The organism is Pseudomonas sp. 25 R 14, from assembly GCF_900004755.1.
GTDB lineage: Bacteria > Pseudomonadota > Gammaproteobacteria > Pseudomonadales > Pseudomonadaceae > Aquipseudomonas > Aquipseudomonas brenneri.
In genome coordinates, this window is sequence record NZ_CVTS01000031.1 from 1 (window position 1) to 53,391 (window position 53,391).

The window sequence follows — 53,391 nt, forward strand, 5'->3', positions numbered from 1 at the left end:
CCGAACTCAGCAGTGAAACGATGCATCGCCGATGGTAGTGTGGGGTTTCCCCATGTGAGAGTAGGTCATCGTCAAGATTAAATTCCAGAACCCCAATTGCGAAAGCAGTTGGGGTTTTGTTTTGGGCGCTCGGAAAGGGGCAGTGGCAAGCTTCAAGCGTTTAGCTGCAAGACTCAGGGCCCGCCCTTATCACCTGTCAGCTTGCTTTCTATGCAATGGCCCTACGCATGGCTATCATGCGTGCCTCATTGTGAGGCGAGACCTGCATGCTGACGTTGTTAAAACTTCTGAAAGATGGCCGATTCCATTCGGGTGAAGCGCTAGGCGCAGCCCTGGGCGTCAGTCGTAGTGCTGTGTGGAAGCAGCTCCAGCATCTGGAGGTTGAGCTGGATCTGACCATTCATAAAGTCAGGGGTAGAGGCTATCAATTGGCGTCCCCGCTGGTTCTGCTGAGTGCTGACGAGATCGCCTTGCAGTCGCCGCTGTGCGCAGGTTCGGTTTTTATATCCGATACCATCGACTCCACTAATGCCGAGGCTCTACGTCTTATCGATGCGGGGCAAGCGGCACCCTTCCTGGTTCTCTCTGAGCAGCAGACTGCTGGCAGGGGGCGTCGAGGGCGTCAGTGGGTCAGTCCATTTGCACAGAATGTTTACTACAGCCTTGTGCTGCGTATCGATGGTGGTTTACGACAGCTTGAAGGCCTGAGCCTCGTCGTGGGGTTGGCAGTAATGCAAACCCTGCGCGATCTTGGTGTCCAGGGGGCAGGTTTGAAATGGCCTAATGACGTTCTTGTTGGGTCGAAGAAGATTTCGGGCATTCTTCTTGAATTGGTAGGGGATCCCGCTGATGTTTGCCACGTGGTGCTCGGTATTGGTATCAACGCAAACATGCGGGGCGCTGCGGAAGTTGATCAGCAGTGGACATCGATACAGCTAGAAACGGGGCGAGTGGTAGATCGAAATCATCTGGTCGCTCATCTGGGCCAGGCGTTGCAAGTTTATCTGGAGCGTCATAGGGACTTCGGTTTTGCGGTCATCCGAGAGGAGTGGGAGCGCAATCATCTATGGCAGGGTAGGGCGGTGTCGTTGATCGCCGGTGTCAACCAGATAGATGGTGTTGTGCTGGGTATCGACGGTCAGGGCGCGCTACGTCTTGAAGTGAATGGTGTTGAGAAAATCTACAGTGGCGGTGAGTTAAGCCTGAGGTTGCGTGATGATTCTTGAGCTCGACTGTGGGAATAGCTTCATCAAATGGCGTGTCCTTGAGGCAAGCCAGGCGGCCGTTTTTGCTGAAGGTGTTGTTGATTCGGATGTGGCGTTGCTGGGTGGTCTTCACTCACTGGCTGGTCTTTCACTGCAGCACTGCAGATTGGTCAGTGTGCGCGCTCAGGAAGAGACCAATCGCCTGGTAGGCGTGTTGGTTGCAGCCTTTGGTGTCTCTATAAGCTGTGCTGCGCCAGCGCGTGAGATGGCGGGTGTGCGCAATGGGTATGAAGAGTACGCCCGTTTGGGGCTGGATCGTTGGCTGGCGATGCTTGGAGGTTTCCAGCTAGCCTCTGGAGCATGCCTGGTACTTGATTTCGGTACGGCGGCCACTGCTGATTTCATCACGGCAGATGGCGAGCATCTTGGGGGGTTTATCTGCCCTGGTATGCCGCTGATGAGAAATCAGCTGCGCACCCACACCCGAAAAATACGCTATGACGATGTTGCCGCTGAGCGTGCATTGGAAAGCCTTGTACCTGGACGTACCACTGCCCAGGCCGTTGAGCGGGGTTGTACGCTCATGCTGCGTGGATTCGCGCAGTCGCAACTGGAGCTGGCCCGCAGTTACTGGGGGGGCGACTTTTCGGTTTTCCTTACGGGTGGTGATGCTGAGTTGGTCGCTGACGCCTTGCCAGGCGCTCGCTTCGTTCCGGACCTGGTATTTGTCGGCTTGGCGATGGCATGCCCTTTGTCTTGAGGTTTTTATGCGTTGGTTGTTTCTGTTGTTGCTGGTCCTCAATGTCTTTTATTACGTCTGGCACCAGCAAGAGGCGCCCTTGCGTGCAAAGGATGTAACGCCCTTGGCGCTATATCGGGGCTCTCAGCAGGATATTCAGTTGTTGAGCGAGTCGGCTGACGCTGTGGCGCGTCGCGATCGGCCCAAGGCTCCAGAGGCGCCTGCAGGTTGCTTGTATATCGGTGGGTTCGCAGGCCAGGAGCAAGCCCAGTTCCTTGAGCAGCGTCTGATCAGCCTGGATATCAAGGCTCGAATCCAGTCGTTGGTCTCGGCGGGCGCGCCTTCTTTCTGGTTGCGTGTAGCACCTGAAAGTCGCCGCCTGGCTGACGATCTGCCGTTTGAAAGCCTTGCTAATGAATTCAATGAGTTAAAACATAAAATAATGCCGTGCGAAGGCATTGCAACTGTCGAATAGTTTGCATAGAATGGCGCCCGCTCCACAGTGATGACCCTTTCGGGAAGTTGGTGTGAAGCGATCGTCACGCAGCTAACCTCATATTTTTAATGAGAAAATGCTTGACAGAAGGTCGGCGTAATGTAAAATGCCGGCTCGCTTAGGAGGGGTTCCCGAGCGGCCAAAGGGATCAGACTGTAAATCTGACGTCTACGACTTCGAAGGTTCGAATCCTTCCCCCTCCACCATTTTTAGCGTGAGCTGCAAGCTTCGCGGGTATAGTTTAGTGGTAGAACCTCAGCCTTCCAAGCTGATGATGCGGGTTCGATTCCCGCTACCCGCTCCAAGTTTGCAGGTTGTGCAAGATGTTTCGCTCTTGTAGCTCAGTTGGTAGAGCACACCCTTGGTAAGGGTGAGGTCAGCGGTTCAAATCCGCTCAAGAGCTCCATATAACAAGGCAGATATGAAAATATCTGCCTTTGTTTTAACAGCTGTCTCGGCTTGATTCTGTTTTACCTGGTGTTATCAGGTTGTTTCAAGTCTCTTGGGGTTGGTTGTTGTAAAGTCTTTTTCAGGCCTGCATAATGGTCGGCCTGATTTTGTTTTAGGTCAGTAGCTCAATTGGCAGAGCGACGGTCTCCAAAACCGTAGGTTGGGGGTTCGATTCCCTCCTGACCTGCCAGATTCACGTGGTGTATCTGGCTTTCTTTTCACAGGATCTTCATAGATGACTCCTAAGGCTGAAGCTCAAAGCTCTCGTTTCGATCTGGTTAAGTGGCTCGCTGTCGTCGCTTTGGTGGTCGTAGGCGTTGTTGGCAATCAGTATTATTCTGCTTCGCCGATCCTGTACCGCGTACTCGTATTGCTTGCTCTTGCTGCTGTGGCTGTGTTTATCGGTCTGCAGACTGTAAAGGGTAAGTCTTTCGCCGTACTGGTTAAGGAAGCTCGCACCGAAATACGTAAAGTCGTTTGGCCAACTCGCCAAGAAACCACGCAGACCACGCTAATTGTTGTGGCTGTTGTTCTGGTTATGGCGTTGCTGTTGTGGGGTCTTGATTCCCTGCTCGGCTGGCTTGTTTCCTTGATTGTTGGCTAAGGGTGTCCCGTGGCTAAGCGTTGGTACGTTGTGCATGCTTACTCGGGTTACGAGAAGCATGTCATGCGCTCTTTGCTAGAGCGCGTAAAGCTGGCAGGCATGGAAGATGGCTTCGGCGAAATTCTGGTTCCCACTGAAGAAGTGGTAGAGATGCGCAATGGCCAGAAGCGCAAAAGCGAACGCAAGTTCTTCCCTGGCTACGTGCTGGTACAGATGGACATGAATGAGGGTACTTGGCACTTGGTCAAGGACACTCCTCGCGTGATGGGCTTTATCGGCGGTACCGCTGACAAGCCTGCGCCGATCACCGACAAAGAGGCGGAAGCGATTCTGCGTCGTGTTGCTGATGGTAGCGACAAGCCGAAGCCGAAGACATTGTTCGAGCCGGGCGAAGTTGTTCGTGTCACTGATGGTCCGTTTGCTGATTTTAACGGCACTGTCGAAGAAGTTAACTACGAAAAGAGCCGGATCCAAGTGGCAGTGCTCATTTTCGGTCGCTCTACTCCGGTAGAGTTGGAGTTCAGCCAGGTCGAGAAGGTCTAGCTGACAAAGCATCCCAACCCCGCAGCCTTAGGCTGTGGGGTTTTGTCGTCACTGGGATAAACGCGCAAGTAACCGGGGAGCCTTTCGAGGCGCTTGAACCCGTAATTGGAGTGCCTCATGGCCAAGAAGATTACCGCTTACATCAAGCTGCAAGTGAAGGCCGCTCAGGCCAACCCTAGCCCACCCGTCGGTCCAGCTCTGGGTCAGCACGGCGTGAACATCATGGAATTCTGCAAGGCCTTCAACGCCCGTACTCAGGGTATTGAGCCAGGTCTGCCGACTCCAGTGATCATCACTGTATACAGCGACCGTAGCTTCACTTTCGAAACCAAGTCGACCCCGGCTTCGGTTTTGTTGAAGAAAGCTGCTGGTCTGACTAGCGGTTCCGCTCGTCCGAACACCGTTAAGGTTGGCACTGTAACTCGTGCTCAGCTGGAAGAAATCGCGAAAACCAAAAACGCGGATCTGACTGCAGCTGATATGGATGCAGCCGTGCGTACCATCGCCGGTTCTGCTCGTAGCATGGGCCTTAACGTGGAGGGTGTGTAATGGCTAAGCTGACCAAGCGCCAAAAGGCTATCGCCGGCAAAATCGAAGCGGGCAAGTCCTACAACTTTGTAGACGCTGCTGCCCTGCTGACCGAGCTGTCGACTGTCAAGTTCAGCGAGTCCGTTGACGTTGCTGTAAACCTGGGTGTTGACCCACGTAAATCCGACCAGGTCGTTCGTAGCGCTACTGTGCTGCCACACGGTACTGGCAAGACTGTACGTGTTGCTGTCTTCACCCAGGGCCCGGCAGCTGAAGCTGCTCTGGCCGCTGGCGCCGATCGCGTTGGCATGGACGACCTGGCTGCCGAAATGAAAGGCGGCGACCTGAACTATGACGTCGTTATTGCCTCCCCGGATGCAATGCGCGTTGTAGGTCAGTTGGGTCAGATCCTGGGCCCACGTGGCCTGATGCCTAACCCGAAAGTCGGTACCGTAACGCCAGACGTAGCCACCGCGGTTAAAAACGCCAAGGCTGGTCAGGTTCGTTATCGCACCGACAAAAACGGCATCATTCACACCTCCGTTGGCAAGGTCGGCTTCGACGCCGTCAAGCTGAAGGAAAACGTTGAAGCCCTGATCGCTGATCTGAAGCGTATCAAGCCAGCTTCCTCGAAAGGTATCTACGTCAAGCGCGTTACCCTGAGCACCACTATGGGCCCAGGTCTGGTCATCGACCAAGGCTCGCTGGACGTATAAGACACACATTGGCGTGAGTGATCGCGCCAATTGAAAGATTGGGGTCCCTGCCTGGCGGGGGCTATCCAAGACCGTAGGCGACGCAAGTCTTAAACCATCAAGCCTACGCAGATGGTGCTCCCGGTTCCTTACCGAATCAGACACCAAAACGACATCCGGCCTAGGCCAGATGAAACGGTAACAAGCAGGAGTTAAACCCGTGGCAATTAATCTCGAAGACAAGAAGGCCATCGTCGCTGAAGTCAACGAGGCTGCCAAAGCTGCTCTGTCCGCTGTCGTGGCTGATGCCCGTGGTGTGACAGTAAGCGCTATGACCGGACTCCGTAAAGAGGCTCGTGAAGCTGGCGTATACGTACGTGTTGTACGTAACACCCTGCTCAAGCGCGCTGTTGCTGACACTGAATACAGTGTCCTCAACGACGTGTTCACCGGCCCGACCCTGATTGCGTTCTCCAAAGATCACCCGGGCGCTGCTGCTCGTTTGTTCAAGGAATTCGCCAAGGGTCAGGATAAGTTCGAGATCAAGGCAGCTGCGTTCGAGGGCAAGTTCCTCGCAGCTAACCAAATCGACGTACTGGCAACACTGCCGACCCGTAACGAAGCTATTTCTCAGCTGATGAGCGTGATTCAAGGCGCTACCAGCAAGTTGGCTCGTACTCTGGCCGCAGTTCGCGAGCAAAAAGAAGCTGCCGCAGCCTAAGGCTGAGCGACCTCTCTCGCGTTTTTTTGTTTATTTCGATGGCCGCGTAGGCCGTCCCCCAATTCAGGAAATACAGCAATGTCTATCTCCCAAGACGATATCCTCAACGCCGTAGCTGAAATGTCGGTTCTGCAGGTTGTTGAGCTGATCAAAGCTTTCGAAGAAAAATTCGGCGTTTCCGCTGCCGCTGCTTCCGCTGGCCCAGCTGTTGCTGCTGTTGCTGCTGAAGAGCAAACCGAATTCAACGTCATGCTGCTGGAAGCTGGCGAGAAGAAAGTAAACGTGATCAAGGCAGTACGTGAACTGACCGGTCTGGGCCTGAAAGAAGCCAAGGCTGTAGTTGACGGCGCTCCTGCCCAGGTTCTGGAAGCTGTGTCGAAAGACGCCGCTGACAAAGCCAAAGCTACTCTGGAAGAAGCAGGCGCTAAAGTCGAGCTGAAGTAAGCATCGACCTTGCGTCTCCAGCCCAAGCGTTAAGCTGAAGGCTGATGGCTGGTGGCTCTTGCCACCGGCCTTTTTCCGTTCTTGGCTGTCGACTCGGTCGCCGCCACTAACGCGCTGTAGCCACCCGATGCGGTGGTGCAAACCATGGGGTTTGCAAGATTTTCTGGCTGCTCCCGTCGGGAGGGCCAAACAAGCAGGTGACCAAGCTGGGGAACGCTGATGGCTTACTCATATACTGAGAAAAAACGTATCCGCAAGGACTTTAGCAAGTTGCCGGACGTCATGGATGTCCCGTACCTTCTGGCTATCCAGCTGGATTCGTATCGTGAATTCTTGCAGGCGGGAGCGACCAAAGATCAGTTCCGCGACGTGGGCCTGCATGCGGCCTTCAAATCCGTTTTCCCGATCATCAGCTACTCCGGCAATGCTGCGCTGGAGTACGTCGGTTATCGCCTGGGCGAACCGGCATTTGATGTCAAAGAATGCGTGTTGCGCGGTGTTACGTACGCCGTACCTTTGCGGGTAAAAGTCCGTCTGATCATTTTCGACAAAGAATCGTCGAACAAAGCGATCAAGGACATCAAAGAGCAAGAAGTCTACATGGGCGAAATCCCATTGATGACTGAGAACGGTACCTTCGTTATCAACGGTACCGAGCGTGTAATTGTTTCCCAGCTGCACCGTTCCCCGGGCGTGTTCTTCGACCACGATCGCGGTAAGACGCACAGCTCCGGCAAGCTCCTGTACTCCGCGCGGATCATTCCGTACCGTGGTTCGTGGTTGGACTTCGAGTTCGACCCGAAAGACTGCGTGTTCGTGCGTATCGACCGTCGTCGCAAGCTGCCGGCCTCGGTACTGCTGCGCGCGCTCGGCTATACCACTGAGCAAGTGCTGGACGCCTTCTACACCACCAACGTATTCAGCCTGAAGGATGAAACCCTCAGCCTGGAGCTGATTGCTTCGCGTCTGCGTGGTGAAATTGCGGTCCTGGACATTCAGGACGAGAAGGGCAAGGTCATTGTTGAAGCTGGCCGTCGTATTACTGCGCGCCACATCAACCAGATCGAAAAAGCCGGTATCAAGTCGCTGGACGTGCCTCTGGACTACGTCCTGGGTCGCACCACCGCCAAGGTCATCGTTCACCCGGCTACAGGCGAAATCCTGGCTGAGTGCAACACCGAGCTGAACACCGAGATCCTGGCAAAAATCGCCAAGGCCCAGGTTGTTCGCATCGAGACCCTGTACACCAACGACATCGACTGCGGTCCGTTCGTCTCCGACACCCTGAAGATCGACTCCACCAGCAACCAATTGGAAGCGCTGGTCGAGATCTATCGCATGATGCGTCCTGGCGAGCCACCAACCAAAGACGCTGCCGAAACCCTGTTCAACAACCTGTTCTTCAGCCCAGAGCGCTATGACCTGTCTGCTGTAGGCCGGATGAAGTTCAACCGTCGTATCGGTCGTACCGAGATCGAAGGTTCGGGCGTGTTGTGCAAGGAAGACATCGTTGCGGTCCTGAAGACTCTGGTCGACATCCGTAACGGCAAAGGCATCGTCGATGACATCGACCACCTGGGTAACCGTCGTGTTCGCTGCGTAGGCGAAATGGCCGAGAACCAGTTCCGCGTTGGCCTGGTACGTGTTGAGCGTGCGGTCAAAGAGCGTCTGTCGATGGCTGAAAGCGAAGGCCTGATGCCGCAAGACCTGATCAACGCCAAGCCAGTGGCTGCGGCGGTGAAAGAGTTCTTCGGTTCCAGCCAGCTCTCGCAGTTCATGGACCAGAACAACCCGCTCTCCGAGATCACCCACAAGCGCCGTGTTTCTGCACTGGGCCCAGGCGGTCTGACGCGTGAGCGTGCTGGCTTTGAAGTTCGTGACGTACACCCGACGCACTACGGTCGTGTATGCCCGATCGAAACGCCGGAAGGTCCGAACATCGGCCTGATCAACTCCCTGGCGGCCTATGCGCGCACCAACCAGTACGGCTTCCTGGAAAGCCCGTACCGTGTGGTGAAAGACGCGTTGGTCACCGACGAGATCGTCTTCCTGTCCGCCATCGAAGAAGCTGATCACGTGATCGCTCAGGCTTCGGCCACGATGAACGACAAGAAAGTCCTGATCGATGAGCTGGTAGCTGTTCGTCACCTGAACGAGTTCACCGTCAAGGCGCCGGAAGACGTCACCTTGATGGACGTGTCGCCCAAGCAGGTAGTTTCGGTCGCAGCGTCGCTGATCCCGTTCCTGGAGCACGATGACGCCAACCGTGCGTTGATGGGTTCCAACATGCAGCGTCAGGCTGTACCCACCCTGCGTGCCGACAAGCCGCTGGTAGGTACCGGCATGGAGCGTAACGTAGCTCGTGACTCCGGCGTTTGCGTCGTGGCTCGTCGTGGCGGCGTGATCGACTCTGTTGATGCCAGCCGTATCGTGGTTCGTGTTGCCGATGACGAAGTTGAAACTGGCGAAGCCGGTGTCGACATCTACAACCTGACCAAGTACACCCGCTCCAACCAGAACACCTGCATCAACCAGCGTCCGCTGGTGCGTAAGGGTGATCGGGTTCAGCGCAGCGACATCATGGCAGACGGTCCGTCCACCGATATGGGTGAGCTGGCACTGGGCCAGAACATGCGCATCGCGTTCATGGCCTGGAACGGTTACAACTTCGAAGACTCCATCTGCCTGTCCGAGCGTGTGGTTCAGGAAGATCGCTTCACCACGATCCACATTCAGGAACTGACCTGTGTGGCGCGTGACACCAAGCTTGGGCCTGAAGAGATCACTGCAGACATCCCGAACGTGGGTGAAGCTGCACTGAACAAGCTGGACGAAGCCGGTATCGTTTACGTAGGTGCTGAAGTTGGCGCTGGCGACATTCTGGTAGGTAAGGTTACTCCGAAAGGCGAGACCCAACTGACGCCAGAAGAGAAGCTGTTGCGTGCCATCTTCGGTGAAAAAGCCAGCGACGTTAAAGACACCTCCCTGCGTGTACCTACCGGTACCAAGGGTACTGTCATCGACGTACAGGTCTTCACCCGTGACGGCGTTGAGCGTGATGCTCGTGCACTGTCCATCGAGAAGACCCAGCTCGACGAGATCCGCAAGGACCTGAACGAAGAGTTCCGTATCGTTGAAGGCGCGACCTTCGAACGTCTGCGTTCCGCCCTGGTAGGCCACAAGGCCGAAGGCGGCGCCGGCTTGAAGAAAGGTCAGGACATCACCGACGAAGTACTCGACGGTCTTGAGCACGGCCAGTGGTTCAAACTGCGCATGGCTGAAGATGCTCTGAACGAGCAGCTTGAGAAGGCCCAGGCCTACATCGTTGATCGCCGCCGTCTGCTGGACGACAAGTTCGAAGACAAGAAGCGCAAACTGCAGCAGGGCGATGACCTGGCTCCAGGCGTGCTGAAAATCGTCAAGGTTTACCTGGCAATCCGTCGTCGCATCCAGCCGGGCGACAAGATGGCCGGTCGTCACGGTAACAAAGGTGTGGTCTCCGTGATCATGCCGGTTGAAGACATGCCGCACGATGCCAATGGCACCCCGGTCGACGTCGTCCTCAACCCGTTGGGCGTACCTTCGCGTATGAACGTTGGTCAGATCCTTGAAACCCACCTGGGCCTCGCGGCCAAAGGTCTGGGCGAAAAGATCAACCGTATGATCGAAGAGCAGCGCAAGGTCGCTGACCTGCGTAAGTTCCTGCACGAGATCTACAACGAGATCGGCGGTCGCAACGAAGAGCTGGACACCTTTACCGACCAGGAAATCCTGGATCTGGCGAAGAACCTGCGCGGCGGCGTTCCAATGGCTACCCCAGTGTTCGACGGTGCCAAGGAAAGCGAAATCAAGGCCATGCTGAAACTGGCAGACTTGCCAGAAAGCGGCCAGATGCAGCTGTTCGACGGCCGTACCGGCAACAAGTTCGAGCGCCCGGTTACTGTTGGCTACATGTACATGCTGAAGCTGAACCACTTGGTAGACGACAAGATGCACGCTCGTTCTACCGGTTCGTACAGCCTGGTTACCCAGCAGCCGCTGGGTGGTAAGGCTCAGTTCGGTGGTCAGCGTTTCGGGGAGATGGAGGTCTGGGCACTGGAAGCATACGGTGCTGCATACACTCTGCAAGAAATGCTCACAGTGAAGTCGGACGATGTGAACGGTCGTACCAAGATGTACAAAAACATCGTGGACGGCGATCACCGTATGGAGCCGGGCATGCCCGAGTCCTTCAACGTGTTGATCAAAGAAATTCGTTCCCTCGGCATCGATATCGATCTGGAAACCGAATAACACGTGACGCGAATCGAGAGCGGGGCTATTTAGCCCGCTCTCTGCTCCGCCAGGAGGAAAGGCCTTGAAAGACCTACTGAATTTGCTGAAAAACCAGGGTCAAGTCGAAGAGTTCGACGCCATCCGTATTGGACTGGCATCGCCTGAGATGATCCGTTCGTGGTCGTTCGGTGAAGTTAAAAAGCCGGAAACCATCAACTACCGTACGTTCAAACCTGAGCGTGACGGCCTGTTCTGCGCCAAGATCTTTGGCCCGGTAAAGGATTACGAGTGCCTGTGCGGTAAGTACAAGCGCTTGAAGCACCGTGGTGTGATCTGCGAGAAGTGCGGCGTTGAAGTTGCACTGGCCAAGGTTCGTCGTGAGCGCATGGCGCACATCGAGCTGGCTTCGCCGGTTGCCCACATCTGGTTCCTGAAATCGCTGCCGTCCCGTATCGGCTTGCTGATGGACATGACCCTGCGTGATATCGAACGCGTTCTCTACTTCGAGAGCTATGTCGTTATCGATCCAGGCATGACCACCCTTGAAAAGGGTCAGTTGCTGAACGACGAGCAGTACTTCGAAGCGCTGGAAGAGTTCGGCGACGATTTCGATGCCCGCATGGGTGCCGAAGCTGTCCGCGAACTGCTGCACGCTATCGACCTGGAGCACGAGATTGGCCGTCTGCGCGAAGAAATTCCGCAAACCAATTCCGAAACCAAGATCAAGAAGCTGTCCAAGCGTCTGAAGTTGATGGAAGCCTTCCAGGGTTCCGGCAACCTCCCAGAGTGGATGGTGCTGACCGTTCTGCCGGTTCTGCCGCCAGACCTGCGTCCGCTGGTACCGTTGGACGGTGGTCGTTTCGCGACGTCCGACCTCAACGACCTGTACCGCCGCGTGATCAACCGTAACAACCGCTTGAAGCGCCTGCTTGATCTGTCCGCTCCGGACATCATCGTGCGCAACGAAAAGCGTATGTTGCAGGAAGCTGTCGACGCCTTGCTCGACAACGGTCGTCGTGGCCGCGCTATCACCGGTTCCAACAAGCGTCCTCTGAAATCCCTGGCTGACATGATCAAGGGTAAGCAAGGTCGTTTCCGTCAGAACTTGCTCGGTAAGCGTGTTGACTACTCCGGTCGTTCGGTAATTACCGTAGGCCCGACCCTGCGTCTGCACCAGTGCGGTCTGCCTAAGAAGATGGCGCTGGAGCTGTTCAAGCCGTTCATCTTCGGCAAGCTGGAAATGCGCGGTCTCGCGACCACCATCAAAGCGGCCAAGAAAATGGTCGAGCGCGAACTGCCAGAGGTTTGGGACGTTCTCGCTGAAGTGATCCGTGAACACCCGGTTCTCCTCAACCGTGCACCGACCCTTCACCGTCTGGGTATCCAGGCGTTTGAACCGGTACTGATCGAAGGTAAGGCTATCCAGCTGCACCCTCTGGTCTGTGCTGCGTACAACGCCGACTTCGACGGCGACCAAATGGCCGTGCACGTACCGCTGACACTGGAAGCCCAGTTGGAAGCGCGTGCGTTGATGATGTCGACCAACAACATTCTGTCGCCAGCCAACGGTGAGCCAATCATCGTTCCGTCGCAGGACGTTGTATTGGGTCTGTACTACATGACCCGTGAAGCGATCAACGCCAAGGGCGAAGGTCGTGTGTTCGCTGACCTGCAAGAAGTTGACCGTGTGTTCCGTGCCGGCGAAGCCGCACTGCACGCCAAGGTCAAGGTGCGGATCCACGAAACCGTCAACGACCGTGACGGCGGCAGCGTGAGCAACGTTCGTATCGTCGACACCACTGTCGGCCGTGCGCTGTTGTACCAGGTTGTGCCAAAAGGCCTGTCGTACGACGTCGTCAACCTGCCGATGAAGAAAAAGGCGATCTCCAAGCTGATCAACCAGTGCTACCGCGTGGTTGGTCTGAAAGAGACCGTGATCTTCGCTGACCAGTTGATGTACACCGGTTTTGCTTACTCGACCATTTCCGGCGTTTCCATCGGTGTTAACGACTTCGTTATCCCGGATGAAAAAGCCCGCATCATCAGTGCCGCCACTGACGAAGTGAAAGAGATCGAGAGCCAGTACGCCTCCGGCCTGGTAACCCAGGGCGAGAAGTACAACAAAGTGATCGACCTTTGGTCCAAGGCCAACGACGAAGTGTCCAAGGCGATGATGGCCAACCTCTCGAAAGAGAAAGTCATCGACCGTCATGGTGTCGAAGTCGATCAAGAGTCTTTCAACTCGATGTACATGATGGCCGACTCGGGCGCACGGGGTTCTGCTGCGCAGATCCGTCAGCTCGCCGGTATGCGTGGCCTGATGGCCAAGCCGGACGGTTCCATCATCGAAACGCCGATTACTGCGAACTTCCGTGAAGGTTTGAGCGTACTTCAGTACTTCATCTCCACGCACGGTGCTCGTAAAGGTCTGGCGGATACCGCGTTGAAAACCGCTAACTCCGGTTACCTGACTCGTCGTCTGGTAGACGTTGCACAAGATCTGGTTGTAACCGAGATCGATTGCGGCACCGAGCATGGCCTGCTGATGACTCCGCACATTGAAGGCGGTGACGTTGTAGAGCCGCTGGGTGAGCGCGTATTGGGTCGTGTTATTGCCCGTGACGTATTCAAGCCAGGTACCGAGGAAGTTATCGTTCCTGCCGGCACCCTGGTAGATGAGAAGTGGGTCGAGTTCATCGAACTCAACAGCATCGACGAAGTGATTGTTCGCTCGCCGATCAGCTGCGAAACCCGCTACGGCATCTGCGCCAAGTGCTACGGTCGTGACTTGGCTCGTGGTCACCAGGTGAACATCGGTGAAGCGGTTGGCGTTATCGCTGCCCAGTCCATCGGTGAGCCGGGTACCCAGCTGACCATGCGTACGTTCCACATCGGTGGTGCGGCAAGCCGGACCTCCGCGGCTGACAGCGTTCAGGTGAAGAATGGCGGTACTGTCCGTCTGCACAACCTGAAACACGTTGAGCGAGTGGATGGCCACCTGGTTGCTGTGTCCCGTTCCGGTGAGCTGGCAATCGCTGATGACTTCGGTCGTGAGCGTGAGCGTTACAAGCTGCCGTACGGTGCTGTGATTTCGGTTAAAGAAGGTGACAAGGTCGACGCTGGCGCAATCGTGGCCAAGTGGGATCCGCACACTCACCCAATCGTTACCGAAATGAAAGGTACCGTGACCTACGTGGGCATGGAAGAAGGCATCACGATCAAGCGTCAGACTGACGAATTGACCGGTATGACCAACATTGAAGTACTCGACGCCAAAGATCGTCCAGCTGCCGGTAAAGACATCCGTCCTGCCGTGAAGATGGTCGATGACAACGGCAAGGATCTGTTGCTGCCAGGCACTGACGTTATCGCTCAGTACTTCCTGCCAGCCAACGCCCTGGTCGGTGTGGCGGATGGTGCGAAGATCGCGATCGGTGATGTTATCGCGCGTATCCCGCAAGAAACTTCGAAGACCCGCGACATCACCGGTGGTCTGCCGCGTGTTGCCGACTTGTTCGAAGCTCGTCGTCCGAAAGAAGCGTCGATTCTGGCTGAAGTCAGCGGCACCATCGCGTTCGGTAAAGAAACCAAGGGCAAGCGCCGTCTGGTCATTACCCCGAACGACGGTACCGATCCGTACGAAGAGCTGATTCCGAAGTGGCGTCACCTGAACGTCTTCGAAGGCGAACAGGTAAACCGCGGCGAAGTTATCTCTGACGGCCCGAGCGATCCACACGACATCCTGCGTCTGCTGGGTGTGAGTGCGCTGGCCAAGTACATCGTTAACGAGATCCAGGACGTTTACCGTCTGCAGGGCGTGAAGATCAACGATAAGCACATCGAGACCATCCTGCGTCAGATGCTGCGTAAAGTTGAAATCGCTGAATCCGGCGATTCGAGTTTCATCAAGGGCGACCAGATGGAACTGACTCACGTACTGGTAGAGAACGAGCGTCTGGGCGCGGAAGACAAGTTTGTCTCCAAGTTCACTCGTGTTCTGCTGGGTATCACCAAGGCGTCGTTGTCCACCGAATCGTTCATCTCGGCGGCTTCCTTCCAGGAAACCACTCGCGTACTGACCGAAGCGGCGGTAACCGGCAAGCGCGATTACCTGCGCGGCCTGAAAGAAAACGTGGTTGTGGGTCGTCTGATCCCAGCCGGTACCGGCTTGGCCTACCACAGCGAGCGCAAGCGTCGCCGTGAACTCGACAAGCCGCTGCGCGTAAGCGCCAGTGAAGTGGAAGCTGCACTGACCGAAGCGCTGAACTCTAGCGGTAACTGAGTTCTGCGATAAATAAGACCGGGCCCTGGCAGCCCCGTTCGTCGGAACAAGACAGTTTTGTCGGGTTTCGATGGAGGGGGAGGTCGGGGCCTTGCCTTGACTGGGGGCAAGATCCTCTTTAGACTCTTGTACCCCTAAATTTGGCGGGAATTCGTTCCTGCCATTTTGCTTTTCTTGCAAGACAATAGCGTCGCAAGACAACAGTGGAGCTAGTAGATGGCAACTATCAACCAGCTGGTACGTCAGCCGCGTAAGCGTATCGTCGAGAAATCCGACGTGCCTGCGCTGCAGAACTGCCCGCAACGTCGTGGCGTATGCACCCGTGTGTATACCACCACGCCGAAAAAACCTAACTCGGCACTGCGTAAAGTATGCCGTGTGCGCCTGACCAACGGTTTCGAGGTTTCCTCGTACATCGGCGGTGAAGGCCACAACCTGCAAGAGCACAGCGTGGTACTGATCCGCGGCGGTCGTGTAAAAGACTTGCCAGGTGTTCGTTACCACACCGTACGCGGCTCCTTGGATACTTCCGGCGTTAAAGGTCGTAACCAGGGTCGTTCGAAGTACGGTACCAAGAAGCCTAAGTAGTAGCGGCTTTTTGTAAACTGAATCATCTTATTTTCTGAGTCGATAAGAGTAAGGTCGGAGGCGTCCCGCAAGGGCACCGATTCCGAACGAACCTGAAGACCGTTTGAGGGCTTATCCATGCCAAGAAGACGCGTAGCAGCCAAGCGCGAAGTGCTTGACGATCCAAAATACGGAAGCCAAATCCTGGCCAAGTTCATGAACCACGTGATGGAAAGCGGCAAGAAAGCCGTTGCCGAGCGTATCGTTTATGGCGCGCTGGAAAAGGTTAAAGAACGCAAGAACAGCGACCCCCTGGAAATCTTCGAGAAAGCTCTCGACGCCATCGCTCCGCTGGTCGAAGTGAAGTCGCGCCGTGTAGGCGGTGCTACTTACCAGGTTCCGGTCGAAGTTCGCCCGTCCCGTCGTAACGCCCTGGCAATGCGCTGGTTGGTAGACTTCGCCCGTAAGCGCGGCGAGAAGTCTATGGCTCTGCGTTTGGCCGGCGAGCTGTTGGACGCTGCTGAAGGTAAAGGTGCTGCTGTTAAGAAGCGTGAAGACGTGCACCGTATGGCTGAAGCTAACAAAGCTTTCTCGCACTACCGCTTCTAATCTTAGCTTCACTAATTTTGCGAGGGCTTTATGGCTCGTACTACTCCGATTAGCCGCTACCGTAACATCGGTATCGTTGCTCACGTGGATGCTGGTAAAACCACCACCACCGAGCGCGTACTGTTTTACACCGGCAAAAGTCACAAGATGGGCGAGGTGCATGATGGCGCCGCGACCACAGACTGGATGGTTCAGGAGCAGGAGCGTGGTATTACCATTACTTCTGCTGCTATTACCGCCTTCTGGAAGGGTTCCGAGAAGCAGTACAAAGATGAGCACCGCTTCAACGTAATCGATACCCCGGGCCACGTAGACTTCACCATTGAAGTTGAACGTTCCCTGCGCGTACTCGACGGCGCTGTCGTTGTGTTCTGCGGTACCTCGGGTGTTGAGCCTCAGTCGGAAACCGTATGGCGTCAAGCCAACAAGTACGGCGTTCCACGTCTTGTTTACGTAAACAAGATGGACCGTGCTGGTGCCAACTTCCTGCGCGTGATCGGTCAGATCAAGCAGCGTTTGGGTCATACCCCGGTTCCAATCCAATTGGCCATCGGTTCTGAAGACAATTTCCAGGGGCAGATCGATCTGCTGACCATGGAAGCTGTTTACTGGAACGATGCTGACAAAGGTATGGTTCCTGTTCGCAAGCCAATCCCTGCTGATATGCAGGAACTGGCTGACGAATGGCGCAACAACATGGTTGAAGCTGCGGCCGAAGCCAACGAAGAGCTGATGAACAAGTACCTCGAAGGTGAAGAGCTCACCAACGTGGAAATCAAGGCCGCTCTGCGTCAGCGTACTATCGCTGGTGAGATCGTCTTGGCTGTTTGCGGTTCCTCGTTCAAGAACAAGGGCGTTCCCCTGGTTCTCGATGCTGTGATCGACTACCTGCCAGCGCCAGTTGATATTCCTGCCATCAAGGGTACTGACCCGGATGACGAGACTATCGAGCTGGAGCGTCATGCAGACGACGCAGAACCGTTCTCCGCTTTGGCATTTAAAATTGCCACTGACCCATTCGTGGGTACCTTGACCTTCGTCCGTGTTTACTCGGGCGTGTTGAACTCCGGCGACGGCGTGATCAACTCGGTTAAAGGTAAAAAAGAGCGCGTGGGTCGTATGGTGCAAATGCACGCAAACGCCCGTGAAGAAATCAAGGAAGTACGCGCTGGTGACATCGCGGCCTTGATCGGCATGAAGGACGTCACCACTGGTGAAACCTTGTGCAACGCTGACAAGCCAATCATCCTGGTTCGCATGGACTTCCCGGAGCCGGTTATCTCGGTTGCCGTAGAGCCTAAGACCAAGGATGACCAGGAAAAAATGGGTATCGCTCTGGGCAAGCTTGCTCAGGAAGATCCATCTTTCCGTGTCAAGACTGATGAAGAGACTGGTCAAACGATCATCTCCGGCATGGGCGAGCTGCACCTGGACATCCTGGTTGACCGGATGCGCCGTGAGTTCAACGTCGAAGCCAACATCGGTAAGCCTCAGGTTTCCTATCGTGAGCGCATCACGAAGAATTGTGAAATCGAAGGCAAGTTCGTTCGTCAGTCCGGCGGTCGTGGTCAGTTCGGTCACTGCTGGATCCGTTTTGCTCCTGCTGACGAAGGTCAGGAAGGTCTGCAATTCGTGAACGAAGTAGTAGGTGGTGTGGTTCCTAAGGAATACATCCCTGCTATCCAGAAGGGCATCGAAGAGCAGATGAAGAACGGTGTTGTTGCCGGCTATCCGCTGATCGGCCTGAAAGCAACCGTTTTTGACGGTTCTTACCACGACGTCGACTCCAACGAGATGGCGTTTAAGGTGGCTGCTTCCATGGCAACCAAGCAACTGGCCCAGAAGGGCGGTGGTGAGTTGCTTGAGCCAATCATGGCGGTAGAAGTTGTTACACCTGAAGACTATATGGGTGATGTCATGGGCGACCTTAACCGTCGTCGCGGCATGATCTTGGGTATGGAAGACACGGTTTCCGGCAAAGTGATTCGCGCCGAGGTTCCGTTGGGTGAGATGTTCGGTTATGCGACCGACGTTCGCTCCATGTCCCAGGGTCGCGCAAGCTACTCTATGGAATTCAAAAAATACAACACAGCTCCGGCGCATATCGCTGAAACTGTATCCAAAAAACAAGGCTGATTCAGTCCTTTAGGCAAGGAGTTAATTGTCGTGGCTAAAGAAAAATTTGATCGTTCCCTACCGCACGTCAACGTTGGCACCATCGGTCACGTTGACCACGGTAAAACCACTCTGACTGCTGCTCTGACTCGCGTTTGCTCCGAAGTATTCGGTTCCGCAATCGTTGATTTCGATAAAATCGACAGCGCGCCAGAAGAAAAAGCTCGTGGTATCACCATCAACACCGCTCACGTTGAATACAACTCGCTGATCCGTCACTACGCTCACGTTGACTGCCCAGGTCACGCTGACTATGTGAAGAACATGATCACCGGTGCTGCTCAAATGGACGGCGCTATCCTGGTTTGTTCGGCCGCTGATGGTCCGATGCCACAAACCCGTGAGCACATCCTGCTGTCCCGTCAGGTTGGCGTTCCGTACATCGTGGTTTACCTGAACAAGGCTGACCTGGTAGACGACGCTGAGCTGCTGGAACTGGTTGAGATGGAAGTGCGCGATCTGCTGAGCACTTACGACTTCCCAGGTGACGACACTCCGATCATCATCGGTTCTGCTCGTATGGCTCTGGAAGGCAAAGACGATAACGAAATGGGCACCACGTCCGTTCGTAAACTGGTTGAGACTCTGGACAGCTACATCCCAGATCCAGTTCGTGTTATCGACAAGCCGTTCCTGATGCCAATCGAAGACGTATTCTCGATCTCCGGTCGCGGTACTGTTGTAACTGGTCGTATCGAGCGCGGTATCGTCAAGGTTCAAGATCCACTGGAAATCGTTGGTCTGCGTGACACTACCGTCACCACCTGCACCGGTGTTGAAATGTTCCGTAAGCTGCTCGACGAAGGTCGTGCTGGCGAGAACTGCGGCGTTCTGCTGCGTGGTACCAAGCGTGACGACGTTGAGCGTGGCCAGGTTCTGGTTAAGCCGGGTTCGGTTAAGCCGCACACCAAGTTCGAAGCTGAAGTGTACGTGCTGAGCAAAGAAGAAGGCGGTCGTCACACTCCGTTCTTCAAAGGCTACCGTCCACAGTTCTACTTCCGTACTACCGACGTAACCGGTAACTGCGAACTGCCGGAAGGCGTAGAAATGGTAATGCCAGGCGACAACATCAAAATGGTTGTCACCCTGATCAAGACCATCGCTATGGAAGACGGTCTGCGCTTCGCAATCCGTGAAGGCGGCCGTACCGTTGGTGCTGGTGTTGTAGCTAAAATCATCGAGTAATTATCTCTTCTGAGATAGCTCGGTTTTTTGAGAAGGCCTCCGCTTAGCGGAGGCCTTTTTTATTGGGTTGACACCTATCTGGGGCGTCTATAGAATTGCGCCTCCTTTTAACGGGCGTATTGCGCTCGCTGGGAATAGCAGCCGGAGTCTGAAATCCAATGCAAAATCAGCAAATCCGTATCAGGTTGAAGGCTTTTGACCATCGCCTGATCGACCAATCCACCCAGGAAATCGTGGAAACCGCGAAACGTACTGGGGCACAAGTGCGTGGTCCTATTCCACTGCCTACCCGCAAAGAGCGGTTCACCGTTCTGGTCTCCCCGCACGTCAACAAAGACGCGCGTGACCAGTACGAGATCCGTACTCATAAGCGCGTTCTGGACATCGTCCAGCCAACGGATAAAACCGTTGATGCACTTATGAAGCTTGATCTGGCGGCCGGTGTGGAAGTACAGATCAGCCTCGGCTAAGACTCGGGTCTTAGTCGTGTAACGCTCTGAAATGGGCGGCCATAGCGGGTGAAAGCCCCGTACACTCATGAGGTTTACAACATGACTATTGGTGTAGTCGGTCGTAAATGCGGTATGACCCGTATTTTCACCGAAGAAGGTGTCTCCATTCCGGTCACGGTCATTGAGATCGAACCGAATCGCGTCACCCAGTTCAAAACTGAAGAGACCGATGGCTATCGTGCAGTGCAAGTCACTGTCGGCGAGCGTCGTGCTTCGCGCGTGACTGCTGCTCAAGCAGGTCACTTCGCTAAAGCAAACGTTGCAGCTGGTCGTACTGTCATGGAGTTCCGTCTTGAAGATGGCGACTACCAGGCTGGCGATCTGATCAACGCTGAAATCTTCGCCGCTGGTCAACTGGTTGATGTAACCGGTCAGTCCAAGGGTAAAGGCTTCCAGGGTACGATCAAGCGTTGGAATTTCCGTGGCCAAGACAACACTCACGGTAACTCCGTTTCCCACCGCGTCCCGGGCTCTATTGGCCAGTGCCAGACTCCTGGTCGTGTATTCAAGGGCAAAAAAATGTCCGGTCATATGGGCGCTGAGCGCGTGACCGTGCAGTCCCTCGAAGTAGTGCGCGTCGACGCTGAACGCAATCTGTTGTTGGTCAAGGGTGCTGTTCCTGGCGCTACTGGCGGCAACCTGGTTGTACGTCCAGCGGCCAAGGCTCGCGGTTAAGGGGAAGCTGACATGCAATTAAATGTAAATGACGCTCAAGCGATCGAAGTTTCCGAACTGACATTTGGCGGCGAATTCAACGAGACGCTCGTTCACCAAGCAGTCGTGGCCTACATGGCCGGCGGCCGTCAAGGTAGCAAGCAGCAAAAGACCCGTTCCGACGTTCGTGGTGGCGGTAAGCGCCCTTGGCGTCAGAAAGGTACTGGCCGTGCTCGTGCCGGTACTATCCGTAGCCCAATCTGGCGTGGTGGCGGTACCACTTTCGCAGCTCGTCCACAGGATCACTCTCAGAAGCTCAACAAGAAGATGTACCGCGCAGCACTGCGCTCCATCCTTGCTGAACTCGTGCGTACTGATCGTCTGGTCGTGGTTCAAGACTTCGCTGTTGAAGGTCCGAAAACCAAAGATCTGCTGGGCAAGCTGAACAACATGAATCTGACCGACGTTCTGATCGTGTCCGAAGCTGTTGATCAGAACCTGTACCTGGCTGCTCGCAACCTGCCACACGTTGATGTACGTGACGTGCAAGGTTCCGATCCAGTTAGTCTGATCGCATACGACAAGGTGTTGATCACCGTGTCGGCCGTGAAGAAATTCGAGGAGCTGCTGGGATGAACCAGGAACGCGTATTTAAAGTTCTGCTTGGCCCGCACGTTTCCGAAAAGGCTACGGTTCTGGCTGACAAGAAAGGCCAGTTCGTTTTCAAGGTTGCAACTGACGCAACCAAGCTGGAAATCAAGAAGGCCGTCGAAAGCCTGTTCAGCGTGAAAGTAGAGCGTGTTACTACCCTGAATGTTCTGGGTAAGAGCAAGCGCACTGCTCGCGGTCTGGGCAAGCGTAATGACTGGAAGAAGGCAGTTATCTCCCTTCAGCCAGGCCAAGATCTCGATTTCAGCAGCAGTGCTGAGTAAGGAAGGGGTGCATCATGGCAATCGTTAAATGCAAACCGACTTCCCCTGGCCGCCGTTTTGTGGTCAAGGTGGTCAACCAGGAGCTGCATAAAGGCGCTCCTCACGCACCGCTGCTCGAGAAGAAATCGAAGACTGGTGGTCGTAACAACAATGGTCGCATTACCACTCGTCACATCGGTGGTGGCCATAAGCAGCATTATCGTCTGGTCGATTTCCGTCGCAACGACAAAGATGGCATCTCTGCCACTGTCGAGCGTATCGAATACGATCCAAACCGTACTGCTCACATCGCTCTGCTGCTGTACGCAGATGGCGAGCGTCGCTACATCATCGCGCCTAAAGGCGTGAGTGCTGGCGACCAGCTGATCGCAGGTGCTCTGGCACCGATCAAGCCGGGCAACGCTCTGCAACTGCGTAACATTCCAGTTGGTAGCACCGTACACGGCATCGAATTGAAGCCAGGTAAAGGCGCACAGATCGCTCGTTCCGCTGGTGCTTCGGCTCAGCTGATCGCTCGTGAAGGTGTCTACGTGACCCTGCGTCTGCGTTCTGGTGAGATGCGTAAAGTGCTGGCTGAATGCCGTGCGACCCTGGGCGAAGTCTCGAACTCCGAGCACAGCCTGCGTTCGCTGGGTAAAGCTGGTGCCAAACGCTGGCGTGGCGTTCGCCCAACCGTTCGTGGTGTTGCCATGAACCCGGTTGACCACCCACACGGTGGTGGTGAAGGTCGTACCTCTGGTGGTCGTCATCCGGTATCGCCATGGGGCTTCCCGACTAAGGGCGCGAAGACTCGTGGTAATAAGCGTACCGACAAAATGATCGTCCGTCGTCGCAAGTAAATAGAGGGATACGACAGTGCCACGTTCTCTGAAAAAAGGTCCTTTTATTGATCTTCACCTACTGAAGAAGATCGAAGTGGCGGCGGAAAAGAACGATCGCAAACCAGTTAAGACCTGGTCGCGCCGTTCTATGATCCTGCCACAAATGGTCGGTTTGACCATCGCAGTACACAACGGTCGCCAACACGTCCCAGTTCTCGTTAACGAAGACATGGTCGGCCACAAACTGGGCGAGTTTGCCGGTACCCGCACTTACCGTGGGCACGTGGCAGACAAGAAAGCCAAGCGTTAAGGGGTTAGGAAATGGAAGTAGCCGCTAAGTTGTCGGGCGCTCGAATCTCCGCCCAGAAAGCCCGCTTGGTCGCCGACCAGATCCGCGGGAAGAAGGTGGGCGAAGCGCTCAACCTGTTGGCTTTCAGCAGTAAGAAAGCCGCCGAGATCATGAAGAAAGTGCTGGAGTCGGCCGTAGCCAACGCCGAGCATAACGAAGGCGCAGACGTTGATGACCTGAAGGTCAGCACCGTTTTCGTCAACGAAGGGCGTTCGCTGAAGCGTATCATGCCGCGTGCCAAAGGCCGTGCTGATCGCATCGTCAAGCGGTCTTGCCATATCACTGTCAAGGTTGCTGACAAGTAACGGAGTCGAAGAGATGGGTCAGAAAGTACATCCCATTGGCATTCGCCTGGGAATCGTCAAGGAGCACACCTCCGTCTGGTACGCAGACGGTCGGACTTATGCGGACTATTTGTTCGCTGATCTGAAGGTGCGTGAGTATCTCCAAGACAAACTAAAAAGCGCGTCCGTAAGCCGTATCGATATCCATCGTCCGGCCCAAACTGCACGTATCACCATCCACACCGCTCGTCCAGGTATCGTTATCGGGAAGAAAGGTGAAGATGTTGAGAAACTGCGTCAGGACCTGACCAAGCAAATGGGTGTGCCTGTGCACATCAATATCGAAGAGATCCGCAAGCCGGAGCTCGACGGTATGCTGGTTGCGCAGAGCGTAGCTCAGCAGCTGGAGCGCCGCGTAATGTTCCGTCGTGCTATGAAGCGCGCCGTGCAAAACGCCATGCGTATTGGTGCCAAGGGCATCAAAATCCAAGTGAGCGGTCGTCTCGGCGGTGCTGAAATCGCACGTACTGAATGGTATCGCGAAGGTCGTGTGCCGTTGCACACCCTGCGTGCCGACATCGACTATGCCAACTACGAAGCTCACACCACTTACGGTGTGATCGGTGTAAAGGTTTGGATCTTCAAAGGCGAAGTAATTGGTGGTCGCCAAGAAGAACTGAAACCACAAGCACCAGCGCCTCGTAAAAAAGCTGCTAAGTAAGGGGTACGCCAAATGTTGCAACCTAAGCGTACGAAGTTCCGCAAGCAGATGACAGGCCACAACCGTGGTCTGGCTCAGCGCGGTAGCAAAGTCAGCTTCGGCGAGTTCGCGCTGAAGTCTGTAGCTCGTGGTCGTCTCACCGCTCGTCAGATCGAGTCAGCGCGTCGTGCACTGACCCGTCACGTAAAACGTGGCGGCAAGATCTGGATCCGTGTATTCCCGGACAAGCCGATCTCCAAAAAGCCTCTTGAGGTTCGGATGGGTAAAGGTAAGGGTAACGTGGAATACTGGGTAGCCCAGATTCAGCCAGGCAAAGTCCTGTATGAAATCGAGGGTGTAACTGAAGAGCTGGCGCGTGAGGCTTTTGCCCTGGCTGCTGCAAAGCTGCCGCTCGCCACCGCCTTTGTTAAACGGACGGTGATGTGATGAAAGCGAATGAACTTCGTGAAAAATCCGCACAGCAGCTGAACGAGCAACTGCTCGGCCTGCTGCGCGACCAGTTCAATCTGCGTATGCAGAAAGCAACTGGCCAGTTGGGGCAGTCTCATCTGCTCTCGCAAGTTAAGCGTGACATCGCTCGCGTGAAGACTGTGCTCAACCAGCAGGCAGGTAAGTGATCATGGCTGAAGCCGAAAAGACTGTCCGTACGCTGACTGGCCGTGTTGTCAGCGACAAGATGGACAAAACCATCACCGTTTTGATCGAGCGTCGCGTTAAGCACCCGATCTACGGTAAATATGTTAAGCGTTCGACTAAGCTGCACGCGCACGACGAAACCAATCAGTGCCACATCGGCGACAAAGTCACTATTCGTGAAACTCGTCCGCTGGCCAAGACCAAGTCTTGGGCACTGGTTGATGTTCTCGAACGCGCTGTGGAAGTCTAAGGACTAGGGGTCGGAGAAATTATATGATTCAGACTCAATCCATGCTCGATGTGGCCGATAACAGCGGCGCTCGCCGTGTTATGTGCATCAAGGTGCTGGGTGGCTCCCATCGTCGTTACGCTGGTATCGGTGACATCATCAAAGTTACCGTCAAGGAAGCAATTCCTCGCGGTAAAGTGAAAAAAGGCCAAGTGATGACTGCTGTTGTAGTCCGCACTCGTCACGGCGTACGCCGTGCTGATGGCTCCATTATCCGCTTTGATGGCAACGCTGCTGTTCTTCTGAACAACAAGCAAGAGCCGATCGGCACCCGTATCTTTGGGCCAGTGACCCGTGAACTTCGTACTGAGAAGTTCATGAAGATCGTCTCGCTCGCCCCAGAAGTGCTGTAAGGAGATCCGACATGCAAAAGATTCGTCGTGACGACGAGATCATCGTGATCGCCGGCAAAGACAAAGGTAAGCGCGGTAAGGTGCTGAAGGTTCTTGCTGATGACCGTCTGGTCATTGGTGGTCTGAACCTGGTCAAGCGTCATACCAAGCCTAACCCCGCGTCGGGCGTACAGGGCGGTATCGTCGAGAAAGAAGCGCCATTGCACGCTTCTAACGTCGCCATCTTCAATGGCGAAACCAACAAGGCTGACCGCGTTGGTTTCAAAGTAGAAGACGGTAAGAAAATTCGTGTCTTCAAGTCGACCCAAAAAGCGGTTGATGCTTGAACACTGCTAGGTAGATAAGACCATGGCACGACTAAAAGAGATTTACCGGAAGGAAATCGCTCCGAAGCTTAAGGAAGAACTTAAGCTTTCGAACGTGATGGAAGTTCCGCGCGTTACCAAAATCACCCTGAACATGGGTCTGGGCGAAGCGATCGGCGACAAAAAAGTCATCGAGCACGCTGTTGCTGACCTGGAAAAGATCACCGGTCAAAAAGTCGTTGTGACTTACGCTCGGAAATCCATCGCTGGCTTTAAAGTCCGTGAAGGTTGGCCGATCGGTGTCAAAGTGACTCTGCGCCGTGAGCGTATGTACGAGTTCCTGGATCGTCTGCTGTCGATCTCCCTGCCTCGGGTTCGCGACTTCCGCGGCCTGAATGCCAAGTCCTTCGATGGTCGTGGTAACTACAGCATGGGCGTGAAAGAGCAGATCATCTTCCCGGAAATCGACTACGACAAGATCGATGCTCTCCGCGGTCTGGACATCACCCTGACCACCACTGCCAAGAACGATGATGAAGGCCGCGCTCTGCTGCGTGCGTTCAAATTCCCGTTCCGCAACTGATTGGAGTAGGACCATGGCCAAGATGAGCATGAAAAACCGCGAGCTGAAGCGTCAGCTCACGGTTGCCAAGTACGCCAAGAAGCGTGCAGCACTGAAAGCTATCATCGTTGATCTGAACGCAAGTCCAGAAGCGCGTTGGGAAGCTACAGTAGCTCTGCAGAAGCAGCCACGTGACGCAAGCGCTTCGCGCATGCGTAACCGCTGCCGCCTGACCGGTCGTCCACACGGCGTTTACCGCAAGTTCGGCCTTGGCCGTAACAAACTGCGTGAAGCGGCAATGCGTGGTGACGTACCAGGTCTGGTTAAAGCCAGCTGGTAAGTACTTTCGAAGTCCAGGTGGCCAGGATCGCAAGATACTGACCACCGGTGGCCTAGAATCTGGAACAAGCCCCTTTTGGGGCTTGTTTCATTTCCGCAGTGTGTCTAAAATACGCGGCTCGCCTGAGCCCGTGTGTTTTATGCCCGGAGATTCTCGGTGACATATGTAGCCGCAAGGCTAATTTTTTTGTATTAGGAGCGTCTAGCCCATGAGTATGCAGGACCCGTTAGCGGACATGCTAACTCGTATCCGTAATGCCCAGATGGCTGAAAAGTCCGTCGTAAGCATGCCATCTTCCACGTTGAAGGTAGCTGTTGCCAAAGTCCTGAAAGACGAAGGTTACATTGCGGGTTATCAGATCAGCAGCGAAATCAAGCCACTGCTGTCCATCGAGCTGAAGTACTTCGAAGGCCGTCCGGTCATCGAGGAAGTGAAGCGCGTTAGCCGTCCAGGCCTGCGTCAGTACAAGTCCGTTGAAGATCTGCCGAAAGTTCGTGGCGGTCTTGGCGTGTCTATCGTCTCCACCAACAAAGGTGTGATGACGGATCGTGCTGCGCGCGCTGCCGGTGTCGGCGGCGAAGTTCTTTGCACTGTGTTCTAAGGGGGGATAAGCATGTCTCGCGTCGCTAAGAACCCCGTTAAGCTGCCAGCCGGTGTCGAAGTAAAATTCGCAGGCCAACAGCTTTCGGTGAAGGGTGCCAAGGGTACTCTTGAACTGAACATCCATTCGTCCGTTGAGATCGTTGAAGAAGCTGGTGAGCTGCGTTTCGCTGCTCGCAATGGCGATCAACAAACTCGCGCAATGGCCGGTACCACGCGTGCGTTGGTAAACAACATGGTCCAAGGCGTAAGCCAAGGCTTCGAGCGCAAGCTCCAGCTGGTCGGTGTTGGTTACAAAGCGCAAGCAAAAGGCACGGTTTTGAACCTGGCCCTTGGCTTCTCGCACCCAGTGGATTACGAACTGCCGGAAGGCATCACCGCTGAAACTCCTAGCCAGACCGATATCCTGATCAAGGGCATCGATAAGCAGCTGGTAGGTCAAGTGGCTGCCGAGATCCGCGACTTCCGTCCACCAGAGCCGTACAAAGGCAAAGGTGTGCGCTACGCGGACGAAGTCGTCCGTCGTAAAGAAGCCAAGAAGAAGTAGGGCATAGCAAATGACCGACAAAAAAGTTACTCGACTGCGTCGCGCTCGCAAAGCACGCCTGAAAATGCACGAACTCGAAGTCGTGCGTCTCTGCGTGTTCCGCTCGTCGCAGCACATCTACGCCCAGGTCATCTCGGCCGACGGCAACAAAGTCCTGGCAAGCGCCTCGACTTTGGATAAAGAACTGCGTGATGGTGCCACTGGCAACATCGACGCGGCCACTAAGGTTGGCCAGCTGGTCGCTACGCGTGCTAAGGCCGCTGGCGTCTCGCAAGTGGCTTTCGACCGCTCTGGCTTCAAGTACCACGGCCGCGTGAAAGCGCTGGCTGATGCTGCTCGTGAAGCTGGGCTGGAGTTCTAAGTTATGTCAAATAACGACCAAAAGCGCGACGAAGGCTACATTGAGAAGCTGGTTCAAGTTAACCGCGTAGCCAAAACCGTTAAAGGCGGCCGTATCTTCACTTTCACCGCGTTGACCGTGGTAGGTGATGGTAAGGGCCGTGTTGGCTTCGGCCGTGGCAAGTCGCGTGAAGTGCCTGCTGCGATCCAGAAGGCAATGGAAGCTGCTCGTCGCAACATGATCCAAGTTGACCTGAACGGCACCACTCTGCAGTACGCAATGAAGTCCGCTCACGGCGCTTCGAAGGTGTACATGCAGCCTGCTTCTGAAGGTACCGGTATCATCGCTGGCGGCGCTATGCGTGCTGTCCTCGAAGTTGCTGGCGTTCAGAACGTTCTGGCCAAGTGCTACGGCTCGACTAACCCGGTAAACGTGGTTCACGCCACTTTCAAGGGTTTGAAAGCTATGCAGTCTCCTGAATCCATTGCCGCCAAGCGTGGCAAAAGCGTCAAGGAGATCTTCTGATCATGGCTACCGTTAAAGTAACGCTGATCAAAAGCATGACCGGCCGCATCCCTAACCACAAATTGTGCGTTAAGGGTTTGGGTCTGCGTCGCATCGGTCACACTGTAGAAGTCCAGGATACTCCCGAGAATCGCGGGATGATCAACAAGGCTTACTACATGCTGCGTGTCGAGGGTTAATCGATGAAACTCAATGATCTGAGTCCAGCGCCGGGTTCCCGTCGCGAAAAGCATCGTCCGGGCCGTGGTATCGGTAGCGGTTTGGGTAAGACTGGTGGCCGTGGCCACAAAGGTCAGACCTCCCGCTCCGGTGGCACCATTGCTCCAGGCTTTGAAGGCGGTCAACAGCCGCTGCATCGTCGCCTGCCGAAGTTCGGTTTCGTTTCCCTGAAAGCCATGGATCGCGCAGAAGTGCGTTTGTCCGAGCTGGCTAAAGTGGAAGGCGACATCGTTACTCTGCAGACCCTGAAAGATGCCAACGTGATCAACGTCAACGTACAGCGTGTGAAAATCATGCTGTCCGGTGAAGTGACTCGCGCTGTCACTATCGGCAAGGGAATCGGCGCCACCAAAGGTGCGCGTTCGGCTATCGAAGCAGCTGGCGGCAAGTTCGAGGAATAAATGGCTAAGCAAGGTGCTCTCTCAGCGCTCGGCAAAGGCGGTATGTCTGAACTTTGGGCTCGTCTGCGTTTTCTGTTCCTGGCGATTATCGTCTACCGAATAGGCGCACACATCCCGGTTCCAGGTATCAACCCGGACCGACTCGCAGACCTGTTTCGACAGAATGAGGGGACCATTCTTAGCTTGTTCAACATGTTTTCCGGCGGCGCGCTGGAACGGATGAGCATCTTTGCACTGGGGATCATGCCGTACATTTCGGCATCGATCATCATGCAGTTGATGAGCGCCGTCAGCCCGCAGCTGGAGCAGTTGAAGAAGGAAGGTGAAGCTGGTCGTCGCAAGATTAGCCAGTACACCCGCTACCTCACTGTCGTTCTTGCTCTCGTCCAGGCTGTTGGCATGTCCATCGGTCTGGCAGGGCAGGGCGTAGCGTTCACTGGTGACTTTGGCTTCCATTTCGTCGCGGTAACCACATTTGTGGCTGGTGCGATGTTCATGATGTGGCTGGGTGAGCAGATTACTGAGCGTGGTGTTGGCAACGGTATCTCGATGTTGATTTTCGCAGGTATCGTCGCCGGTCTTCCGAGGGCAATCGGGCAGTCTTTCGAGTCTGCACGTCAGGGTGATATCAATATCTTCGCCTTGGTTGCCATCGGTTTGCTGGCAGTAGCGATTATCGGTTTTGTGGTGTTCATTGAGCGTGGCCAGCGTCGTATTGCTGTTCACTACGCCAAGCGTCAGCAGGGCCGCAAGGTCTTTGCTGCGCAGACCAGCCACTTGCCGCTGAAAGTGAATATGGCCGGTGTTATTCCTGCTATCTTCGCGAGCAGCATTTTGCTGTTTCCGGCTTCGTTGGGTGCCTGGTTCGGTCAGTCTGAAGGTATGGGCTGGTTGCAGGACATCTCGCAGTCGATCGCTCCTGGTCAGCCGTTGAATATTCTGCTGTTTAGTGCAGGGATTATTTTCTTCTGCTTCTTCTATACGGCGTTGATGTTCAATCCGAAAGACGTAGCGGAAAACCTGAAGAAGTCCGGTGCCTTTATTCCGGGTATTCGTCCAGGCGAGCAGTCGGCGCGCTATATTGATGGCGTTCTGACTCGTTTGACCCTGTTCGGTGCTCTATATATGACGGCCGTGTGCTTGCTACCCCAGTTTCTGGTGGTTGCAGCCAACGTTCCGTTCTACCTTGGCGGGACCTCGTTGCTGATCGTCGTCGTGGTTGTGATGGACTTCATGTCCCAAGTACAATCGCACCTCGTTTCGCACCAGTACGAATCCCTGATGAAGAAAGCCAACCTGAAGGGCTACGGCAGCGGCATGTTGCGCTGAGTACCCCATAAGGTTCGAGGAGTTGGTGATGAAAGTTCGTGCATCGGTGAAAAAGCTGTGCCGTAACTGCAAAATTATTCGCCGCGAAGGTGTTGTTCGAGTAATTTGCAGCGCGGAACCGCGTCACAAACAGCGCCAAGGCTGAGTGTGATCCGCTTGAAGCCCGGCAGCTAGTGCGCTGCCGGGTTGATTATTTGTTATTACAGCGATATTATCTCGCGCCCTATTTCTTGGCTTCCGGGGCGTAGGTAGCTGTCAATTGGAGTCCCACTGAATGGCCCGTATTGCAGGCGTTAACATTCCAGATAACAAGCACACTGTTATCTCGCTGACCTACATCTATGGTGTTGGTCGCACTACTGCGCAGAAAATTTGCGCAGTTGCTGGGGTAAACCCAGCCGCTAAGATCAAGGATCTGAGCGACGAGCAGATTGAATTGCTGCGTGGCGAAGTGGCGAAGTTCACCACTGAAGGTGACCTGCGTCGCGAAATCAACATGAAAATCAAGCGTTTGATGGACCTCGGTTGCTATCGCGGTCTGCGTCATCGTCGTGGTCTTCCAGTACGCGGTCAGCGTACCAAGACTAACGCGCGTACCCGTAAAGGTCCGCGTAAGCCGATCCGCAAGTAATCGCCCCAGCGAATCGACAGGAAAATTATCATGGCAAAACCTGCTGCTCGTCCTCGTAAAAAAGTTAAAAAGACAGTGGTTGATGGCATCGCCCACATCCATGCATCTTTTAACAACACCATCGTGACCATCACCGACCGTCAAGGTAACGCGCTTTCTTGGGCTACCTCCGGTGGTTCGGGTTTCCGCGGTTCCCGCAAGTCCACCCCGTTCGCTGCTCAAGTAGCTGCTGAACGTGCTGGTCAAGCTGCGCTGGAATATGGCCTGAAAAACCTCGACGTTAACGTCAAGGGTCCAGGTCCAGGTCGTGAGTCTGCTGTCCGTGCTTTGAACGGCTGTGGCTATAAGATCGCCAGCATCACCGACGTGACGCCAATCCCGCACAACGGGTGCCGTCCGCCGAAGAAGCGCCGCGTGTAATCCAGGAGATTGTAAAGAATGGCTCGTTACATTGGTCCAAAATGCAAACTCGCTCGTCGCGAAGGCACCGATCTCTTTCTGAAGAGCGGCGTGCGCGCGATCGAATCGAAGTGCAACATTGAAGCAGCACCTGGTATCCACGGCCAACGCCGCGGTCGCCAGTCCGACTACGGCACCCAACTGCGTGAAAAGCAGAAGGTCCGTCGTATCTACGGCGTTCTCGAGCGTCAGTTCAGCGGCTACTACAAAGAAGCTGCTGGCAAGAAAGGTGCAACCGGTGAAAACCTGCTGCAACTGCTCGAATGCCGTCTGGACAACGTTGTATACCGTATGGGCTTTGGTTCGACTCGTGCCGAATCCCGTCAGCTGGTATCGCACAAATCCGTCAGCGTAAACGGCCAAACCGTTAACGTTCCGTCCTACCAGGTTCGTGCTGGTGACGTTGTCGCGATTCGCGAGAAAGCAAAAAACCAGCTTCGCATTGTCCAAGCTCTCGATCTGTGTGCCCAACGTGGCCGCGTAGAATGGGTAGAAGTAGACACTGAGAAGAAGTCGGGCGTTTTCAAGAACGTTCCTGCTCGCAGTGATCTGTCCGCCGACATCAACGAAAGCCTGATTGTCGAGCTCTACTCCAAGTAAGGGCTAGAAAATAGGTGCATCCATGCAGATTTCGGTAAATGAGTTCCTGACACCCCGCCATATTGATGTGCAGGTTGTCAGTCCAACCCGCGCCAAGATCACTCTCGAGCCTCTCGAGCGTGGTTTTGGCCACACCCTGGGCAACGCGCTGCGCCGCATCCTGTTGTCCTCAATGCCCGGCTGTGCAGTAGTCGAGGCCGAGATTGACGGTGTGCTCCACGAGTACAGCGCCATCGAAGGTGTACAGGAAGACGTAATTGAAATCCTGTTGAACCTTAAAGGTCTGGCTATCAAGCTGCACGGCCGTGACGAAGTTACGCTGACCTTGTCGAAGAAGGGTTCGGGGGTGGTTACCGCTGCCGATATTCAGCTGGATCATGATGTCGAGATCGTTAACCCCGATCACGTAATCGCTAACCTGGCGTCTAACGGCGCCCTGAACATGAAGCTCACTGTAGCTCGTGGTCGTGGTTATGAACCGGCCGACTCGCGTCAGAGCGATGAAGACGAAAGCCGCAGCATTGGTCGCTTGCAGCTTGACTCTTCGTTCAGCCCGGTTCGCCGCATCGCATACGTGGTGGAAAACGCCCGTGTCGAGCAGCGTACTAACCTGGACAAGCTGGTTATTGATCTGGAAACCAACGGTACTCTGGATCCTGAAGAGGCTATTCGCCGCGCTGCAACCATCCTGCAACAGCAGTTGGCTGCGTTCGTCGACCTCAAAGGTGACAGCGAACCAGTGGTAATCGAGCAGGAAGACGAGATCGATCCGATCCTGCTTCGCCCGGTTGACGATCTGGAACTGACTGTACGTTCGGCTAACTGCCTTAAGGCGGAAAACATTTACTACATCGGTGACCTGATCCAGCGCACCGAAGTAGAACTGTTGAAGACTCCGAACCTGGGCAAGAAATCCTTGACTGAAATCAAGGACGTTCTGGCCTCCCGCGGTCTGTCCCTCGGCATGCGCCTCGACAACTGGCCGCCTGCAAGTCTTAAGAAGGACGACAAGGCGACTGCCTGATCGTCGTAATCACCGAACGTGAGTTTGGTAAGGAATGAACCATGCGTCATCGTAAAAGTGGTCGTCACCTGAGCCGTACCAGCTCGCACCGCAAGGCCATGTTTCAAAACATGGCGGTGTCGCTGTTCGAGCACGAGCTGATCAAAACTACACTGCCGAAAGCCAAAGAACTGCGTCGCGTTGCTGAGCCGCTGATCACTTTGGCCAAGACAGACAGCCTGGCTAACCGCCGTCTGGCTTTCGACCGTACTCGTTCGAAAGCTATCGTTGGTAAGCTCTTCAACGACCTGGGCAAGCGCTACGCTACCCGTGAGGGTGGCTACCTGCGCATCCTCAAGTGCGGTTTCCGCACTGGCGACAACGCGCCTATGGCGTACGTCGAGTTGGTTGATCGTGCTACTGCTGGCGAAGCTGTATCCGCCGAGTAAGACGACAGTCTGCAACGAAAAACCGGGCCTAGTGCCCGGTTTTTTGTTTTTGAAGTAAGACAAATCCTATTTAAGCAGCGCTCCTCAATCTTGATACTGGTGCTATGGAGAGGGAGGTGACGGTAGTTTTTTTCTATTGATGCCGACAATTATATGAATTTGTAGACGTCATGCTGATGGTCAATACTCCCTCTAAGCCGATTAGCCGGCAGTTCCAAGACTGACCTGAGGAGATTGAGCATGAGCCAGAATAAAACCCTTACGACCGCCAGTGGCGCTCCCGTTGCTGACAACCAGAATTCCCGTTCCGCCGGCCCGCGTGGCCCGTTGCTGCTCGACGACTTTCACCTGATCGAGAAGCTGGCCCACTTCAACCGTGAAAACATCCCAGAGCGACGTGTACACGCCAAAGGCTCGGGAGCGTATGGCACGTTCACGGTTACCAAAGACATTACCCAATACACCAGCGCCAAACTGTTTGAAGCTGTTGGTAAGCAGACGCCGACCTTCCTGCGTTTCTCTACAGTCGGTGGCGAGCGCGGCTCGGCAGATACCGAGCGCGATCCACGTGGCTTCGCACTCAAGTTCTATACCGAAGAAGGTAACTGGGACATCGTGGGCAACAACACCCCGATATTCTTCATCCGTGACCCGCTGAAATTCCCGGACTTTATCCACACTCAAAAACGCCTGCCGCAAAGCAACCTGAAAAGTGCACAGATGATGTGGGACTTCTGGTCGCATTCGCCCGAGGCGCTGCACCAGGTCACCATCCTGTTCTCGGACCGCGGCATCCCGGACGGCTACCGTCACATGCATGGTTTTGGCAGCCACACCTACAGCCTGATCAGCGCCAATGGCGAGCGTCACTGGGTGAAGTGGCACTACAAGACCAAGCAGGGTATCAAGAACCTCGCGCCTGCCGATGCAGCCCGCCTGGCCGGTACCGATCCGGATTACGCCCAGCGCGACCTGTTTGAGGCCATTGAGCGCGGAGATTTCCCTAAATGGCGTGTGTGCATCCAGATCATGACTGAGGCCCAGGCCAATGCTCACTACGAGAATCCCTTCGATGTGACCAAAACCTGGTCGCAGAAAGAGTTTCCGCTGATTGAGGTGGGTGAGTTGGAATTGAACCGCAACCCGCTGAACTACTTCGCCGAAGTGGAGCAGGCAGCGTTCGGTCCAAGCAATATGGTGCCGGGTGTCGGTTTGTCGCCGGACCGCATGCTCCAGGGCCGTGTGTTCGCTTACGCCGATGCGCACCGCTACCGTATTGGCACCAACCATCAGCACCTGCCGGTGAATGCTTCGCGCAGTCCGGTCCACAACTACCAGCGTGATGGCTCCATGGCGTTTGGCAGCAACGGTGGCGCGGCTCCCAACTACGAGCCAAACAGCTACGCCGATGCACCAAAACAAGCTCCACAGTACGCAGAGCCTGCCCTGGCTCTGAGCGGTGCAGCGGATCGTTATGATCACCGCGAGGATACTGATTACTACAGCCACGCCGGTGCGCTGTTCCGCTTGATGAATGCTGAGCAAAAAACGCTGTTGATCAACAACATCGCCGGCGCGATGGCGGGTGTTTCCAGTGATGTGGTTCAACGTCAGCTGCAACACTTCTTCAAGGCAGATCCGGCTTATGGAGAAGGAATCGCAACTGCGCTGGGTGTATCGATTAACTAACTCTAAGTGATAAGCAGAACCGCCCTCATTTGGGCGGTTTTTGCGTTATTTCAGCTACTTTTCTCCGGAAATCTTCACTTTTCTGCCGTTCGTCCCGTGACCTGCAGGTCTGCATGGTTCAAACTAGGGTCTTTCAAGCAGGGAGATGTAGGGCGATGCAAGGTCACCCCGACGTAATCGATTACCTCAACACGTTGCTGACGGGCGAACTGGCAGCTCGTGACCAATATTTCATTCACTCGCGTATGTACGAAGACTGGGGCTTTACTGAGCTCTACGAGCGTATCAACCACGAAATGGAAGAAGAGGCACAGCACGCCGACGCGCTGATGCGTCGTATCCTGATGCTCGAAGGCACGCCGCGCATGCGTCCTGACGACCTGGATACCGGCACCACAGTGCCTGAGATGCTCGCCAGCGACTTGCGCCTGGAGTACAAAGTCCGCGCCGCACTGTGCAAGGGCATTGAGCTTTGCGAGAAGCACAACGACTACGTGACCCGGGAAATCCTGCGCGTACAGTTGAACGATACTGAAGAAGATCACACCTACTGGCTGGAAAAGCAGTTGGGCCTGATCAAGTTGATCGGCCTGGAAAACTACCTGCAATCGCAGTTCTGATTCCACCGGTTATAAAAAAGCCCCTGTCACCGATATGGTGACAGGGGCTTTTTGTTGGGCCGAACAATCAGGCCCGGTCGCGCGCCAGCAGCGGCTTCAGATAGTAGCCAGTATGGGATTGTGGCATTTCGGAAACTTGCTCCGGCGTGCCCACCGCAATTATCTGCCCACCCTTGGAACCGCCTTCCGGCCCAAGGTCCACCAGCCAGTCGGCTGTCTTGATCACGTCCAGGTTGTGTTCAATCACCACCACGGTGTTGCCGTGGTCACGTAAACGGTGCAGTACGTCGAGCAACTGCTGGATATCCGCAAAGTGCAGCCCAGTGGTTGGCTCGTCAAGGATGTACAGGGTCTTGCCGGTATCGCGCTTGGACAGTTCACGAGACAGCTTGACCCGCTGCGCTTCGCCACCAGACAGCGTGGTCGCCGACTGCCCCAGCTTGATATACGACAAGCCCACGTCCATCAGGGTCTGAAGCTTGCGTGCCAGGGCCGGCACTGCGTCAAAGAACACCCGCGCTTCCTCGATCGTCATCTCAAGGGTTTCATGGATGTTCTTGCCCTTGTACTTGATCTCCAGGGTCTCGCGGTTGTAGCGCTTGCTCTTGCACACGTCGCAAGGTACGTAGATGTCCGGCAGGAAGTGCATCTCGACCTTGATCAAGCCGTCGCCCTGGCACGCTTCGCAGCGCCCACCCTTGACGTTGAAGGAGAAGCGCCCAGGGCCATAACCACGGGAACGGGACTCCGGCACACCGGCGAACAGTTCGCGAATCGGCGTGAACAGCCCGGTATAGGTCGCGGGGTTGGAGCGGGGGGTGCGGCCAATCGGGCTCTGGTCGATATCCACCACCTTGTCCAGGAGCTCCAGGCCCTTGATGCTGTCATGCGCGGCAGCTTCCAGGGTGGTGGCACCGTTCAGCGCGGTGGCGCTGAGGGGGAACAAGGTGTTGTTGATCAGCGTCGACTTGCCCGAGCCGGAGACGCCGGTCACGCATGTCAGCAGGCCCAGGGGGATTTCCAGGTCGACATTGCGCAGGTTGTTGCCGCGCGCGCCCTTGAGGTGCAACGCCTGTTTTTTGTTGCGCGGTGTACGTTTGGCCGGTACTTCGATTTTCACTCGGCCAGACAAGTATTTACCGGTGAGCGAGTCCGGGTGTGCCATGACTTCGGCCGGTGTGCCTTGGGCAACAATATGTCCGCCATGCACGCCGGCACCGGGGCCGATATCGACCACATAGTCCGCCAGGCGAATGGCATCCTCATCGTGCTCGACCACGATCACCGTGTTACCGATATCACGCAGGTGCTTGAGCGTGCCCAGCAGGCGATCGTTGTCACGCTGGTGCAGGCCGATTGAGGGCTCGTCCAGGATGTACAGCACGCCCACCAGGCCGGCGCCAATCTGGCTGGCCAGGCGAATGCGCTGGGCTTCGCCGCCGGACAGGGTGTCGGCGCTGCGATCCAGGGACAGATAGTCCAGGCCCACGTTGACCAGGAACTGCAGGCGCTCGCGGATTTCCTTGAGGATCTTGTCGGCAATCTCGCCGCGACGCCCGGTCAACTTCAGTACGCCAAAGTACTCGCAGGCGTCGCCGATGGGCAGGTTGGTCACTGCTGGCAGGGTCTTCTCGCCGACCCATACGTGGCGAGCCTCGCGACGCAAGCGGGTGCCACGGCAATCAGGGCAGGGCTGGGTGCTGAGGAACTTGGCCAGTTCTTCGCGTACGCTGGCCGATTCGGTTTCCCGGTAGCGACGTTCCAGGTTGGGCACGATGCCTTCGAATGGGTGGGAGCGCTTGACGATATCGCCACGGTCATTCAGGTATTTGAAGTCGACGTTCTGCGAGCCGCTGCCATGCAGGATGACTTTCTGTTGCTCTGCGGGCAGCTCGTTGAACGGTACTTCCAGGCTGAATTTATAGTGGGCGGCTAGCGACCCGAGCATCTGGAAGTAGTAGACATTGCGCCGGTCCCAGCCGCGTATGGCGCCCTCCGCCAGCGTCAGGTCGCCATTGACCAGGCGCTTGATGTCGAAGAACTGCTTGACCCCCAACCCATCACAGGTCGGGCAGGCGCCGGCCGGATTGTTGAAAGAGAACAGCTTGGGTTCCAGTTCGCTGATGGCGTGGCCGCAGATCGGGCAGGCGAAGCGTGCGGAAAAGATGATTTCTTCGCCGGGCTCGTCGTCCATCGGTGCGACCAGGGCGATACCGTCCGCCAGCTTCAGCGCGGTCTCGAACGACTCCGCCAGACGTTGCTGCAGGTCGGCACGCACCTTGAAGCGGTCGACCACCACATCAATGGTGTGCTTCTTCTGTTTATCCAGTTTCGGCGCTTCGTCCAGCTCATACAGCTTGCCGTTGATCCTGGCGCGGACAAAACCCTGGGCGCGCAGTTCTTCGAAGACCGACAGGTGTTCGCCCTTGCGCTCGCGGATCACCGGCGCCAGCAGCATCAGCTTGGCGCCTTCCGGCTGGGCCAGTACCAGGTCGACCATCTGGCTGACGGTCTGGGCTTCCAGCGGGATATCGTGATCCGGGCAGCGCGGAATACCGACGCGTGCGTACAGCAGGCGCAGGTAGTCGTAGATTTCGGTGATGGTGCCCACGGTGGAGCGCGGGTTGTGGGAGGTCGATTTCTGTTCGATGGAAATGGCTGGCGACAGGCCTTCAATGGTGTCGACATCAGGCTTTTCCATCATCGACAGGAACTGCCGGGCGTAGGCCGACAGCGACTCCACATAACGACGCTGGCCTTCGGCATACAGCGTATCGAACGCCAGCGACGACTTGCCAGACCCGGACAAACCGGTGATGACAATCAGTTTGTCCCGGGGCAGGGTCAGGTCGATGTTCTTCAGGTTGTGGGTTCTAGCCCCACGAATCAGGATCTTGTCCAAGATGGCCTCGTACGGCGGGCGTATAAATAATGCAGGAGTATACGGCTAAAGACTGGATGAATATACACTGTCGATTTGCCCATTTCAGGCTTGGATGAAAGCTGCGCGGCAAAGCGCCGCATATACCCTCTCAATCGATGGGACTGGTAGAATCGCCGCCGGTTCACACGAGGTTTTTCCATGCACGATCCCCACAGCGAACGCATGAGTAGCGGCGAGACCCGAGCGGCAAGCGGTCTGGCACTGGTGTTCGCCTTCCGTATGCTGGGCATGTTCATGGTGTTGCCGGTGCTGGCGACCTATGGCATGGACCTCGCCGGCGCGACCCCAGCCCTGATCGGCCTGGCGATTGGCGCCTACGGCCTGACCCAGGCACTTTTCCAGATTCCGTTCGGGATCATTTCCGACCGCATTGGCCGCCGGCCGGTGATCTACCTGGGGTTGATCATCTTCGCCCTGGGCAGCGTGCTGGCGGCCAATGCCGATTCGATCTGGGGCGTGATCGCCGGGCGCATCCTGCAAGGCGCGGGTGCAATTTCCGCGGCAGTGATGGCGCTGTTGTCAGACCTGACTCGCGAACAGCATCGCACCAAGGCCATGGCCATGATCGGCATGACCATCGGCCTGTCGTTTGCCGTTGCGATGGTGGTTGGCCCGCTGCTGACCCGTGCGTTCGGCCTGCACGGCCTGTTCCTGGCCACCGGTGGCATGGCGTTGTTCGGTATTGTGATCGTGGCCTTTATGGTGCCGCGCTCCACCGGGCCGCTGCAGCACCGTGAGTCGGGCGTGGCCAAACAAGCGCTGCTGCCGACGCTCAAGCACCCGGACCTGCTGCGCCTGGATTTAGGTATCTTTGTATTGCACGCGATGCTGATGTGCAGCTTCGTCGCCTTGCCCCTGGCCCTGGTGGAAAAAGCCGGCTTGCCCAAGGAAGAGCACTGGTGGGTCTACCTCACCGCGTTGTTGATTTCATTCTTCGCCATGATCCCGTTCATCATCTACGGCGAGAAGAAACGCAAAATGAAACGAGTTTTGCTCGGCGCCGTCGCGACATTGATGCTCACTGAACTATTCTTCTGGCAGTTCGGCGACAGCCTACGGGCACTGGTCATTGGGACGGTGGTGTTTTTCACCGCGTTCAACCTGCTGGAGGCCTCACTGCCTTCGCTGATCAGTAAGGTTTCGCCGGCAGGTGGCAAGGGCACGGCAATGGGGGTTTATTCCACCAGCCAGTTCCTCGGTTCGGCGCTGGGCGGCATCATGGGCGGCTGGATGTTCCAGCATGGCGGTTTGTCGGTTGTGTTCCTCGGATGCGCCGGGCTGGCTGCACTTTGGCTGCTCTTTGCTGTTACCATGCGCGAACCTCCCTACGTCACAAGCCTGCGTTTGCCGCTATCGCCCGAGGCGATCCGTGAAAGCGGTCTGGTAGAGCGCCTGAAGGCGGTCGTAGGGGTAACGGATGCAGTCGTGGTCGCTGAAGAGGCGGCCATTTACATCAAATTGGACACCGAACTATTGGATCGCGCGACGCTTGAGCAACTGGTCAACCCAGTGCCGACAGCGCGCCCAGCCTAGGAGAACGTTATGGCCCGTGGGGTTAACAAAGTCATATTGGTCGGTACTTGCGGCCAGGATCCCGAAGTTCGCTACTTGCCTAACGGTAATGCCGTGACCAACCTGAGTCTGGCGACCAGCGAACAGTGGACCGACAAGCAGACCGGCCAGAAGGTCGAGAAAACCGAATGGCACCGTGTGTCGATGTTCGGCAAGGTTGCAGAGATCGCCGGTGAGTACCTGCGCAAAGGTTCGCAGGTCTACATCGAAGGTAAGCTGCAAACCCGCGAGTGGGAAAAAGACGGCATCAAGCGTTACACCACCGAAATCGTGGTCGACATGCAAGGCACCATGCAACTGCTGGGCGGCCGTCCACAGGGCGACCAACAGGGCCAGGGCGGCATGTCCAACTCGGCACCGCGTCCACAGCAGTCGCGTCCACAGCCAAGCCAGCAGCCACAGCGTGAGTCGCGCCCAGCACCACAGCAGGCCGCACCGCAGCCAGCCGCTGACTTCGACAGTTTTGATGACGATATTCCGTTCTAAGGCCTTCTAGGCAGTCAAGCAGTACTAAAACCCCCGCAGGCCTGGCCTCGGGGGTTTCTTGTTTTTGCGTACGAAATGTCCCAGGTTCTGGCGTTTGTTCTCCTGGGCCACAAGATTTAGGCTATAGCTCATTCCCGTGCCGAAGAAGGAAACCCCGATGACCTGGTCTGCCCAGCAGTACTCGATGTTTGAGCAACAGCGCACCCGTCCCGTTCGAGACCTGGTGGCTGCCATTCCAGCGGGCGATGTGCGCACTGCAGTTGACCTGGGGTGTGGTCCGGGTAACTCCACCGAGGTGCTGGCCGGGCGTTTTCCCCAGGCGCAGGTCACCGGCCTGGACAGTTCCGATGACATGCTGGTCAGCGCCCGTGAACGGCTGCCGGCGCTCAACTTTGAATTGGCCGACATCGGCGCCTGGAACCCGGCGCAAAAATTCGACGTGATTCTTGCCAACGCCTCGCTGCAATGGCTACCGGACCACGCCACGCTCTATCCGCACCTGGTGGACCAGTTGACGCCCGGTGGCACGCTGGCGGTGCAGACCCCGGACAACCTTGACGAGCCCGCTCACCGCCTGGCCCGTGAGGTGGCGGCGCAAGGGCCGTGGGCGGGCAAGATCGGTGCGGTCAAACACAACGCGCGCCACTCGGCGAGCTACTACTACGAACTGCTGAGCACACATTGCAGCACCGTGGATGTGTGGCACACCATCTATCAACACCCGCTCAGCGATCATGGCGCCGTGGTCGAGTGGTTCAAGGGCACGGGGTTGCGGCCTTTCCTGGCTCCCCTGGATGACGCCGAGAGAAGTGCCTTCCTCGATACCTACCTGGGGCTAATCACCAAGGCCTATCCGGCCTTGGCAGATGGCACGGTGTTGCTGCCTTTTCCGCGCCTGTTCATCATCGCCACGCGCTAACTTTCCATGCCAACAGGTGGCAGTCAGACTGCCACCTGTTTATGCCTGCAGAAACTCATCGGCCGAGACCACGCTCGCATAGCCAAATGCCAGCGACGCCATATACGCGTCATGCACCTGGGCCGCCGGGATGGTCTTGCCATTGAACTCCAGGTCACGGGTGGCGCAGGCATCGTGGATCACTGTAACGGTGTAGCCAAGGTCCGCTGCTGCCCGTACCACGGCGTCGATGCACATGTGGCTCATGCTGCCCACGACTACCAGGTCGGTGATGCTGCGCTGTTCCAGCAACTCGCGCAGGTTGGTTTGGCGAAACGCATTTACAAAATGCTTGAGCACCACTGGCTCGTCGTTTTCGTTCAGTACCTTGGGGTGCAAGTGCGCGCCTTCGGAGCCTGGGGTGAAAAAGGGCGCCTCGTCAGAGGTGAACTCATGGCGCACGTGGATTATCGCATCACCGGCCTGGCGAAATACCTGGAGCAGTTGTTGTGCCTTGTCGGCGGCAGCCTCGACACCAGCCAGTGGCCATTTGCCCTGGGGGAAGTAGTCGTTCTGGATATCAATTAGGATAAGTGCTTGCTTGGCCATGGGGTTTTTCTCGTGATGGGTTGATGCGTCCAGTATCGTGGCTGGCATGTGGCTCGGGGATTGGCCGCACCGACAATAACAGGGGGAAAACTGACAATGGCTCTGGAACGCTCGATCGTCGAGCTTGGCGTACTGATTTACAGCGGCGCGCAGATGGCGGCTGTACACGGCTTGACCGACCTGTTTGGGGTCGCCAATCGCATTGCCGCCGAACATCAGACTGAGCAGTTGCCGTTGTTGCGTATCAGCCATTGGCAGGTTGCTGGCGATGGTACTCCCATTCGGGCATTCGACAGCCTGCCAGGCCCCGATCAACCGTTGATGGCGGTGCTGGTGCCGCCGTCGATTGGCGAGTTTTGCGAAGAACAGGCACCGCCCAAGCTATTGCAATGGCTGCGCCAGCAACATGCGGCTGGCACCGTGCTGGGCGGCGTGTGCATCGGTTCGATCATGTTGGCGCGCAGTGGCTTGCTCGATGGGCGCAGCGCGACGACCCACTGGTCGTCGGCCGACTCATTTGCCCGTCGTTTCCCGGCGGTGCGCCTGGAGGCTGACAAGCCTATCGTCGATGATGGCGACCTGATCACCAGCGCCGGGCTGATGGCCTGGTCCGAACTGGGTCTGCGCCTGGTCGACCGCCTCATGGGCCCGAGCATCGCCGCTGGCACCGCGCGCTTCCTGGTGATTGAGCACAGTGACAGCGCGAGTCAGTGCGGCAGCAACTTTGCGCCGATCCTGAGCCATGGCGACGGGGCAATCCTCAAGGTCCAGCACGCCTTGCAGGCCAGCGGCGCGGTGGATGTCTCTCTCGCGGCGATGGCGCAGGTAGCCTGTCTGGAAGAGCGCACCTTCCTGCGGCGTTTTCGCAATGCCACCGGGCTGAAACCCACCGAGTATTGCCAGCACCTGAGGGTTGGCAAGGCGCGGCAGATGCTGGAGTTCACCAACACCACCATTGATCAGATTGCCTGGACCGTGGGCTATCAGGACCCGAGCGCCTTTCGTGCGACTTTCAGGAAAATCACCGGCCTTGCGCCCAGCGATTACCGCAACCGCTTCGGGGTGAAGGCCCCGGCCTGAGTCCCGGACACGCCACACAACCAATGTAGGAGCGGGCTTGCCCGCGATGATGATATCCCAGCGGGCCTATACCTTGATCCTGCTGGACTGGATCGTGGGCGAACGGTTGAGCATTATTCAGGCCCGATGATTGGAGCACGCAATGCAAAGGCACTTAGTAAGTGACGGTTGCGCTACAAACCCGCAAAATGCAACGATTCTGGCAAATACCAACGGCACGGCCTGACCGCCTGTCGATAATAGCCATCGTTCCAAACAGACCGGGCCTGCTCAATCTATGCGAATGCGCCTTATGTTACTGGGCGGCGGGAATGCCCTCGGGCAGGCGCTGATTCGCCTCGGTGCGGAAGAAGACATCGGCTTCCTCGCCCCGCGCCCGCCCCAAGACGGCTGGGATGCCGCCAGCCTTACCCAATTGCTCGACGACACCCGTCCCGACGCCTTGATCAACCTCGCCTACTATTTCGACTGGTTCCAGGCCGAGAGCGTAAACGAGGCGCGACTGGCCGGGCAGGAATCGGCCGTCGAGCGCTTGGCGGAATTGTGCCAGCACCACAACATCACACTGCTGCAACCGTCCAGCTACCGGGTGTTCGATGGCTCGCGCGCCACGGCCTACAGCGAAAAAGACGAACCGGTGCCCTTGGGCCTGCGTGGCCAGGCGCTATGGCGCATTGAGCAGAGTGTGCGCGCCACCTGCCCGCAACATGTGCTGCTGCGCTTTGGCTGGTTGCTCGATGACAGCGCTGACGGCACGCTCGGACGTTTCCTGGCGCGTGCCGAGAAACCCGAGGAGTTGTTGCTGGCCGACGATCGACGCGGCAACCCGACACCGGTTGACGATGCGGCGCGCGTAATCATTTCAGTGCTCAAGCAACTCGATTGTGCGGCGCCGTTGTGGGGCACCTACCACTACGCCGGGCAAGAGGCGACTACCCCTGTGGCCCTGGGCCAGGCGATCCTTACCGAGGCGCGCAATTTCCATGCGCTGGCCGTCGAATCGCCGACAGCCCAAGCCCATGCCGCACGGCCGGATGCTGCCGACGAACCGCAACATGCGGTGTTGGCCTGCAAAAAGATCCTGCATACGTTTGGCATCAAGCCACGGGCGTGGCGTGCGGGGCTGCCGGCGTTGCTCGATCGCTTCTACCGGCATAACTGACGGGACCGCCGCATAACAACAAAATGTGGGAGCGGGCTTGCTCGCGATGACGGTGAATCAGTCAATACATCTGGTGACTGACACTCTGCCATCGCGAGCAAGCCCGCTCCCACATTGTTTTGTGGCGTTTATTAAGCCGGGCTTAGAACTTGTAGCCAATACCGACCATGTAGACCATCGGATCCACGTCCACATTGACCTTGGCACGCGTGCCTGCCGCCAGGGCGTTGTTGTCGACGGTGGCTTTGGTGCTGATGTCGATATAACGCACCTGGCCGTTGATCATCCACTTGTCGTTGATCATGTAGTCCGCGCCGATCTGCGCAGCCCAACCCCAGGAGTTCTCGGCCTTGAAGTTGCTGAAACCTTCGCCCTGGGCGCGGCTGCCGACGTGTTCGTCATAGATCCAGGTGTAGTTGATACCGGCACCGACGTACGGTTGGAACGCCGATTTGCTGTCCAGCGGGTAGTACACGACGCTCAGGGTCGGCGGCAGATGCTTGAGGGTACCGAGCTTGCCATTGGCGGCGCCGAGGGCGGTGTTCTTGATCTTCACGTCATGCTCGAACGGCGTGGCGGCCAGCAGTTCGATACCAACGTGGTTGGTCAGCATGTAGGCGAAGTTGAGGCCCAGTTGCGTGTCGCTGCTCATGGTCGCCTTGCCACCCAGGTTGGTACCGGCCAGTGGGCCCTGGTCAACCTTGACGCTGCCGCTGTCGGCCTTTGGGTTAACAGTGATTGCACCGGCGCGTACGAGAATGTCGCCAGCCTCGTGGGCGTGGGCAAGAGGGGCGGCGAGTGCAAGCGCGAAGAGGGAAGCGCTGAGCAGAGACTTGTGCATGGGTGGCTCCAAAGGACGTTTTTAGTTGGCTGTGTCCAATGGTAAAGATCGTTACGCGTGAGCCTTTGACTCAGCTCAATGAAACCGTGATCAGCAATGTGGGAGCGCGCTATTGCGGCAGTTCGTAGACGTAGATCTTCTCGGCATCCATCTGATACCCGGCATCCGCCAGTTCGCTGGTGGAAGGCTTGACCTGCATCTGCCCTTCGATCCAATACGGCTGGTACAGCTCCTCCAGCTTCACGCCGATTTCGCTCCTGACATGCACGATCTGGTTCGACGGCGGTGGCGGCACATGGATGCAGGCGCCGAAGTACGGCACCAGCAGGAACTCAGTGGTGCGGCCTTCTTCGCTGACCTCCAGCGGCACGATATAGCCCGGCAGGCGGATGTGCTGGTCGTTGAGGGTTGCGACCACCGGCGCGTTGGGCAAATCCTGCTTGGCCGCTGGCGCTGCCTCTGCTGACAGGGCGTCGGCCATGTTCGACAGGTCGTGCAGCGGCGTCATATTCGGCACCTCCACCGGAGCGTCCGGTGGAATCATTTCCTGCCACGACAAATCCCGAGGCTCGGCGGCCCAGGCGGGCAGGGTCAGCATCCACAACAGCACAAGCAGGGCACGGCGCATCAAAGCCTTCCTCATAAACGGATCGACAGGCCATCGGCCAACGATTGTCGATAGGCGCGCCAGGCCGGCACGCTGCCCATCAGCAGGGCGGCGACCAGAATACCGGCGAGCAGCGTCCATTCATACGGGCTGGGCAGCGCCAGTGGCAGGTCCAGGCCGTAATTGGCCTGCAAATAGCCACGGGACGCCGCAATACACACATACAACAGGCCAACCCCCGCCGCCACTCCGGCCAGGGCCAGGGCGAAGGCCTCGAAAATCAGCAGGCTCGCAATATGCCAGGGCCGCGCCCCCACGGAACGCAGGATCGCCATTTCGCGGCGCCGCTCATTGAGGCTGGTGAGGATCGCCGTGAGCATGCCGATCAACCCGGTCAGCACCACAAACAGCGAGATCACGAACAGCGCCTTTTCAGCGGTGCCCATCATGCTCCACAACTCTTGCAGGGCCACGCCCGGCAGAATCGCCAGCATCGGTTCGCCACGGAACTCGTTGATTTGCCGTTGCAGGGCGAAGGTCGAAATCTTGTTGTTCAGGCCCAGCATAAACGCGGTAATCGCTTGCGGCGTAAGGTCCATATTGCGCGCCTGGTCGGCACTGATCCGGCCCTTGCCCTGGGCCGGCACGCCGTTGTGCCAGTCAATATGGATCGCTTCCATGCCGCCCAGGCTGATATGCAGCGTGCGGTCCACCGGGGTGCCGGTGCGTTGCAGAATGCCGACCACGGTGAAGGGTTTGTCATCGTGCTTGACCAGGCTGACCACCGCCACGCCGTGGGCCAGCACCAGTTTGTCACCGAGCTTGTAATGCAGGGCGTCGGCCACTTCGGCGCCGAGCACCACCTCAAACGGGTCAGTGGCAAATGCGCGGCCACTGGCCAGTTGCAGGTTTTGCTTGCGGCCGTATTGGTAGTGTTCGAAGTAGGCCTCGTTGGTGCCCATCACCCGGTAGCCGCGATGGGAATCGCCGAGGGAAATCGGAATCGCCCACTTCACCTGGGGGCTGGCGGCGAAGTGCTCGAAGCTGTCCCAGCGGATGTTGTTGGTGGCGTTGCCGATACGAAACACTGAATACAGCAGTAGGTTGACCGAACCGGAACGGGCACCAACGATCAGGTCGGTGCCGCTGATGGTGCTGGCAAAGCTGGCGCGGGCCTCGGTGCGCACGCGCTCCACCGCCAACAGCAGGCACACCGACAGGGCGATGGCGAATGCGGTGAGGATCGCGGTAAAGCGGCGGTTAGCCAGGCTGGCCATGGCTAGACGGAATAAATACATCTCAAACCTCGAGCGGCGTGGCGGCGCGATTGAGTTCGGCCAGCGACAGGTGACGGTCGAACAGCGGTGCCAGGCTCTGGTCATGGCTGACGAACAACAGGCTGGCGCCCGCGTCCCGGCATTCGGCGAACAGCAGTTGCAGGAAGGCTTCCCGGGCATCGTGGTCCAGGGCCGAGGTCGGCTCGTCGGCAATCACCAGTTCCGGTTGGCCGATCAGTGCGCGGGCGGCGGCGACACGTTGCTGCTGGCCGATGGACAGCGAGTCGGCGCGGCGTTCCAGCAAGCCCGCATCCTTGAGGCCCAGGTGCGCGAGCAAGGTTGCGGCGGCTTGATCGATGCTGCCATGACGCTGGATCGCACGTTGCGCCCGCAGCTTGGAGAAATGGCAGGGCAGTTCGACGTTCTCGCGTACCGAGAGAAACGGCAGCAGGTTGAACTGCTGGAAGATATAGCCGGTGTGGTCGACCCGAAACCGATCACGGGCGGCGGCCGATAGCTCGGTCAGCTCCTGGCCGAGCAAGCGAATGCTGCCGCGCGTGGGTTTCTGCACACCGCCCAACAGGCCCAACAGGGTGGTCTTGCCGCTACCGCTGGGGCCCTTGAGAAACAGGGTTTCCCCCGGCTCCAGGCGAAATGCCGGGATATCCAGCAACTGGGGATGATCGGGCCAGTTGAAGCCCAGGTCGGACAGTTCGATCAGTGCTTGGGTCATGGGAACTCAGTATCACCTGCAGAGCGCGGTCAACTGTAGGAGCTGGCTTGCCTGCGATGGTGTCACTGATACACCGCGTCGTCTGCATCGCAGGCAAGCCAGCTCCTACATCAACCGTGTGGAGTCAGAATTTCAGGGTGGCCGTCTTGGCCGTGGCTTCAACACCCTGCTGGCCACTCGGGCCGATCAGTTGTACCTGAATTTTCAGGGTGGCGGGGAAGGTCTTGAAGATGTTCGCCAGGTCGAGGTTTTTCAGCGCAGTGGGGGTGGCGCAGGTGAACTGATAGTGGGCGTGGATTTCACTGTGATCATGGTCGTGGGCGGCAGCGCCTTTGCCATCGGTGGCGTGGTCATGATCGTCTTCTGGCTTGTCGCCAAACAGTGGGCTCTCAAGTTCCTGGGTGCTGACCACACAACCGGCGGCCTTCGGCAGGCTGAACAGCGCCAAGGGTTGTTCCAGTTGTTTGCGCACGGCAGCGACCTTGGCTTTGTCGGCGGCGGTAGTGGCCAGGTGTTCGAACCCCACCAGGTTCATCGCCGGGCTTTCCAGCTCCAGTTCCAGAGTCTTGGCATCCAGCACCGCATTCAGGCGGCCCACGCCATGTTCATGGGCGCCAAGGCTACCGTGTTCATGATCGTGGTCGTGATTGTGTTCGTCAGCGGCCTGGGCGATGGCCAGTGGCAGCAGGGCAAACGGCAAAGCGAGCAACAGGCGGCGCATAGAAAGACTCCCGGGATGAATGTTATGTGATCTTATAACAATATCATTGAGAGTTTGACCGTCTGCTTGGCGTTGCGCAAGGCGCATGGGAGCATGCTCGTCAGAAAACTGCTGGAGGACGAGCAATGATGCGAATTCGTGGAACCATCGGCGAGTTGCCCGTGGACTTGACCCTGGAATTGGACGCGAGCGATTGGGCGCGGCTGGGCGCGCACCTGCAGGCGGTGGCGCCGGCGACGGACGAAGTGCCTGCCGCCCCGGCACCGGTCAATCAGGACGCTGACCTGTGGCAGGCCGCCCAGGACCTGCTGCGCGAGGCCGGGCAACTGAGCGGCCTGGAGTTGTCGGATCGCCTGGAAGGGCTGGCCGGCAACGCCCAGGCGGGCAAGCGCCTGTTGGTGCGCTTGCGTCACAGTGCCAAGGTGAAGGTGTCCAGCGGCGGGGATACGCCGCAGTACAGTTGGATCGGCAGCGATTAGTACAGCGCAGCGAACAACTTGCGGCGATAGACCGTGACCAGCGGGTGGTCATTGCCGAGCAGTTCGAACACTTGCAGCAACGTCTTGTGTGGCAGGCCTTCGCTGTAGCTGCGGTTGCGGATAAACAACTTCAGCAAGCCTTCCAGCGCCGCGTCGTATTGCTGGCGGGCCAATTGCTGCACGGCCAACTGATACGCGGCGTCATCATCCTGCGGGTTTTGCGCCAGGCGGGCCTTGAGGTCAGCGGTATCAGGCAGGTCAGCCGCCTGGCGCAGGAACGTGATCTGCGCCTTGGCGCCGGCGAGGGCTGCCTTGTGCGCGTCGCTCTTGACCGCATCGAGCACGGTCTGCGCTTCACCCAGTTCGCCACGCTCGGCCAGGCAGCGAGCGTAGAGGATCAACGCTGCGGCGTTGGTGTTGTCTTCACCGAGCAAGGCCACCAGTACGGCTTCGGCCTCACTGATACGCCCCTCGGCAAACAGCGCCTGGGCCAGCTCCAGCGGGTCTTCGTCGGCGGGTGGTGGCAACTGCACATGGGGTTCCAGCAGCGCCCGGATCTCAGACTCCGGTTTCGCCCCGGCAAACCCATCCACCGGCTGGCCATCCTTGAACAGCACCACGGTCGGCAGGCTGCGAATGCCAAAGCGCGCAACGATATCCTGCTCGGCTTCGCAATCGACCTTGGCCAGCAGCAGTTCGCCCTGGTAACTCTCGGCAATCTGCGCCAGCAACGGCATCAACGCCTTGCACGGCGCACACCAGTCGGCCCAGAAATCCACCAGCACGGGTTTGTGGAACGAATTCTCGATGACTGCCTGATCGAAGGTGGCGGTGGTGACATCGAAAATGTACGGCGTGGGCTCACTCATGGTGGTTCTCAATGACGCGTGGGATGGGGCAACTATAAAGACTGGCGGTCTCTATCGGAAGCCGCGCAAGGGTCAAGCGCGAGATACATGCCAAAAAGGGTCCTGATACCAGTCACGAAGGAACCCCATCGCTTTTAGGTTGAGGTTGGGAAAGTCGCTGATCAGGTGATAAAGGTGCTGGTCCCAGCGAGTACGGGGGCTGACCTGATACATCAGGTGGTTAAGTATGCAAAGTGTCGGAAAAATGCGGGTATGGGATCCTGGCTGGAGGAGATGCTTTGGCCACGGGAAATTGGCTTTCCTGGGTAATTCGGGGCGAATGCCCAGTTGCCGATTCCACATCCGTGAGTGATGGGCGCACATATTTCGAACAGTGGTCAACGTGTGAAGCCAGGACTGCATCAGTGGTGCGGGCAGTCCCAAGCGCCTGGCAATGGCTTTTTTATCCGCGTCCCTGGCCAGGCCTTTGTAGCGATGAGAGAGGTCACCCAGCGTCAACTCTTCCAGCATGGCCCAGCTCGGCATGAGAGATGGGTGATCGTAGGTAATTGGATAGTGGCGCGCGTAGCTTTCTTTGGCTCTTTGACGTTTGAGATGGTCTTTTCGATTGCTGTCTGTGTGCAGTCGGTCGATGCGCAGGTATTCGCGTTCGTAGTCGCGTGCTGCCACAGACTGTTTGGTGTGTAGCGTTGCAAGCAGGCGCTGGTGGTCAAATGTCGGGTGAAAAGTCTGGCCGTCGATGTACCAATGGCTACCGTAGGTGGGGCCCATGTGATTACTGATGACTGCACGTGAGGCGATCTCGACCCGCTCAATAGCATCCATAACCAATAAGCGAAGACGTCGGTCGAAATCGTAGAGTCGTGCCAGTTGGTGAAAATGGGTGCCAGCATGGAAGTGGTGGTCGATATCTTCCGGTTGTTGGAAGGGCCGCATATAGGGGCTTAATCGAAAGAAACTGACCGACTGCAGGAAGCACCGAGCGCCTGTTTCATCGTCAATTATCAAGCCCCGCGACTTGAGCAGTTCCAGCTGGGCCGGGACGTCAATGGCAGGCTTGTCGAACGCCTTCATGCCGGAAAATCACCAGGCATAAAAAACCCGCACAATTTGTGCTTGGTCGCTGGTGCAACCAGAGGCATGGCGGGTGTATTGCCAAGCAGGTTATGCAACTGCCCAGGTTTTTGCAACGCCTTTGCAGAGGCGCCGACCAGCGAAACCAGGAGGAAATGCATGCCGATCGATCGTCCAGGCCGCGTGCAGGAGGGCGGTATTTTCCATGCCCTTGCGGCCGCTGTCTTAGCCACTCTATTGCTGAAGATTTGTAACTAAGGTGCCTAGCGCCGCGAATGGTACAGGCTCACCTTGCGAAACTCCCAAGGCTCCGCCAGGTCCGGCAGGGTCAGCGCTTCCAGGATCCCCAGCCGCTGGTAGTCCGGATGCTGGAAGTCGCGCACCCGCGAATCGGCGACCAACGCTTCTCGCCCGCGCGTGAGGAATTGATCCAGCAGCGGCAGGTTCGCCCGGTCGTACAGCACATCCGCCACCAGGATCAGGTCGAAACGATCGGCCTCGGCAAAGAAGTCCGCCGAATACCCCAGCGTCACGCCATTGAGTTGAGCATTCGCCCGGCAGGCTCCGAGTGCCAGCGGGTCGAGGTCGCAGGCCACCACTTCCAGGGCACCGGCCTTGGCGGCGGCAATCCCCGCAACGCCGGAACCGGCGCCGAAATCCAGCACGCGCTTGCCCGCCACCCATTGCGGGTTGGCCGCCAGGTAGCGGGCCAGTGCCAGGCCGCTGGCCCAGCAGAAACTCCAATAGGGCGGCTCATGCAGGATGCGCCGGGTTTCCTCGGGGCTGAAGGCGCGGTCCATGTTGTCGGCGTCCAGCAGCCACAACGCCAGGTCGGTGCCGGGCAACGGGCAGGGCACCAGTTGTGCGTCGCCGATCAGTTCGCCCAAGGCCCGTTGCAGGTCCAGCGGTGGCGTCATGGTGCGCGGACGAGTTGCAAGGGCCCGGTGGTCTGGGTGATCGGCTGCTGGATGCGCACCGCCGGCAGATGCAGGATCAACTGCCCGGACTGGCTGGCACGGCCACGCAGCTCAACACGGGCGCCGGTCGGGAAGGCTTGTGGGTTGAAGCGCAGGCGGAAGTCCAACGGCTTGTTGTTGCCGATCAGCACACTGCTGGCCAGCAATTGTTGCGGGCGGCTGCGCTCGTCGATCACCAGCAGCGCGAGCTCGACTTCGGCGCCGGCCGGCACGCCATTGAGGGTGCCGCTGACTTCACGCTGATAGGCGGGCAGTGGCCCGAGAGGCTCCTGGCCGGGGATTTTTTTCTCTTGTTGTGGCGTGGGTTGCGGTGCGGCCGGTTTTGGCGCTTCGCTGCTGCAGGCGACCAGAAAACTGAAAAGAGTGAGTAAAACCAGCGGTCGTAACGGCATGTACGGCTCCAAAAAGGGCAAAAATCCGTGAACTAAACATAAGAAACATAATAGTCAGCCTATATACCGTAAAGGCTATGGCTTGTCTTGCCACGGGGATGCGCTACCATGGCCCTCCCTTTTTTTGTTGCCTGCCACCATGCACTGTCCCTTCTGCGGTGCCAACGACACCAAGGTCATTGACTCGCGTCTGGTCGCCGAGGGCGATCAAGTGCGTCGCCGGCGTGAATGCCTGGCCTGCGGTGAACGTTTCACCACCTTCGAAACCGCCGAACTGGTACTGCCACGCCTGATCAAGTCCGACGGCAGCCGCCAGCCTTTCGACGAAGACAAACTGCGCGCCGGTATGCAGCGTGCCCTGGAAAAACGCCCGGTGAGTGTCGAGCGCCTGGAAGCGGCGCTGGTGCATATCAAGCACAAGCTGCGGGCGACCGGCGAGCGCGAGGTCAAGAGCCTGGTGGTGGGAGAACTGGTGATGGGCGAGCTGCAAAAGCTCGACGAAGTTGCCTACATTCGTTTCGCCTCGGTGTACCGACGCTTCCAGGACCTCAACGAGTTCCGCGAAGAGATCGACCGCCTGGCCCGTGAGCCGGTCAAAGAATGAACCCACCTTCTGCAGAACAGGCTGTGCTCGACGCCCATTACATGGCCCGCGCCCTCGAATTGGCGCGCAAGGGCCTGTACACCACCCACCCCAACCCACGGGTCGGCTGTGTGATTGTGCGTGATGGGCAGATTGTCGGCGAAGGCTGGCACGAACGTACCGGCGAACCCCATGCCGAGCCCAATGCCTTGCGCGCCGCTGGCGATAAAGCCCGGGGTGCCACGGTGTACGTGACCCTTGAACCGTGCAGCCATTATGGTCATACGCCACCCTGCGCCGATGCGCTGGTGACAGCCGGTGTGGCACGGGTGGTCGCGGGCATGCAGGACCCGAACCCGGAAGTGGCCGGGCGTGGCATGCAGCGCCTGGCCCAGGCCG

General features: G+C 57.0%; 65 protein-coding genes and 4 tRNA genes (1 of these 69 only partly in view). 57 read left to right on the forward strand and 12 right to left on the reverse strand.

Going from position 1 to position 53,391, the window contains the following annotated elements; genetic code table 11:
* Positions 1-266: 266 nt before the first annotated feature.
* The 49 genes from birA to bfr all read left to right on the forward strand — a co-directional run bounded on the left by birA (position 267) and on the right by bfr (position 35,688).
* A complete protein-coding gene (gene birA / locus BFQ03_RS07085; RefSeq protein WP_065942767.1) occupies positions 267-1,226 on the forward strand; it encodes a bifunctional biotin--[acetyl-CoA-carboxylase] ligase/biotin operon repressor BirA in 960 nt (319 codons plus the stop codon).
* Positions 1,216-1,965 (forward strand): pantothenate kinase, encoded by a 750-nt coding sequence (locus tag BFQ03_RS07090; protein WP_032861603.1) that lies wholly within the window; start codon positions 1,216-1,218, stop codon positions 1,963-1,965. Before birA ends, BFQ03_RS07090 begins: the two co-directional genes overlap by 11 nt.
* Positions 1,966-1,972: 7 nt before the next feature.
* On the forward strand, positions 1,973-2,419 hold the full coding sequence (locus tag BFQ03_RS07095; RefSeq protein WP_032861606.1) for a hypothetical protein: 447 nt from the start codon (positions 1,973-1,975) through the stop codon (positions 2,417-2,419).
* Positions 2,420-2,561: 142 nt separating this feature from the next.
* Positions 2,562-2,646 (forward strand) — tRNA-Tyr (locus BFQ03_RS07100).
* A gap of 24 nt (positions 2,647-2,670) precedes the next feature.
* A tRNA-Gly gene (locus BFQ03_RS07105) sits at positions 2,671-2,744 on the forward strand.
* A 26-nt stretch (positions 2,745-2,770) separates the two neighbouring features.
* Positions 2,771-2,846: transfer RNA gene (locus tag BFQ03_RS07110), tRNA-Thr, on the forward strand.
* A gap of 158 nt (positions 2,847-3,004) precedes the next feature.
* A tRNA-Trp gene (locus tag BFQ03_RS07115) sits at positions 3,005-3,080 on the forward strand.
* A gap of 45 nt (positions 3,081-3,125) precedes the next feature.
* Positions 3,126-3,494, forward strand: coding sequence for a preprotein translocase subunit SecE (gene secE, locus BFQ03_RS07120; protein ID WP_029299242.1), 369 nt, complete (start codon positions 3,126-3,128; stop codon positions 3,492-3,494).
* A 9-nt stretch (positions 3,495-3,503) separates the two neighbouring features.
* Positions 3,504-4,037 carry a transcription termination/antitermination protein NusG gene (gene nusG / locus BFQ03_RS07125; RefSeq protein WP_003176436.1) on the forward strand — a complete coding sequence of 178 codons (534 nt, stop codon included), beginning with the start codon at positions 3,504-3,506 and terminating at the stop codon, positions 4,035-4,037.
* 117 nt (positions 4,038-4,154) lie between these two features.
* Positions 4,155-4,586, forward strand: coding sequence for a 50S ribosomal protein L11 (rplK, locus tag BFQ03_RS07130; protein ID WP_003210097.1), 432 nt, complete (start codon positions 4,155-4,157; stop codon positions 4,584-4,586).
* Positions 4,586-5,281 (forward strand): 50S ribosomal protein L1, encoded by a 696-nt coding sequence (gene rplA / locus BFQ03_RS07135; protein WP_003176434.1) that lies wholly within the window; start codon positions 4,586-4,588, stop codon positions 5,279-5,281. Before rplK ends, rplA begins: the two co-directional genes overlap by 1 nt.
* 199 nt (positions 5,282-5,480) lie before the next feature.
* Positions 5,481-5,981, forward strand: coding sequence for a 50S ribosomal protein L10 (gene rplJ / locus BFQ03_RS07140; protein WP_032861608.1), 501 nt, complete (start codon positions 5,481-5,483; stop codon positions 5,979-5,981).
* Between the two features lie 78 nt (positions 5,982-6,059).
* Positions 6,060-6,425, forward strand: a complete 366-nt coding sequence (rplL, locus tag BFQ03_RS07145; RefSeq protein ID WP_003176432.1) for a 50S ribosomal protein L7/L12 — start codon at positions 6,060-6,062, stop codon at positions 6,423-6,425.
* Positions 6,426-6,644: 219 nt separating this feature from the next.
* Positions 6,645-10,718: a DNA-directed RNA polymerase subunit beta gene (rpoB, locus tag BFQ03_RS07150; RefSeq protein ID WP_032861610.1), complete on the forward strand. Its 4,074-nt coding sequence runs from the start codon at positions 6,645-6,647 to the stop codon at positions 10,716-10,718.
* 64 nt (positions 10,719-10,782) lie between these two features.
* Positions 10,783-14,982: a DNA-directed RNA polymerase subunit beta' gene (gene rpoC / locus BFQ03_RS07155; RefSeq protein ID WP_032861612.1), complete on the forward strand. Its 4,200-nt coding sequence runs from the start codon at positions 10,783-10,785 to the stop codon at positions 14,980-14,982.
* Positions 14,983-15,198: 216 nt separating this feature from the next.
* The gene (gene rpsL, locus BFQ03_RS07160) at positions 15,199-15,570 is read left to right on the forward strand and encodes a 30S ribosomal protein S12 (RefSeq protein ID WP_002555494.1); all 372 of its coding nucleotides are present in this window, start codon (positions 15,199-15,201) and stop codon (positions 15,568-15,570) included.
* 117 nt (positions 15,571-15,687) lie between these two features.
* The gene (gene rpsG, locus BFQ03_RS07165; protein WP_002555493.1) at positions 15,688-16,158 is read left to right on the forward strand and encodes a 30S ribosomal protein S7; all 471 of its coding nucleotides are present in this window, start codon (positions 15,688-15,690) and stop codon (positions 16,156-16,158) included.
* A 30-nt stretch (positions 16,159-16,188) separates the two neighbouring features.
* Positions 16,189-18,294 carry an elongation factor G gene (gene fusA, locus BFQ03_RS07170; RefSeq protein WP_003232412.1) on the forward strand — a complete coding sequence of 702 codons (2,106 nt, stop codon included), beginning with the start codon at positions 16,189-16,191 and terminating at the stop codon, positions 18,292-18,294.
* A gap of 30 nt (positions 18,295-18,324) precedes the next feature.
* Positions 18,325-19,518: an elongation factor Tu gene (tuf, locus tag BFQ03_RS07175; RefSeq protein WP_003176426.1), complete on the forward strand. Its 1,194-nt coding sequence runs from the start codon at positions 18,325-18,327 to the stop codon at positions 19,516-19,518.
* 158 nt (positions 19,519-19,676) lie between these two features.
* The gene (gene rpsJ, locus BFQ03_RS07180) at positions 19,677-19,988 is read left to right on the forward strand and encodes a 30S ribosomal protein S10 (protein WP_003186070.1); all 312 of its coding nucleotides are present in this window, start codon (positions 19,677-19,679) and stop codon (positions 19,986-19,988) included.
* A gap of 81 nt (positions 19,989-20,069) precedes the next feature.
* Positions 20,070-20,705 (forward strand): 50S ribosomal protein L3, encoded by a 636-nt coding sequence (gene rplC / locus BFQ03_RS07185; protein WP_003194649.1) that lies wholly within the window; start codon positions 20,070-20,072, stop codon positions 20,703-20,705.
* A 12-nt stretch (positions 20,706-20,717) separates the two neighbouring features.
* Positions 20,718-21,320 carry a 50S ribosomal protein L4 gene (gene rplD / locus BFQ03_RS07190; protein ID WP_029299292.1) on the forward strand — a complete coding sequence of 201 codons (603 nt, stop codon included), beginning with the start codon at positions 20,718-20,720 and terminating at the stop codon, positions 21,318-21,320.
* A complete protein-coding gene (gene rplW, locus BFQ03_RS07195) occupies positions 21,317-21,616 on the forward strand; it encodes a 50S ribosomal protein L23 (RefSeq protein ID WP_002555488.1) in 300 nt (99 codons plus the stop codon). The genes rplD and rplW overlap by 4 nt, the downstream gene beginning before the upstream one ends.
* A gap of 14 nt (positions 21,617-21,630) precedes the next feature.
* Positions 21,631-22,455, forward strand: a complete 825-nt coding sequence (gene rplB / locus BFQ03_RS07200; RefSeq protein ID WP_003176423.1) for a 50S ribosomal protein L2 — start codon at positions 21,631-21,633, stop codon at positions 22,453-22,455.
* Between the two features lie 16 nt (positions 22,456-22,471).
* A complete protein-coding gene (gene rpsS / locus BFQ03_RS07205; protein WP_002555486.1) occupies positions 22,472-22,747 on the forward strand; it encodes a 30S ribosomal protein S19 in 276 nt (91 codons plus the stop codon).
* An 11-nt stretch (positions 22,748-22,758) separates the two neighbouring features.
* Positions 22,759-23,091, forward strand: a complete 333-nt coding sequence (rplV, locus tag BFQ03_RS07210) for a 50S ribosomal protein L22 (RefSeq protein ID WP_003103908.1) — start codon at positions 22,759-22,761, stop codon at positions 23,089-23,091.
* Positions 23,092-23,104: 13 nt separating this feature from the next.
* Positions 23,105-23,791: a 30S ribosomal protein S3 gene (gene rpsC / locus BFQ03_RS07215; protein ID WP_003176422.1), complete on the forward strand. Its 687-nt coding sequence runs from the start codon at positions 23,105-23,107 to the stop codon at positions 23,789-23,791.
* Between the two features lie 12 nt (positions 23,792-23,803).
* Positions 23,804-24,217 carry a 50S ribosomal protein L16 gene (gene rplP, locus BFQ03_RS07220; protein WP_003232424.1) on the forward strand — a complete coding sequence of 138 codons (414 nt, stop codon included), beginning with the start codon at positions 23,804-23,806 and terminating at the stop codon, positions 24,215-24,217.
* The gene (gene rpmC, locus BFQ03_RS07225; RefSeq protein WP_002555481.1) at positions 24,217-24,408 is read left to right on the forward strand and encodes a 50S ribosomal protein L29; all 192 of its coding nucleotides are present in this window, start codon (positions 24,217-24,219) and stop codon (positions 24,406-24,408) included. The genes rplP and rpmC overlap by 1 nt, the downstream gene beginning before the upstream one ends.
* 2 nt (positions 24,409-24,410) lie before the next feature.
* Entirely contained in the window at positions 24,411-24,677 is a 267-nt protein-coding gene (gene rpsQ, locus BFQ03_RS07230) for a 30S ribosomal protein S17 (protein ID WP_003176419.1), read from the forward strand.
* 23 nt (positions 24,678-24,700) lie between these two features.
* Positions 24,701-25,069 (forward strand): 50S ribosomal protein L14, encoded by a 369-nt coding sequence (gene rplN, locus BFQ03_RS07235; RefSeq protein ID WP_002555479.1) that lies wholly within the window; start codon positions 24,701-24,703, stop codon positions 25,067-25,069.
* A gap of 11 nt (positions 25,070-25,080) precedes the next feature.
* Positions 25,081-25,395 (forward strand): 50S ribosomal protein L24, encoded by a 315-nt coding sequence (gene rplX / locus BFQ03_RS07240; RefSeq protein WP_029299388.1) that lies wholly within the window; start codon positions 25,081-25,083, stop codon positions 25,393-25,395.
* Positions 25,396-25,417: 22 nt separating this feature from the next.
* On the forward strand, positions 25,418-25,957 hold the full coding sequence (gene rplE / locus BFQ03_RS07245; protein ID WP_003210069.1) for a 50S ribosomal protein L5: 540 nt from the start codon (positions 25,418-25,420) through the stop codon (positions 25,955-25,957).
* Positions 25,958-25,970: 13 nt separating this feature from the next.
* Positions 25,971-26,276: a 30S ribosomal protein S14 gene (gene rpsN / locus BFQ03_RS07250; protein WP_003176414.1), complete on the forward strand. Its 306-nt coding sequence runs from the start codon at positions 25,971-25,973 to the stop codon at positions 26,274-26,276.
* Between the two features lie 208 nt (positions 26,277-26,484).
* Positions 26,485-26,877: a 30S ribosomal protein S8 gene (gene rpsH, locus BFQ03_RS07255; protein ID WP_017848802.1), complete on the forward strand. Its 393-nt coding sequence runs from the start codon at positions 26,485-26,487 to the stop codon at positions 26,875-26,877.
* A 12-nt stretch (positions 26,878-26,889) separates the two neighbouring features.
* Positions 26,890-27,423, forward strand: a complete 534-nt coding sequence (gene rplF, locus BFQ03_RS07260) for a 50S ribosomal protein L6 (RefSeq protein ID WP_003176412.1) — start codon at positions 26,890-26,892, stop codon at positions 27,421-27,423.
* Between the two features lie 10 nt (positions 27,424-27,433).
* On the forward strand, positions 27,434-27,784 hold the full coding sequence (gene rplR, locus BFQ03_RS07265) for a 50S ribosomal protein L18 (protein ID WP_003186037.1): 351 nt from the start codon (positions 27,434-27,436) through the stop codon (positions 27,782-27,784).
* Between the two features lie 3 nt (positions 27,785-27,787).
* Positions 27,788-28,288 carry a 30S ribosomal protein S5 gene (gene rpsE, locus BFQ03_RS07270; RefSeq protein ID WP_003186035.1) on the forward strand — a complete coding sequence of 167 codons (501 nt, stop codon included), beginning with the start codon at positions 27,788-27,790 and terminating at the stop codon, positions 28,286-28,288.
* A gap of 2 nt (positions 28,289-28,290) precedes the next feature.
* Complete coding sequence (gene rpmD, locus BFQ03_RS07275; protein WP_003176408.1) at positions 28,291-28,467, forward strand: 50S ribosomal protein L30; 177 nt, start codon at positions 28,291-28,293, stop codon at positions 28,465-28,467.
* Positions 28,468-28,470: 3 nt separating this feature from the next.
* On the forward strand, positions 28,471-28,908 hold the full coding sequence (gene rplO / locus BFQ03_RS07280; RefSeq protein ID WP_016969471.1) for a 50S ribosomal protein L15: 438 nt from the start codon (positions 28,471-28,473) through the stop codon (positions 28,906-28,908).
* Positions 28,909-30,237 carry a preprotein translocase subunit SecY gene (secY, locus tag BFQ03_RS07285; protein ID WP_018612224.1) on the forward strand — a complete coding sequence of 443 codons (1,329 nt, stop codon included), beginning with the start codon at positions 28,909-28,911 and terminating at the stop codon, positions 30,235-30,237.
* Positions 30,238-30,265: 28 nt separating this feature from the next.
* Complete coding sequence (rpmJ, locus tag BFQ03_RS28895; protein WP_002555468.1) at positions 30,266-30,382, forward strand: 50S ribosomal protein L36; 117 nt, start codon at positions 30,266-30,268, stop codon at positions 30,380-30,382.
* Between the two features lie 129 nt (positions 30,383-30,511).
* Entirely contained in the window at positions 30,512-30,868 is a 357-nt protein-coding gene (gene rpsM, locus BFQ03_RS07290) for a 30S ribosomal protein S13 (RefSeq protein ID WP_024077676.1), read from the forward strand.
* Positions 30,869-30,898: 30 nt separating this feature from the next.
* A complete protein-coding gene (rpsK, locus tag BFQ03_RS07295) occupies positions 30,899-31,288 on the forward strand; it encodes a 30S ribosomal protein S11 (RefSeq protein ID WP_002555466.1) in 390 nt (129 codons plus the stop codon).
* A gap of 18 nt (positions 31,289-31,306) precedes the next feature.
* Positions 31,307-31,927 (forward strand): 30S ribosomal protein S4, encoded by a 621-nt coding sequence (gene rpsD, locus BFQ03_RS07300; RefSeq protein ID WP_003210056.1) that lies wholly within the window; start codon positions 31,307-31,309, stop codon positions 31,925-31,927.
* 22 nt (positions 31,928-31,949) lie between these two features.
* Complete coding sequence (gene rpoA, locus BFQ03_RS07305; RefSeq protein WP_003176403.1) at positions 31,950-32,951, forward strand: DNA-directed RNA polymerase subunit alpha; 1,002 nt, start codon at positions 31,950-31,952, stop codon at positions 32,949-32,951.
* Positions 32,952-32,992: 41 nt separating this feature from the next.
* On the forward strand, positions 32,993-33,379 hold the full coding sequence (gene rplQ, locus BFQ03_RS07310) for a 50S ribosomal protein L17 (protein ID WP_007918448.1): 387 nt from the start codon (positions 32,993-32,995) through the stop codon (positions 33,377-33,379).
* A gap of 240 nt (positions 33,380-33,619) precedes the next feature.
* The gene (locus BFQ03_RS07315) at positions 33,620-35,068 is read left to right on the forward strand and encodes a catalase (protein ID WP_032861614.1); all 1,449 of its coding nucleotides are present in this window, start codon (positions 33,620-33,622) and stop codon (positions 35,066-35,068) included.
* Between the two features lie 155 nt (positions 35,069-35,223).
* Positions 35,224-35,688 (forward strand): bacterioferritin, encoded by a 465-nt coding sequence (gene bfr / locus BFQ03_RS07320; protein ID WP_029299402.1) that lies wholly within the window; start codon positions 35,224-35,226, stop codon positions 35,686-35,688.
* A gap of 67 nt (positions 35,689-35,755) precedes the next feature.
* On the opposite strand, the gene uvrA is transcribed toward bfr, so the two are convergent.
* Positions 35,756-38,590, reverse strand: coding sequence for an excinuclease ABC subunit UvrA (gene uvrA / locus BFQ03_RS07325; RefSeq protein ID WP_029299403.1), 2,835 nt, complete (start codon positions 38,588-38,590; stop codon positions 35,756-35,758).
* 180 nt (positions 38,591-38,770) lie between these two features.
* Here uvrA and BFQ03_RS07330 point away from each other — a divergent pair, with 180 nt between their 5' ends.
* From BFQ03_RS07330 to tam, 3 genes are all read left to right on the forward strand, one after another.
* Positions 38,771-40,165, forward strand: coding sequence for an MFS transporter (locus tag BFQ03_RS07330; protein WP_032861616.1), 1,395 nt, complete (start codon positions 38,771-38,773; stop codon positions 40,163-40,165).
* 9 nt (positions 40,166-40,174) lie between these two features.
* The gene (locus BFQ03_RS07335) at positions 40,175-40,690 is read left to right on the forward strand and encodes a single-stranded DNA-binding protein (protein ID WP_017849542.1); all 516 of its coding nucleotides are present in this window, start codon (positions 40,175-40,177) and stop codon (positions 40,688-40,690) included.
* 157 nt (positions 40,691-40,847) lie between these two features.
* Complete coding sequence (gene tam, locus BFQ03_RS07340) at positions 40,848-41,609, forward strand: trans-aconitate 2-methyltransferase (protein ID WP_065942768.1); 762 nt, start codon at positions 40,848-40,850, stop codon at positions 41,607-41,609.
* 39 nt (positions 41,610-41,648) lie between these two features.
* On the opposite strand, the gene BFQ03_RS07345 is transcribed toward tam, so the two are convergent.
* The gene (locus BFQ03_RS07345) at positions 41,649-42,197 is read right to left on the reverse strand and encodes a cysteine hydrolase family protein (RefSeq protein WP_032861620.1); all 549 of its coding nucleotides are present in this window, start codon (positions 42,195-42,197) and stop codon (positions 41,649-41,651) included.
* Between the two features lie 96 nt (positions 42,198-42,293).
* On the opposite strand from BFQ03_RS07345, the gene BFQ03_RS07350 reads away from it, so the two are divergent.
* Positions 42,294-43,277, forward strand: coding sequence for a GlxA family transcriptional regulator (locus BFQ03_RS07350; protein ID WP_065942769.1), 984 nt, complete (start codon positions 42,294-42,296; stop codon positions 43,275-43,277).
* 277 nt (positions 43,278-43,554) lie between these two features.
* On the forward strand, positions 43,555-44,439 hold the full coding sequence (locus BFQ03_RS07355; protein WP_032861622.1) for a sugar nucleotide-binding protein: 885 nt from the start codon (positions 43,555-43,557) through the stop codon (positions 44,437-44,439).
* Between the two features lie 142 nt (positions 44,440-44,581).
* On the opposite strand, the gene BFQ03_RS07360 is transcribed toward BFQ03_RS07355, so the two are convergent.
* From BFQ03_RS07360 to BFQ03_RS07380, 5 genes are all read right to left on the reverse strand, one after another.
* Entirely contained in the window at positions 44,582-45,280 is a 699-nt protein-coding gene (locus BFQ03_RS07360) for an OmpW/AlkL family protein (RefSeq protein ID WP_029299417.1), read from the reverse strand.
* Between the two features lie 109 nt (positions 45,281-45,389).
* Positions 45,390-45,908, reverse strand: a complete 519-nt coding sequence (locus tag BFQ03_RS07365; RefSeq protein ID WP_032861623.1) for a DUF3299 domain-containing protein — start codon at positions 45,906-45,908, stop codon at positions 45,390-45,392.
* Positions 45,909-45,919: 11 nt separating this feature from the next.
* Positions 45,920-47,185, reverse strand: a complete 1,266-nt coding sequence (locus BFQ03_RS07370) for an ABC transporter permease (protein ID WP_032861624.1) — start codon at positions 47,183-47,185, stop codon at positions 45,920-45,922.
* Between the two features lies 1 nt (position 47,186).
* Positions 47,187-47,897 (reverse strand): ABC transporter ATP-binding protein, encoded by a 711-nt coding sequence (locus BFQ03_RS07375; RefSeq protein WP_065942770.1) that lies wholly within the window; start codon positions 47,895-47,897, stop codon positions 47,187-47,189.
* Between the two features lie 124 nt (positions 47,898-48,021).
* Positions 48,022-48,618, reverse strand: coding sequence for a DUF2796 domain-containing protein (locus BFQ03_RS07380; protein WP_065942771.1), 597 nt, complete (start codon positions 48,616-48,618; stop codon positions 48,022-48,024).
* 125 nt (positions 48,619-48,743) lie between these two features.
* On the opposite strand from BFQ03_RS07380, the gene BFQ03_RS07385 reads away from it, so the two are divergent.
* Entirely contained in the window at positions 48,744-49,097 is a 354-nt protein-coding gene (locus BFQ03_RS07385) for a hypothetical protein (protein ID WP_065942772.1), read from the forward strand.
* On the opposite strand, the gene trxA is transcribed toward BFQ03_RS07385, so the two are convergent.
* The 5 genes from trxA to BFQ03_RS07405 form a co-directional block, all read right to left on the reverse strand.
* Positions 49,094-49,966 carry a thioredoxin gene (trxA, locus tag BFQ03_RS07390; protein ID WP_065942773.1) on the reverse strand — a complete coding sequence of 291 codons (873 nt, stop codon included), beginning with the start codon at positions 49,964-49,966 and terminating at the stop codon, positions 49,094-49,096. The genes BFQ03_RS07385 and trxA overlap by 4 nt on opposite strands.
* 72 nt (positions 49,967-50,038) lie before the next feature.
* Positions 50,039-51,040, reverse strand: coding sequence for an Abi family protein (locus BFQ03_RS07395; RefSeq protein ID WP_065942774.1), 1,002 nt, complete (start codon positions 51,038-51,040; stop codon positions 50,039-50,041).
* Positions 51,037-51,201: a hypothetical protein gene (locus BFQ03_RS30195; RefSeq protein WP_175403882.1), complete on the reverse strand. Its 165-nt coding sequence runs from the start codon at positions 51,199-51,201 to the stop codon at positions 51,037-51,039. Before BFQ03_RS30195 ends, BFQ03_RS07395 begins: the two co-directional genes overlap by 4 nt.
* Before the next feature lie 102 nt (positions 51,202-51,303).
* Positions 51,304-51,957, reverse strand: a complete 654-nt coding sequence (locus tag BFQ03_RS07400; protein WP_065942775.1) for a class I SAM-dependent methyltransferase — start codon at positions 51,955-51,957, stop codon at positions 51,304-51,306.
* Positions 51,954-52,409 (reverse strand): YbaY family lipoprotein, encoded by a 456-nt coding sequence (locus BFQ03_RS07405; RefSeq protein ID WP_032861635.1) that lies wholly within the window; start codon positions 52,407-52,409, stop codon positions 51,954-51,956. The genes BFQ03_RS07400 and BFQ03_RS07405 overlap by 4 nt, the downstream gene beginning before the upstream one ends.
* 139 nt (positions 52,410-52,548) lie before the next feature.
* Between BFQ03_RS07405 and nrdR the strand changes: the two genes are divergently transcribed.
* Together nrdR and ribD are read left to right on the forward strand one after the other, a co-directional pair.
* Positions 52,549-53,013 carry a transcriptional regulator NrdR gene (nrdR, locus tag BFQ03_RS07410; protein WP_029299433.1) on the forward strand — a complete coding sequence of 155 codons (465 nt, stop codon included), beginning with the start codon at positions 52,549-52,551 and terminating at the stop codon, positions 53,011-53,013.
* On the forward strand, positions 53,010-53,391 hold the 5' end (the start) of the coding sequence (gene ribD, locus BFQ03_RS07415; protein WP_032861638.1) for a bifunctional diaminohydroxyphosphoribosylaminopyrimidine deaminase/5-amino-6-(5-phosphoribosylamino)uracil reductase RibD. Its footprint extends 755 nt past the window's final position; only the first 382 of its 1,137 coding nucleotides appear in the window; the start codon lies at positions 53,010-53,012; its stop codon lies beyond the right edge, outside the window. The genes nrdR and ribD overlap by 4 nt, the downstream gene beginning before the upstream one ends.

What these genes read in the sequence shown, in the direction of transcription:
- BFQ03_RS07365 (WP_032861623.1), bottom strand. Translation starts at nt 45,908, where the DNA reads ATGCGCCGTGCCCTGCTTGTGCTGTTGTGGATGCTGACCCTGCCCGCC.
- BFQ03_RS07375 (WP_065942770.1), bottom strand. Translation starts at nt 47,897, where the DNA reads ATGACCCAAGCACTGATCGAACTGTCCGACCTGGGCTTCAACTGGCCC.
- BFQ03_RS07345 (WP_032861620.1), bottom strand. Translation starts at nt 42,197, where the DNA reads ATGGCCAAGCAAGCACTTATCCTAATTGATATCCAGAACGACTACTTC.
- BFQ03_RS07395 (WP_065942774.1), bottom strand. Translation starts at nt 51,040, where the DNA reads ATGAAGGCGTTCGACAAGCCTGCCATTGACGTCCCGGCCCAGCTGGAA.
- rplC (WP_003194649.1), top strand. Translation starts at nt 20,070, where the DNA reads ATGACTATTGGTGTAGTCGGTCGTAAATGCGGTATGACCCGTATTTTC.
- rpsG (WP_002555493.1), top strand. Translation starts at nt 15,688, where the DNA reads ATGCCAAGAAGACGCGTAGCAGCCAAGCGCGAAGTGCTTGACGATCCA.
- rpsQ (WP_003176419.1), top strand. Translation starts at nt 24,411, where the DNA reads ATGGCTGAAGCCGAAAAGACTGTCCGTACGCTGACTGGCCGTGTTGTC.
- rplW (WP_002555488.1), top strand. Translation starts at nt 21,317, where the DNA reads ATGAACCAGGAACGCGTATTTAAAGTTCTGCTTGGCCCGCACGTTTCC.
- rpoB (WP_032861610.1), top strand. Translation starts at nt 6,645, where the DNA reads ATGGCTTACTCATATACTGAGAAAAAACGTATCCGCAAGGACTTTAGC.
- rplQ (WP_007918448.1), top strand. Translation starts at nt 32,993, where the DNA reads ATGCGTCATCGTAAAAGTGGTCGTCACCTGAGCCGTACCAGCTCGCAC.
- rplP (WP_003232424.1), top strand. Translation starts at nt 23,804, where the DNA reads ATGTTGCAACCTAAGCGTACGAAGTTCCGCAAGCAGATGACAGGCCAC.
- rplO (WP_016969471.1), top strand. Translation starts at nt 28,471, where the DNA reads ATGAAACTCAATGATCTGAGTCCAGCGCCGGGTTCCCGTCGCGAAAAG.
- rplL (WP_003176432.1), top strand. Translation starts at nt 6,060, where the DNA reads ATGTCTATCTCCCAAGACGATATCCTCAACGCCGTAGCTGAAATGTCG.
- rpsJ (WP_003186070.1), top strand. Translation starts at nt 19,677, where the DNA reads ATGCAAAATCAGCAAATCCGTATCAGGTTGAAGGCTTTTGACCATCGC.
- BFQ03_RS07385 (WP_065942772.1), top strand. Translation starts at nt 48,744, where the DNA reads ATGATGCGAATTCGTGGAACCATCGGCGAGTTGCCCGTGGACTTGACC.
- rplE (WP_003210069.1), top strand. Translation starts at nt 25,418, where the DNA reads ATGGCACGACTAAAAGAGATTTACCGGAAGGAAATCGCTCCGAAGCTT.
- BFQ03_RS07380 (WP_065942771.1), bottom strand. Translation starts at nt 48,618, where the DNA reads ATGCGCCGCCTGTTGCTCGCTTTGCCGTTTGCCCTGCTGCCACTGGCC.
- rpmD (WP_003176408.1), top strand. Translation starts at nt 28,291, where the DNA reads ATGGCTACCGTTAAAGTAACGCTGATCAAAAGCATGACCGGCCGCATC.
- rplR (WP_003186037.1), top strand. Translation starts at nt 27,434, where the DNA reads ATGACCGACAAAAAAGTTACTCGACTGCGTCGCGCTCGCAAAGCACGC.
- BFQ03_RS07350 (WP_065942769.1), top strand. Translation starts at nt 42,294, where the DNA reads ATGGCTCTGGAACGCTCGATCGTCGAGCTTGGCGTACTGATTTACAGC.
- rplK (WP_003210097.1), top strand. Translation starts at nt 4,155, where the DNA reads ATGGCCAAGAAGATTACCGCTTACATCAAGCTGCAAGTGAAGGCCGCT.
- birA (WP_065942767.1), top strand. Translation starts at nt 267, where the DNA reads ATGCTGACGTTGTTAAAACTTCTGAAAGATGGCCGATTCCATTCGGGT.
- rplD (WP_029299292.1), top strand. Translation starts at nt 20,718, where the DNA reads ATGCAATTAAATGTAAATGACGCTCAAGCGATCGAAGTTTCCGAACTG.
- BFQ03_RS07090 (WP_032861603.1), top strand. Translation starts at nt 1,216, where the DNA reads ATGATTCTTGAGCTCGACTGTGGGAATAGCTTCATCAAATGGCGTGTC.
- fusA (WP_003232412.1), top strand. Translation starts at nt 16,189, where the DNA reads ATGGCTCGTACTACTCCGATTAGCCGCTACCGTAACATCGGTATCGTT.
- rplA (WP_003176434.1), top strand. Translation starts at nt 4,586, where the DNA reads ATGGCTAAGCTGACCAAGCGCCAAAAGGCTATCGCCGGCAAAATCGAA.
- secE (WP_029299242.1), top strand. Translation starts at nt 3,126, where the DNA reads ATGACTCCTAAGGCTGAAGCTCAAAGCTCTCGTTTCGATCTGGTTAAG.
- rpsD (WP_003210056.1), top strand. Translation starts at nt 31,307, where the DNA reads ATGGCTCGTTACATTGGTCCAAAATGCAAACTCGCTCGTCGCGAAGGC.
- tam (WP_065942768.1), top strand. Translation starts at nt 40,848, where the DNA reads ATGACCTGGTCTGCCCAGCAGTACTCGATGTTTGAGCAACAGCGCACC.
- nrdR (WP_029299433.1), top strand. Translation starts at nt 52,549, where the DNA reads ATGCACTGTCCCTTCTGCGGTGCCAACGACACCAAGGTCATTGACTCG.
- BFQ03_RS30195 (WP_175403882.1), bottom strand. Translation starts at nt 51,201, where the DNA reads ATGCATTTCCTCCTGGTTTCGCTGGTCGGCGCCTCTGCAAAGGCGTTG.
- rpoA (WP_003176403.1), top strand. Translation starts at nt 31,950, where the DNA reads ATGCAGATTTCGGTAAATGAGTTCCTGACACCCCGCCATATTGATGTG.
- rplX (WP_029299388.1), top strand. Translation starts at nt 25,081, where the DNA reads ATGCAAAAGATTCGTCGTGACGACGAGATCATCGTGATCGCCGGCAAA.
- rpsN (WP_003176414.1), top strand. Translation starts at nt 25,971, where the DNA reads ATGGCCAAGATGAGCATGAAAAACCGCGAGCTGAAGCGTCAGCTCACG.
- rpsC (WP_003176422.1), top strand. Translation starts at nt 23,105, where the DNA reads ATGGGTCAGAAAGTACATCCCATTGGCATTCGCCTGGGAATCGTCAAG.
- trxA (WP_065942773.1), bottom strand. Translation starts at nt 49,966, where the DNA reads ATGAGTGAGCCCACGCCGTACATTTTCGATGTCACCACCGCCACCTTC.
- rpsH (WP_017848802.1), top strand. Translation starts at nt 26,485, where the DNA reads ATGAGTATGCAGGACCCGTTAGCGGACATGCTAACTCGTATCCGTAAT.
- rpsK (WP_002555466.1), top strand. Translation starts at nt 30,899, where the DNA reads ATGGCAAAACCTGCTGCTCGTCCTCGTAAAAAAGTTAAAAAGACAGTG.
- rpmJ (WP_002555468.1), top strand. Translation starts at nt 30,266, where the DNA reads ATGAAAGTTCGTGCATCGGTGAAAAAGCTGTGCCGTAACTGCAAAATT.
- rpsE (WP_003186035.1), top strand. Translation starts at nt 27,788, where the DNA reads ATGTCAAATAACGACCAAAAGCGCGACGAAGGCTACATTGAGAAGCTG.
- bfr (WP_029299402.1), top strand. Translation starts at nt 35,224, where the DNA reads ATGCAAGGTCACCCCGACGTAATCGATTACCTCAACACGTTGCTGACG.
- BFQ03_RS07400 (WP_065942775.1), bottom strand. Translation starts at nt 51,957, where the DNA reads ATGACGCCACCGCTGGACCTGCAACGGGCCTTGGGCGAACTGATCGGC.
- rplF (WP_003176412.1), top strand. Translation starts at nt 26,890, where the DNA reads ATGTCTCGCGTCGCTAAGAACCCCGTTAAGCTGCCAGCCGGTGTCGAA.
- BFQ03_RS07335 (WP_017849542.1), top strand. Translation starts at nt 40,175, where the DNA reads ATGGCCCGTGGGGTTAACAAAGTCATATTGGTCGGTACTTGCGGCCAG.
- BFQ03_RS07405 (WP_032861635.1), bottom strand. Translation starts at nt 52,409, where the DNA reads ATGCCGTTACGACCGCTGGTTTTACTCACTCTTTTCAGTTTTCTGGTC.
- BFQ03_RS07370 (WP_032861624.1), bottom strand. Translation starts at nt 47,185, where the DNA reads ATGTATTTATTCCGTCTAGCCATGGCCAGCCTGGCTAACCGCCGCTTT.
- rplV (WP_003103908.1), top strand. Translation starts at nt 22,759, where the DNA reads ATGGAAGTAGCCGCTAAGTTGTCGGGCGCTCGAATCTCCGCCCAGAAA.
- BFQ03_RS07315 (WP_032861614.1), top strand. Translation starts at nt 33,620, where the DNA reads ATGAGCCAGAATAAAACCCTTACGACCGCCAGTGGCGCTCCCGTTGCT.
- rpmC (WP_002555481.1), top strand. Translation starts at nt 24,217, where the DNA reads ATGAAAGCGAATGAACTTCGTGAAAAATCCGCACAGCAGCTGAACGAG.
- BFQ03_RS07355 (WP_032861622.1), top strand. Translation starts at nt 43,555, where the DNA reads ATGCGAATGCGCCTTATGTTACTGGGCGGCGGGAATGCCCTCGGGCAG.
- rpsL (WP_002555494.1), top strand. Translation starts at nt 15,199, where the DNA reads ATGGCAACTATCAACCAGCTGGTACGTCAGCCGCGTAAGCGTATCGTC.
- rplN (WP_002555479.1), top strand. Translation starts at nt 24,701, where the DNA reads ATGATTCAGACTCAATCCATGCTCGATGTGGCCGATAACAGCGGCGCT.
- BFQ03_RS07360 (WP_029299417.1), bottom strand. Translation starts at nt 45,280, where the DNA reads ATGCACAAGTCTCTGCTCAGCGCTTCCCTCTTCGCGCTTGCACTCGCC.
- rplB (WP_003176423.1), top strand. Translation starts at nt 21,631, where the DNA reads ATGGCAATCGTTAAATGCAAACCGACTTCCCCTGGCCGCCGTTTTGTG.
- BFQ03_RS07330 (WP_032861616.1), top strand. Translation starts at nt 38,771, where the DNA reads ATGCACGATCCCCACAGCGAACGCATGAGTAGCGGCGAGACCCGAGCG.
- rpsM (WP_024077676.1), top strand. Translation starts at nt 30,512, where the DNA reads ATGGCCCGTATTGCAGGCGTTAACATTCCAGATAACAAGCACACTGTT.
- BFQ03_RS07095 (WP_032861606.1), top strand. Translation starts at nt 1,973, where the DNA reads ATGCGTTGGTTGTTTCTGTTGTTGCTGGTCCTCAATGTCTTTTATTAC.
- secY (WP_018612224.1), top strand. Translation starts at nt 28,909, where the DNA reads ATGGCTAAGCAAGGTGCTCTCTCAGCGCTCGGCAAAGGCGGTATGTCT.